At 28.5% G+C, this 57,671-nt stretch carries 56 protein-coding genes (2 of these 56 only partly in view); 30 read left to right on the top strand and 26 right to left on the bottom strand.

What is annotated here, in order from left to right; genetic code table 11:
- From KO506_RS16225 to KO506_RS16170, 12 genes are all read left to right on the top strand, one after another.
- A protein-coding gene (locus tag KO506_RS16225) for a DEAD/DEAH box helicase (protein WP_215995974.1) crosses the window boundary here: on the top strand, positions 1–1,169 show its 3' portion. It extends 67 nt beyond the left edge of the window; 1,169 of the gene's 1,236 nt are visible here — the last part of the coding sequence; its start codon lies beyond the left edge, outside the window; it ends in the stop codon at positions 1,167–1,169.
- A 121-nt stretch (positions 1,170–1,290) separates the two neighbouring features.
- Positions 1,291–1,995: a DUF4178 domain-containing protein gene (locus KO506_RS16220; RefSeq protein WP_215995973.1), complete on the top strand. Its 705-nt coding sequence runs from the start codon at positions 1,291–1,293 to the stop codon at positions 1,993–1,995.
- A gap of 6 nt (positions 1,996–2,001) precedes the next feature.
- Entirely contained in the window at positions 2,002–2,901 is a 900-nt protein-coding gene (locus tag KO506_RS16215) for a DUF350 domain-containing protein (protein ID WP_215995972.1), read from the top strand.
- The gene (locus KO506_RS16210) at positions 2,902–4,458 is read left to right on the top strand and encodes a polyamine aminopropyltransferase (RefSeq protein ID WP_215995971.1); all 1,557 of its coding nucleotides are present in this window, start codon (positions 2,902–2,904) and stop codon (positions 4,456–4,458) included.
- 10 nt (positions 4,459–4,468) lie between these two features.
- The gene (locus KO506_RS16205; RefSeq protein ID WP_215995970.1) at positions 4,469–4,774 is read left to right on the top strand and encodes an S-adenosylmethionine decarboxylase; all 306 of its coding nucleotides are present in this window, start codon (positions 4,469–4,471) and stop codon (positions 4,772–4,774) included.
- Positions 4,775–4,918: 144 nt separating this feature from the next.
- Entirely contained in the window at positions 4,919–5,326 is a 408-nt protein-coding gene (locus KO506_RS16200; RefSeq protein WP_215995969.1) for a carboxypeptidase-like regulatory domain-containing protein, read from the top strand.
- 5 nt (positions 5,327–5,331) lie between these two features.
- Positions 5,332–6,342 carry a transglutaminase domain-containing protein gene (locus KO506_RS16195; protein WP_215995968.1) on the top strand — a complete coding sequence of 337 codons (1,011 nt, stop codon included), beginning with the start codon at positions 5,332–5,334 and terminating at the stop codon, positions 6,340–6,342.
- A gap of 254 nt (positions 6,343–6,596) precedes the next feature.
- On the top strand, positions 6,597–7,037 hold the full coding sequence (locus tag KO506_RS16190) for a hypothetical protein (protein ID WP_215995967.1): 441 nt from the start codon (positions 6,597–6,599) through the stop codon (positions 7,035–7,037).
- 105 nt (positions 7,038–7,142) lie between these two features.
- Positions 7,143–8,036: a KPN_02809 family neutral zinc metallopeptidase gene (gene ypfJ / locus KO506_RS16185; RefSeq protein ID WP_215995966.1), complete on the top strand. Its 894-nt coding sequence runs from the start codon at positions 7,143–7,145 to the stop codon at positions 8,034–8,036.
- Positions 8,037–8,051: 15 nt separating this feature from the next.
- Positions 8,052–8,567, top strand: coding sequence for a GNAT family N-acetyltransferase (locus tag KO506_RS16180; protein WP_215995965.1), 516 nt, complete (start codon positions 8,052–8,054; stop codon positions 8,565–8,567).
- Positions 8,568–8,605: 38 nt separating this feature from the next.
- The gene (locus tag KO506_RS16175) at positions 8,606–9,781 is read left to right on the top strand and encodes a nuclear transport factor 2 family protein (protein WP_215995964.1); all 1,176 of its coding nucleotides are present in this window, start codon (positions 8,606–8,608) and stop codon (positions 9,779–9,781) included.
- A gap of 7 nt (positions 9,782–9,788) precedes the next feature.
- Positions 9,789–10,415: a TMEM175 family protein gene (locus KO506_RS16170; protein WP_215995963.1), complete on the top strand. Its 627-nt coding sequence runs from the start codon at positions 9,789–9,791 to the stop codon at positions 10,413–10,415.
- Here the strand turns inward: KO506_RS16170 and KO506_RS16165 are convergent.
- Together KO506_RS16165 and KO506_RS16160 are read right to left on the bottom strand one after the other, a co-directional pair.
- Positions 10,412–10,822, bottom strand: coding sequence for a hypothetical protein (locus KO506_RS16165; RefSeq protein WP_215995962.1), 411 nt, complete (start codon positions 10,820–10,822; stop codon positions 10,412–10,414). The genes KO506_RS16170 and KO506_RS16165 overlap by 4 nt on opposite strands.
- Positions 10,809–11,393 (bottom strand): RNA polymerase sigma factor, encoded by a 585-nt coding sequence (locus KO506_RS16160; RefSeq protein WP_215995961.1) that lies wholly within the window; start codon positions 11,391–11,393, stop codon positions 10,809–10,811. Before KO506_RS16160 ends, KO506_RS16165 begins: the two co-directional genes overlap by 14 nt.
- A gap of 239 nt (positions 11,394–11,632) precedes the next feature.
- Here KO506_RS16160 and KO506_RS16155 point away from each other — a divergent pair, with 239 nt between their 5' ends.
- The 4 genes from KO506_RS16155 (at position 11,633) to KO506_RS16140 (ending at position 15,504) form a co-directional block, all read left to right on the top strand.
- Positions 11,633–11,977 (top strand): DUF6249 domain-containing protein, encoded by a 345-nt coding sequence (locus tag KO506_RS16155; RefSeq protein WP_215995960.1) that lies wholly within the window; start codon positions 11,633–11,635, stop codon positions 11,975–11,977.
- A gap of 93 nt (positions 11,978–12,070) precedes the next feature.
- Positions 12,071–13,393 (top strand): hypothetical protein, encoded by a 1,323-nt coding sequence (locus KO506_RS16150; protein WP_215995959.1) that lies wholly within the window; start codon positions 12,071–12,073, stop codon positions 13,391–13,393.
- 3 nt (positions 13,394–13,396) lie between these two features.
- Positions 13,397–14,722, top strand: coding sequence for a M28 family peptidase (locus KO506_RS16145; protein ID WP_215995958.1), 1,326 nt, complete (start codon positions 13,397–13,399; stop codon positions 14,720–14,722).
- 8 nt (positions 14,723–14,730) lie between these two features.
- On the top strand, positions 14,731–15,504 hold the full coding sequence (locus KO506_RS16140; protein ID WP_215995957.1) for a hypothetical protein: 774 nt from the start codon (positions 14,731–14,733) through the stop codon (positions 15,502–15,504).
- A gap of 52 nt (positions 15,505–15,556) precedes the next feature.
- On the opposite strand, the gene KO506_RS16135 is transcribed toward KO506_RS16140, so the two are convergent.
- The 3 genes from KO506_RS16135 to KO506_RS16125 all read right to left on the bottom strand — a co-directional run bounded on the left by KO506_RS16135 (position 15,557) and on the right by KO506_RS16125 (position 19,941).
- Positions 15,557–16,438, bottom strand: a complete 882-nt coding sequence (locus KO506_RS16135) for a carbohydrate kinase family protein (RefSeq protein ID WP_215995956.1) — start codon at positions 16,436–16,438, stop codon at positions 15,557–15,559.
- Between the two features lie 124 nt (positions 16,439–16,562).
- Positions 16,563–17,837: a glycosyltransferase gene (locus KO506_RS16130; protein ID WP_215995955.1), complete on the bottom strand. Its 1,275-nt coding sequence runs from the start codon at positions 17,835–17,837 to the stop codon at positions 16,563–16,565.
- Between the two features lie 4 nt (positions 17,838–17,841).
- Complete coding sequence (locus KO506_RS16125; protein ID WP_215995954.1) at positions 17,842–19,941, bottom strand: HAD-IIB family hydrolase; 2,100 nt, start codon at positions 19,939–19,941, stop codon at positions 17,842–17,844.
- A 291-nt stretch (positions 19,942–20,232) separates the two neighbouring features.
- Here KO506_RS16125 and KO506_RS16120 point away from each other — a divergent pair, with 291 nt between their 5' ends.
- On the top strand, positions 20,233–20,808 hold the full coding sequence (locus tag KO506_RS16120) for a YdeI/OmpD-associated family protein (protein ID WP_215995953.1): 576 nt from the start codon (positions 20,233–20,235) through the stop codon (positions 20,806–20,808).
- A 65-nt stretch (positions 20,809–20,873) separates the two neighbouring features.
- Here the strand turns inward: KO506_RS16120 and KO506_RS16115 are convergent, their stop codons facing one another.
- Positions 20,874–21,956 carry an HmuY family protein gene (locus KO506_RS16115; protein ID WP_215995952.1) on the bottom strand — a complete coding sequence of 361 codons (1,083 nt, stop codon included), beginning with the start codon at positions 21,954–21,956 and terminating at the stop codon, positions 20,874–20,876.
- Between the two features lie 11 nt (positions 21,957–21,967).
- Positions 21,968–24,094, bottom strand: coding sequence for a TonB-dependent receptor plug domain-containing protein (locus tag KO506_RS16110; RefSeq protein WP_215995951.1), 2,127 nt, complete (start codon positions 24,092–24,094; stop codon positions 21,968–21,970).
- 100 nt (positions 24,095–24,194) lie between these two features.
- Here KO506_RS16110 and KO506_RS16105 point away from each other — a divergent pair, with 100 nt between their 5' ends.
- The 5 genes from KO506_RS16105 to KO506_RS16085 all read left to right on the top strand — a co-directional run bounded on the left by KO506_RS16105 (position 24,195) and on the right by KO506_RS16085 (position 29,734).
- A complete protein-coding gene (locus tag KO506_RS16105; protein ID WP_215995950.1) occupies positions 24,195–25,097 on the top strand; it encodes a DUF6607 family protein in 903 nt (300 codons plus the stop codon).
- 2 nt (positions 25,098–25,099) lie between these two features.
- Complete coding sequence (locus tag KO506_RS16100) at positions 25,100–26,578, top strand: ankyrin repeat domain-containing protein (protein WP_215995949.1); 1,479 nt, start codon at positions 25,100–25,102, stop codon at positions 26,576–26,578.
- A 4-nt stretch (positions 26,579–26,582) separates the two neighbouring features.
- On the top strand, positions 26,583–27,077 hold the full coding sequence (locus tag KO506_RS16095) for a DUF2271 domain-containing protein (RefSeq protein WP_215995948.1): 495 nt from the start codon (positions 26,583–26,585) through the stop codon (positions 27,075–27,077).
- 94 nt (positions 27,078–27,171) lie between these two features.
- Positions 27,172–29,370: a PepSY domain-containing protein gene (locus KO506_RS16090; RefSeq protein ID WP_215995947.1), complete on the top strand. Its 2,199-nt coding sequence runs from the start codon at positions 27,172–27,174 to the stop codon at positions 29,368–29,370.
- A 10-nt stretch (positions 29,371–29,380) separates the two neighbouring features.
- The gene (locus tag KO506_RS16085; RefSeq protein WP_215995946.1) at positions 29,381–29,734 is read left to right on the top strand and encodes a DUF6686 family protein; all 354 of its coding nucleotides are present in this window, start codon (positions 29,381–29,383) and stop codon (positions 29,732–29,734) included.
- Positions 29,735–29,784: 50 nt separating this feature from the next.
- Here KO506_RS16085 and KO506_RS16080 read toward each other — a convergent pair whose 3' ends face one another.
- Both KO506_RS16080 and KO506_RS16075 read right to left on the bottom strand, forming a co-directional pair.
- A complete protein-coding gene (locus KO506_RS16080) occupies positions 29,785–31,245 on the bottom strand; it encodes a magnesium chelatase (RefSeq protein ID WP_215995945.1) in 1,461 nt (486 codons plus the stop codon).
- A gap of 95 nt (positions 31,246–31,340) precedes the next feature.
- The gene (locus KO506_RS16075) at positions 31,341–32,465 is read right to left on the bottom strand and encodes a vWA domain-containing protein (RefSeq protein ID WP_215995944.1); all 1,125 of its coding nucleotides are present in this window, start codon (positions 32,463–32,465) and stop codon (positions 31,341–31,343) included.
- A 124-nt stretch (positions 32,466–32,589) separates the two neighbouring features.
- On the opposite strand from KO506_RS16075, the gene KO506_RS16070 reads away from it, so the two are divergent.
- Positions 32,590–33,468 carry a TIGR01777 family oxidoreductase gene (locus KO506_RS16070; protein ID WP_215995943.1) on the top strand — a complete coding sequence of 293 codons (879 nt, stop codon included), beginning with the start codon at positions 32,590–32,592 and terminating at the stop codon, positions 33,466–33,468.
- Between the two features lie 4 nt (positions 33,469–33,472).
- Here KO506_RS16070 and KO506_RS16065 read toward each other — a convergent pair whose 3' ends face one another.
- Genes KO506_RS16065 through rsfS form a run of 7 tightly spaced genes read right to left on the bottom strand, consistent with a single transcriptional unit; the run spans position 33,473 to position 38,796 of the window.
- Entirely contained in the window at positions 33,473–34,108 is a 636-nt protein-coding gene (locus KO506_RS16065; RefSeq protein WP_215995942.1) for a YceI family protein, read from the bottom strand.
- Positions 34,105–34,410 (bottom strand): acyl-CoA-binding protein, encoded by a 306-nt coding sequence (locus KO506_RS16060; protein WP_215995941.1) that lies wholly within the window; start codon positions 34,408–34,410, stop codon positions 34,105–34,107. The genes KO506_RS16065 and KO506_RS16060 overlap by 4 nt, the downstream gene beginning before the upstream one ends.
- A complete protein-coding gene (locus tag KO506_RS16055) occupies positions 34,385–35,041 on the bottom strand; it encodes a phosphatidylserine decarboxylase family protein (protein ID WP_215995940.1) in 657 nt (218 codons plus the stop codon). Before KO506_RS16055 ends, KO506_RS16060 begins: the two co-directional genes overlap by 26 nt.
- A gap of 2 nt (positions 35,042–35,043) precedes the next feature.
- On the bottom strand, positions 35,044–35,838 hold the full coding sequence (locus tag KO506_RS16050) for a phosphatidate cytidylyltransferase (RefSeq protein ID WP_215995939.1): 795 nt from the start codon (positions 35,836–35,838) through the stop codon (positions 35,044–35,046).
- A gap of 2 nt (positions 35,839–35,840) precedes the next feature.
- Positions 35,841–36,425 carry an LUD domain-containing protein gene (locus tag KO506_RS16045; protein WP_215995938.1) on the bottom strand — a complete coding sequence of 195 codons (585 nt, stop codon included), beginning with the start codon at positions 36,423–36,425 and terminating at the stop codon, positions 35,841–35,843.
- A 21-nt stretch (positions 36,426–36,446) separates the two neighbouring features.
- Positions 36,447–38,408, bottom strand: coding sequence for an ATP-dependent zinc metalloprotease FtsH (ftsH, locus tag KO506_RS16040; RefSeq protein WP_215995937.1), 1,962 nt, complete (start codon positions 38,406–38,408; stop codon positions 36,447–36,449).
- A 19-nt stretch (positions 38,409–38,427) separates the two neighbouring features.
- Positions 38,428–38,796, bottom strand: a complete 369-nt coding sequence (rsfS, locus tag KO506_RS16035; RefSeq protein ID WP_215995936.1) for a ribosome silencing factor — start codon at positions 38,794–38,796, stop codon at positions 38,428–38,430.
- 87 nt (positions 38,797–38,883) lie between these two features.
- Here rsfS and KO506_RS16030 point away from each other — a divergent pair, with 87 nt between their 5' ends.
- Positions 38,884–39,615, top strand: coding sequence for a biotin--[acetyl-CoA-carboxylase] ligase (locus KO506_RS16030; protein WP_215995935.1), 732 nt, complete (start codon positions 38,884–38,886; stop codon positions 39,613–39,615).
- Here KO506_RS16030 and KO506_RS16025 read toward each other — a convergent pair.
- On the bottom strand, positions 39,612–40,001 hold the full coding sequence (locus KO506_RS16025; protein ID WP_215995934.1) for an SRPBCC family protein: 390 nt from the start codon (positions 39,999–40,001) through the stop codon (positions 39,612–39,614). The two genes, KO506_RS16030 and KO506_RS16025, sit on opposite strands and share 4 nt — an antisense overlap.
- Before the next feature lie 13 nt (positions 40,002–40,014).
- Positions 40,015–40,656 carry an orotate phosphoribosyltransferase gene (gene pyrE / locus KO506_RS16020; protein WP_215995933.1) on the bottom strand — a complete coding sequence of 214 codons (642 nt, stop codon included), beginning with the start codon at positions 40,654–40,656 and terminating at the stop codon, positions 40,015–40,017.
- A 7-nt stretch (positions 40,657–40,663) separates the two neighbouring features.
- Here pyrE and KO506_RS16015 point away from each other — a divergent pair, with 7 nt between their 5' ends.
- Together KO506_RS16015 and KO506_RS16010 are read left to right on the top strand one after the other, a co-directional pair.
- On the top strand, positions 40,664–41,260 hold the full coding sequence (locus KO506_RS16015; protein ID WP_215995932.1) for an NUDIX hydrolase: 597 nt from the start codon (positions 40,664–40,666) through the stop codon (positions 41,258–41,260).
- Positions 41,261–41,308: 48 nt separating this feature from the next.
- A complete protein-coding gene (locus KO506_RS16010) occupies positions 41,309–42,970 on the top strand; it encodes a SulP family inorganic anion transporter (protein WP_215995931.1) in 1,662 nt (553 codons plus the stop codon).
- Between the two features lie 222 nt (positions 42,971–43,192).
- Here KO506_RS16010 and KO506_RS16005 read toward each other — a convergent pair whose 3' ends face one another.
- The 4 genes from KO506_RS16005 to KO506_RS15990 all read right to left on the bottom strand — a co-directional run bounded on the left by KO506_RS16005 (position 43,193) and on the right by KO506_RS15990 (position 49,929).
- A complete protein-coding gene (locus KO506_RS16005) occupies positions 43,193–46,330 on the bottom strand; it encodes a DUF3427 domain-containing protein (RefSeq protein WP_215995930.1) in 3,138 nt (1,045 codons plus the stop codon).
- On the bottom strand, positions 46,327–46,716 hold the full coding sequence (locus tag KO506_RS16000; RefSeq protein ID WP_215995929.1) for a (deoxy)nucleoside triphosphate pyrophosphohydrolase: 390 nt from the start codon (positions 46,714–46,716) through the stop codon (positions 46,327–46,329). The genes KO506_RS16005 and KO506_RS16000 overlap by 4 nt, the downstream gene beginning before the upstream one ends.
- 541 nt (positions 46,717–47,257) lie before the next feature.
- A complete protein-coding gene (locus KO506_RS15995; protein WP_215995928.1) occupies positions 47,258–49,471 on the bottom strand; it encodes a xanthine dehydrogenase family protein molybdopterin-binding subunit in 2,214 nt (737 codons plus the stop codon).
- The gene (locus KO506_RS15990) at positions 49,471–49,929 is read right to left on the bottom strand and encodes a (2Fe-2S)-binding protein (RefSeq protein ID WP_215995927.1); all 459 of its coding nucleotides are present in this window, start codon (positions 49,927–49,929) and stop codon (positions 49,471–49,473) included. Before KO506_RS15990 ends, KO506_RS15995 begins: the two co-directional genes overlap by 1 nt.
- Positions 49,930–50,081: 152 nt before the next feature.
- Between KO506_RS15990 and KO506_RS15985 the strand changes: the two genes are divergently transcribed.
- Positions 50,082–51,149 carry a T9SS type A sorting domain-containing protein gene (locus KO506_RS15985; protein WP_215995926.1) on the top strand — a complete coding sequence of 356 codons (1,068 nt, stop codon included), beginning with the start codon at positions 50,082–50,084 and terminating at the stop codon, positions 51,147–51,149.
- 1 nt (position 51,150) lies between these two features.
- On the opposite strand, the gene KO506_RS15980 is transcribed toward KO506_RS15985, so the two are convergent.
- From KO506_RS15980 to KO506_RS15965, 4 genes are all read right to left on the bottom strand, one after another.
- Positions 51,151–52,254 (bottom strand): lactonase family protein, encoded by a 1,104-nt coding sequence (locus KO506_RS15980; protein ID WP_215995925.1) that lies wholly within the window; start codon positions 52,252–52,254, stop codon positions 51,151–51,153.
- A gap of 2 nt (positions 52,255–52,256) precedes the next feature.
- Positions 52,257–54,002 carry a M14 family metallopeptidase gene (locus KO506_RS15975; protein WP_215995924.1) on the bottom strand — a complete coding sequence of 582 codons (1,746 nt, stop codon included), beginning with the start codon at positions 54,000–54,002 and terminating at the stop codon, positions 52,257–52,259.
- Between the two features lie 106 nt (positions 54,003–54,108).
- The gene (gene coaD, locus KO506_RS15970) at positions 54,109–54,564 is read right to left on the bottom strand and encodes a pantetheine-phosphate adenylyltransferase (RefSeq protein ID WP_215995923.1); all 456 of its coding nucleotides are present in this window, start codon (positions 54,562–54,564) and stop codon (positions 54,109–54,111) included.
- A gap of 90 nt (positions 54,565–54,654) precedes the next feature.
- Entirely contained in the window at positions 54,655–55,629 is a 975-nt protein-coding gene (locus tag KO506_RS15965) for a D-alanine--D-alanine ligase (protein WP_215995922.1), read from the bottom strand.
- A gap of 93 nt (positions 55,630–55,722) precedes the next feature.
- On the opposite strand from KO506_RS15965, the gene KO506_RS15960 reads away from it, so the two are divergent.
- The 3 genes from KO506_RS15960 to KO506_RS15950 all read left to right on the top strand — a co-directional run.
- Positions 55,723–56,277 carry a PASTA domain-containing protein gene (locus KO506_RS15960; RefSeq protein ID WP_215995921.1) on the top strand — a complete coding sequence of 185 codons (555 nt, stop codon included), beginning with the start codon at positions 55,723–55,725 and terminating at the stop codon, positions 56,275–56,277.
- A gap of 83 nt (positions 56,278–56,360) precedes the next feature.
- A complete protein-coding gene (locus KO506_RS15955; RefSeq protein ID WP_215995920.1) occupies positions 56,361–57,398 on the top strand; it encodes an RluA family pseudouridine synthase in 1,038 nt (345 codons plus the stop codon).
- A gap of 61 nt (positions 57,399–57,459) precedes the next feature.
- Positions 57,460–57,671 carry the start of a hypothetical protein gene (locus KO506_RS15950; protein ID WP_215995919.1) on the top strand. The gene runs 745 nt beyond the window's last position, so 212 of the gene's 957 nt are visible here — the first part of the coding sequence; its start codon is at positions 57,460–57,462; the stop codon falls past the right edge of the window.

The raw sequence follows: 57,671 nt of genomic DNA, 5'->3' as shown, positions 1-57,671 counted from the left end.
AACCAACTTTAGTTCAAGAAAAAACCATTCCATTGGTTTTGGCTAAAAAAAATGTAATTGTTTCTGCACAAACTGGAACAGGAAAAACAGCTGCTTTTGCCTTGCCTATTATCGAATTATTGTTTGATAAACAAGACGCAGAAAAAGGCGAAAAAAAGATAAAATCTTTGGTGGTTACTCCTACTCGTGAGTTGGCAATTCAGATTTTAGAGAACTTTAAATCTTACAGTAAATATTCTAATTTAAGATCTACAGCTGTTTTTGGTGGAGTTTCTTTAGAACCGCAAAAAGAAATTTTAGCTAAAGGTGTAGATATTTTAGTTGCAACACCTGGTAGATTAATCGATTTACAAATGCAAGGTAATATCGATTTAAGTCAGCTAGAAATTCTAGTTTTAGACGAAGCTGATTTAATGTTAGACATGGGTTTTATTAATGATGTAAAAAAGATTGAAAAACTTTGTCCTAGAAAAAAACAAACGCTTTTATTTTCTGCAACTATTCCTGATAAAATTGATGAATTAGCACAATCTGTTCTTAAAAATGCGACTAAAGTAGAAATTAATCCAGAAGAAACTACTGCAAAAAACATTGGCCAATTATTATATTATTTACCAAAAAAGAACAAAACAGATTTATGTTTGCATTTGCTTAGAAATACAATAAATGGTAAAATAATCATTTTTAGACGCACCAAATTTGGTGTTGATAAACTTGAGCAAACTTTAATAAAAAACGGTTACAATGTTGCTAGTATTCATGGAGATAAAACTCAAGGAGTTAGAAACAAGGCAATAGAAGATTTTAAAACTAAAAAAGCTTCTATTTTAATTGCTACTGATGTTGCTGCACGTGGAATTGACATTACAAATGTAGATGCCATTATTAATTTTGACATTCCTAATGTACCTGAAATTTATGTACATAGAATTGGTAGAACTGGTAGAGCTGGAAAATCTGGAATTGCATTTTCTTTTTGTTCGCCAGATGAAAACAGTTATATCAAAACAATCGAAAATTTAATTGAAAAATCGATTAAGGTAATTGAAGATCATCCTTATCCGATCAACAAACCAAAACACATCAAAAAGCAACCAAATACTGTAAGCAAACACAAAAAAAGCAGAAAATCTACGGCTTCTAAAAAGAACAAAAAGCGCTGGTATTAAAATTTTTATATATAAAAATACAATCCTATTTATAAAATTTTAGGCTAAGGATAATTTATAGCATATAAATTTCAGAAAACCGAATCTTTTTAAGATATTGTGTTCGTAATTTTTACAAAAAATGGCTATAAAATTAAAAACGGGCTACACCTTTTTTTATAAAAATAGACTTTGGAGGGTAACTGAGGTTTATAAAATAAAATGGGAAGATGGCACAAAATCTGAAGAATTTAAAGTAAAACCGAAATCAGGAAACATCAACTATCTTGAAATAGAAACAAGTAAAGATGGTAAAAAAAGTTACTCTTTTTGGTCTAAACATAATGATAAGAGTTTTCTTAGAAAAAGTCAGAAATTAGTTAAAGATTTTGTTGCTTTAGGTTCTGCAAAATTCCCAACAAATTTAACTTACAGAGGAGTACATTATACTTTTGATGAAAAAACTGACGGTATTTGCGATTATGGGTATGAAAAAGAGAAAGTAAATGCTTTAGATTATATTGATAAAACTAAGACTAAGTTTTTAGCCATTGAATTATGGGATGACGAAATTGAAGTTTCTACAGGAATCCTAATCCAAGAAAATGCAATTTCTAAAATAGAAAAAGGTAATCCACCTTTATTAGATTCGCCTATTTTAAAATTTATTGGTAAATATATAGCTATCATACTAATTTTTGGTTTTATAGGTTTATCTAGCCTTTTAAATCGATGCTCAAACAACAATTCTTGGAATAGCGATTCTAATTATAACAAAAACGATTCTACTAAAGTTTACAGAAATAATAACTACTACAGAAGTAGAAGTAGTGGCTTTGGAAAATAAATAATTATGGAAAAATCTACACTACTTTGGGTTGGAGAAACTTTTTTTTACATTCTCTTGTTTTTTATTCTCTTTATAATTTCTAAGATAATTTTTAAATTTAGAAACAGAAAAATTAATCTTGATAACGAATTAACAACAAAAGACAATGTTGCTTTTTCAATTTTAACTACGGGTTATTTTATTGGTATTCTTATAATTTTTTTAGGAGTTATTCAAGGTGAATCTTATGGCTACATTAATGATGCGCTACTTGTTTTAAGTTATGGATTATTTGGCAACCTACTTTTAGTTATTTCTTCAATTTTTAATGAAAAAGTTGTTTTTGCTAAAAAATTTAAGCTTTATAAAGAAATTATTAAAGACGAAAATAATGGAACAGGTTTTATAGAAGCTGCAAATTTTATTGGTTCTTCATTAATTATTTACGGTGCTATAAACGGAAAAGCAATCAACATGTTTCCAAGTTTAGAAAAAGTTGGTTTATATATTTCTGGTTTTATTAGTTTATTGATTTTTTGGCTTATAGGACAATTTATCCTTTTTATCTTTTTACAGATTTATAAAAAAATATCAAAATATAATATTTTAGAAGAAATAGAAAAAGACAATGTAGCAGTTGGTATTGTGTATGCTAGTATTTTTGTTTCCATCTCTTATTTGTATTCACAAGCAATTAAAGGTGATATAATTTCTTGGTTTTTAACTTTAGAAAACGTATTTTATTATATGGGCTTAGGTATTATTTTACTACCAATATCTAGAGTTGTTGTCGATAAAATTATTCTACCTAACAGCAGCTTAACAGATGAAATTGTTAATCAAAAAATTCCTAATCAAGGAGCAGCTTTAATAGAGGCATTTGCTTATTTGGGTAGTGCTATTTTAATAAGTTATTGTATTTAAATGCCAACCAACAAGCAAAAAAGAAACTTATTATTTTCTGCATTATTTGCCACAGGTTTGTCTGGCATTGTTGCAGAATATTGTTTTGCTACTTTATCTACCTATTTTGTGGGCGATTCTGTTAAGCAATGGTCTATTATAATTTCTTTAATGCTTTTTAGCATGGGTATTGGTAGTAGAATTACAAAAACCTTTAATGGAAATGTTTTTAAATTATTTATAATTACTGAGTTTACACTTTCTATTGTTGTTTCTTTTTCTGCTGTTTTTACATATTATTTAGCATCGCAAGTAGAATACATAGGTGTTTTTATTTATGCTTTATCCATAATTACTGGTACACTAATAGGTATGGAATTACCTTTAGCAATGCGTTTAAATGATGAGTTTCAATCTCTAAAATTTAATGTAGCCAACGTTTTAGAAAAAGATTATTATGGTAGTTTAATTGGTGGTTTATTCTTTGTTTTTATAGGATTACCTTATTTAGGACTAACATATACCCCATTTATTTTAGGTTTTATAAACTTGTTTGTTGCCTTACTTTTATTAATCTTTTTTAAAGATAGCATCCAAAAACAACAACAAAAAATATTTTTTTCTATAGCTGCATTTTTAATTACCATTCTTATTTCTGGTAGCTTTTTTTCTGATAAAATTATCATGTATGGAGAACAAATTAAATACAAAGACAAAATTGTATTTAAAGAACAATCTATCTATCAAAAAATAGTAGTTACCAAATGGAAAAATGATTATTGGCTATATTTAAATGATAATTTACAGTTCTCTACTTTTGATGAACCTTTGTATCACGAAGTTTTAGTGCATCCAATAATGCAAGTTTTACAACAACCTCAAAAAATCTTAATTCTTGGTGGTGGAGATGGTTGTGCAGCAAGAGAACTTCTAAAATACAAAACCACAGAAAAAATAACTTTAGTAGATTTAGATAAAAAGTTAACAGATTTATTTATTAATGAGCCTGTTTTAGCTTCTATTAACAAAAATGCTCTTACCAACAACAAGTTAAACATTATTAACAAAGATGGGTTTACTTTTTTAGAAGAAACCAACGATTTTTACGACTTGATAATTATAGATTTACCAGATCCAAGAAATGTAGAATTATCTCGATTATATTCTAAAGAATTTTATGAATTGTGTAATATTAAATTGACGCCAAATGGAGGAATTATTACCCAAGCAGGTAGTCCTTATTATACACCTTATGCTTATCAATGCATAAAAAAAACAATGGATAATGCAAATTTTACAACTCTAGCTTTGCATAATCAAATTCTTACAATGGGAGAATGGGGTTGGATTGCTGGTATTAAAAGAAAAATCTCGAAAAAAGAAATTAACAAATCAATACTAAAATTTAACAATGCTAAGATTGCTACAAAATGGTTAAATAAAGAATCCATGCATTTAATAACCAATTTTGGCAAAAATTTTTATGAGAAAAACACTATAGATTCCATAAAAGTAAATCAAATTAGCAACCCTGTTTTATATCACTATTACAACAAAGGAAACTGGGACACTTACTAACCTTATTTAAATGAAAGAAAAATATGTATCTCTAAAAGCAGAAATGTTTCATTTTGAAAAATGGATATCAATTACAAATCCAGAAACTTTAAAGTCAAATTTTAATGATTTTCTAGTAAATTCTGGTTTTACAATTGTAAATTTTACCGAACATTATTTTCCTATAAAAGGCTATACTTGCGTTTGGGTTTTAGCAGAAAGCCATTTGGCTATTCATACTTTTCCTCAAAAAAACACTTCATACATCCAAATTAGTAGTTGTAATCTCGAAAAATTAGAGCATTTTAAAACTGTCTTAAAAAATATTAAAATCTAGTAGATTTTGTTTTTAACAATTCAGATTTTCAATTTCCCTAAATAAAAAGTAACTTTAACCTTTAAAAAAGAATCAGTTACTAAATATCATTTTTAAAACTAAGCCTTCTAGACTAATTTTGATATAAATTTAAAATATATTATTATGAAAACTATTCCAACATTTACTACAAAGCAACCTACATTTATTTTATTAGGATTATTTTTATCACTTTTCTTTTTTTCATCAGAATTAAGTGCTCAAGATCTTCTAGTTAAAGGTATTGTAAAAGGGCAAACTTACGAAGAAACCGAAGTTTTAAACGGTGCAAACATCTTTTTAAAAGGAACCAACATAGGAACGAGTTCAAACAAAAAAGGTGAATTTACTTTCCCTAAAAGATTAAAAGCTGGCGATATTTTAGAAGTTTCTTACTTGGGTTTTATTACCAAAAGAATTAAAATTGGCGCAAATTCAACTTATTTAAAAATCACTTTACAAGAAGATGATAACCAAATGTTAGGCGCACTAAATAGCAATAAACGTTTTAAATCTAAAAGAAATAAAGAATAGGTTTTATGCCAAAAACTACACTCTTTTTCCTTTTATTTTACGCAAGTTTATGTTTTTCTCAACAATCTGATTTTAAACATATAAATTTTACTAAAGCAGATAGAATTGCTAATACTACCAAAACTAAAAGGTTGTATGAGTTAAATAAACTTACATACAATTTAACCAACAATCTAGAGACTGACGTAGAAAAGCTAAGAGCTATTTATGTCTGGATTTGCAATAATATTGCTAACGACTTTAGGTTGTATACATTAAACGAAAGAAAAAGAAATCGTTTTGAAAAAGATTCTCTAAAATTAGAAAATTGGAATTCTAAATTTAAAAAAACACTATTTAAAAAGTTACTAAAAAAGAAAAAAACCATTTGTACTGGTTATGCTTATTTACTAAAAGAAATGTGTAAAATAATAGGTATAGAATCTTATATGGTTAATGGTTTTGCAAGAACTGCAACTGTAGATTTTTCTAAACTTACCATGCCAAATCATACTTGGAATGTTGTAAAACTAAATAACAAATGGTATTTATGCGACCCAACTTGGTCTACAGGAATTTCTTTTCCAGAAGAAGGTAGATTTCAATTCATTTACAATGATGGTTATTTTTTAGCAGATCCTGAATTGTTTTTCTTAAACCATTTTCCTGCTGATAATCAATTTTCTTTATTAGGTGAAACTGCTCCAAATTTTATAGAATACACTGAATTACCTTTAATTTATGGTGATGCTTTTACAACTATTAAAGAACATATTTCCCCCAATAAAATGGATCATATTTTAAAAAAGAACTCCGTTTTTACTTTTCAATATCTTTTAAAAGAAAATCAGAACATCAATAAAATAAAATTTATTATTGATAATGGAGCATCAGAAAAAACAATAAAACCAGAATTTCATAAAAAAAATAACATTTTAACCTTAAATCACACTTTTAAAAATAAAGGTTTTTTTGATGTTCATCTGTATTTAGAAAACAAATTAATTGCTACATACACTTTTAAAATCACTAATTAAATTACTGAGAATCAAAAGCATTAATGCAGAATCTATTATTCCTTTTAATATTTCAAAAATTATATTCACTGTATTAAGAGAACATCTAAATCTAGTTTAAAATTTTCTTTATGATCAAAAGATGAAAATATTTTTATAAAACGATTAAAAATTTAATTGAAATATAGAGATAGATTATTCAAGAACTTCCTTATCTTATAAACAACTAAAACTTATTTTAGAATTAAAGATTTATCAGCCTAAAGACATTGAAAATGAAAACTAAAATTAAAATTTTTAAAGCAATTATTCTAAGTGTTTTTTTAGGATTACTAGTTTCTTGTAATAATAAAAACAATGTTCAAGACCCATTAAAAGGTGTTTGGAAATTAGATGCTTTTTACACTTTAGCAAACTCAGATACTATTGTAAAAGAATACAATAAAGTACAGCACAAAATATATTTGAATGGCCATGTACTTTGGAATACAGATACAGATAAAAACGGTGTAGATTGGAGTGGTTATGGAACTTACACTTTTAAGAATGATACCATTACTGAAAAATTGACGTCAACTTCAAGATCTATGAAAAGTGATGTAAATACTTACGTAATTCCAATTGAATTTAATACAAATTCTTATAAGCAAGTAAATACATATTATAGAAATGACACCATTTTTAAAAATATAGAAATCTTTACTAAAATTGATTAATTAAGTGAATAAGCACTACTAACAATTTAATGATGGCTTAAGAATAACTGTTTAAGTTTCTATAAATTTATTACTTTTAAGCCTCAATAGAAACATGAAGAAATTATGAAATGGAGAAGCACTAAGAGAAGTTCTAATGTAGATGATAGAAGAGGCCAAAGTTCTGGTAGAGGATTTAGTGGAGGAAGTGGTTTAGCAGGAATGTTAATTCCGTTAATCCTAAAACTAGTTAGCACAAAAAAAGGATTAATTATTGTAGCTGTTGTTGGTCTATTAATGTATTTTTCTGGTATTAATCCTTTACAGTTTTTATCTGGTGGATCTACCAATCAAATACAAAATACAAATTATAAAGGTACAGCTTCAGAAAACGAATTAGCAGAATTTAGTAATCGAGTTTTAAGAAGTACAGAAGATGTTTGGAATAACATTTTAAATAATTACCAAGAACCTAAACTGGTTTTATTTACCAATTCAGTTTCTTCTGCTTGTGGATCTGCATCTAGTGCAACTGGCCCTTTTTATTGCCCTGGAGACAACCAATTGTATATCGATTTAAGTTTTTTTCAAGAAATGGAAACCAAATTAAATGCTCCTGGAGATTTTGCACAAGCTTATGTAATTGCTCATGAAGTTGGGCATCATATTCAAAATTTAATGGGTACTACAGATAAAATGCAACAATTAAGAGGTAGAGTAAGCCAAAAAGAATACAATCAATTTTCTGTAAAACTAGAATTACAAGCAGATTTTTTAGCTGGTGTTTGGGCGCATCATGCTAAAAACATGAACTTAATTATAGATGATGGTGATTTGCAAGAAGCTCTAAATGCTGCTTTTGCTATTGGTGATGATCGTTTACAAAAACAATCTTCTGGTAGAGTTGTGCCAGATTCTTTTACGCACGGAACTTCCGCTCAAAGAATGCGTTGGTTTAAGAAAGGTTTTGAAACTGGAGACATTAATCAAGGGGATACTTTTAGTTCAACTACTTTATAATTTTTAGGTTGATAAATGCATAAAATTGTAAAAGCAACACTTAAAGATGCTAAACTTTTATCAAAATTAAGTATTGATACATTTTTACCTGCACATGGACATTCTGCTACTAAAACTGATATAGATAATTATGTTGCAGAAAATTTTAGTGAAAAAAACTTCGTTATAGAATTATTAGACTCCAAAAATGAATACTATCTTTTTTATGCTGATGATAAAATTGCAGGATATTCAAAAATAGTTTTTAATAAAATTAACAAAAACATAGCCGCTAAAAACACAACGTATATGAGCAGATTGTATTTTTTGAAAGAATTTTATGGTTTAGGGTTAGGTAAAATTTTATTCGATTTTAACATACAACTCAGCAAAAAGCATAATCAATCTGGTATTTGGTTAGCAGTTTGGATAGAAAACCAAAAAGGGATAAAGTTCTACAAAAAAATGGGTTTTAGAAAAGTTGGTAGTTTAGATTTTAAAATATCAGAAACACATAGCAACCCAAATCATATTATGTATTTAGAAATTTAAATTTTTGTTTTATTATCTTTGAGAAAAACGATGTTAAAATGAAAAAATTAATTCTTCTCTTTTTACTTATATCAACCTTAATTACTGCACAAACAAATACTGAAATTCATCTTTTTGATATTGAAATTTCTGGTGAAAGTTATAAACTTACAAACGGCAAAAATATATCTAACAACAAAGGTTATGACAGCCAACCGTATTTTTATAATGATAATCTTGTTTTGTTTGCATCTGCCAGAAATGGGCAAACAGATATTGCAAAATACAATGTAAGAGATCAAGAAATATCCTATATTAATAATACAGAAAATGGTGGTGAATATTCCCCTCAGAAAATACCGAATTCAAAAAATGTTTCTGCTGTAAGACTAGATAATGATGGTTTGCAACGTTTTTATACCTATAATTTTAAAACTGGTAAAGACAAAGAATTGTTACCAAATTTAAAAGTTGCTTATCCTTTTTGGTTAAATAAAAATACATTAATTGCTTCTGTAATTGTAAATGATAGTTTGCACCTTATTGCATCAAACTTAAAAAATAAAACCAATACTACTGTTGCCAAAATGGTGGGTAGATCAATTCATAAAATACCAAATTCTAACTTGGTTAGTTTTATAAGCAAAGAAAATAAAGAATATTGGTTATTAAAATCTCTGAACCCTGAAACACAGGTAATTAAAACAATTTGCTCTTTAGGTAAATCTGAAGATGTTACTTGGTTAACAAATGGTACTTTATTAATTTCTAAAGGGAATTCTATTTACAAATTCAATCCGCAGAAAGATAAAAACCTTAGTTTATTTTTTAATTTTACTGATGAGAATATAAATAATATTTCCAGAATTGCCGTAAATACAACAAGTACAAAACTAGCTATTGTTGCAGAAGTTTCTCCTGAATATTTAGCAGAAGAACAATTACAAGGTTACAATAAAAGAGATATAGATGCATTTTTAAAACCTTATGCTAAAAATGTAAAAGTGTTTAATTTTCCGAATAAAATAAATTATGTAGGTGTAGAAAAAATGAGAGAAAACTATGCTTCATTTTTTAAAAATACGCCAGATTTACATTGTGAAATTTTAAAAAGAATTGTTTATAAAGATAAAGTAATAGACCACGAATTGGTTACAGCAAATGGAAGAACGTTTAAAGCAGTTGCTATTTATACAATGAAAAACGGAAAAATTACAAGTGTAACTTTTATGTAAATTAATAATGAAATTCATACACTCAAAAGACAGATTAGAAAGCGTTTCAGATGGCGTTTTTGCGTTTGCGGCTACTTTAATGGTTGTAAATATTGGTATAAATACCTCAATTACTTCTTTTACAGACGAACTACCCAATTTTATAAGTTTTGCAGTTAGTTTTTTCGTAATGATGGCCATTTGGAAAGTACATTACAACTTTTATAGAAGAACAAACTATATTGATAATTGGATTATTGGCTTAAATATGGTTTTACTTTTTACAGTATTATTTTACATATTTCCAATACGTTCTCTTTTAAATACAGGAATTGGAGGTGAAATGATTAGTAAAGAAAATTTTTCGAATATTTTTCAATTATACAGTATTGGGTTTTCTTTAATTTTTATCTGCTTTCATTTACTCTATTTTAGAGCCTATAAAAAAGACAGAGAAAATGATAAAAATTTAAAGTTACTATTTTATTCTAGGCACTTTTTAATTTTTATTCTGGTAGGTATTATCTCTTTTCTATTGGCTAAATTTCAAGTAGGTTTAATGTATGGAGTTCCTGGTTTTATTTATGCTTTTTTAGGTCCTTTATGTTACTTTCACTCTGTTAGATTTCATAAAAAACACAATTTAAAATATTAATGAAACTTTTTATTAAAGTGCTTTTTTAAAAACACAACTTGGGCTACTATCATTAATCCAAAGAAAAATATTGCATAAAAAACTGTATTTGATAGATTTATAGCTGGTAAAAAATTCGGGATTTGAATTTTATCTAAAAATGAAAAATTAAATTCTAAAGAGTTTATTAAACTCTTTTCCGAAGTTTTAAAAGGAATTAAAATTACAGCTAAAACAAAAATAGAAATAATTGCCCATCCTTTTTTAGAAATTAAAGCTTTCGTTTTAAAAACTTTAGATTTACTTTCTTCTAAAATATTTTTCATTAAAGAAGCTGTAAAATCTGCTGATGGTTTTTCTTGCTCAATTTCTTTTACATACTTTTTAGCAAAAGCATCTAATTCGTTTATATGTTTATTTTCTCCCATAATTTTCTATAATTTCTGGTTCAACATTTTCTTTAACAATAGTCAATAATTTTTTTCTTGCTCTATGTAATTTTACTTTTAAATTGGCTTCAGATAAAGAAGTTACTTCCATAATTTCTTTTAAAGATAATTCATCATAATAAAACATCCAAATTATAGTACGTTGTTCATCAGGTAATTTTTGCAAACAAACATCCATAATCTTTGAGCGTTCTTTTCTTTCAATACCTTGTAAAATAGTTTCTACTGCTTGTATTTGATTAAATGTAATTTCATTAATTTCAAAAGTTGCATTATTATTTCTATTCTTTTTTATGGCATCTAAGCTTGTATGATAAGCAATTCTATACAACCATGTAGAAAATTTAGAATCGCCTTTAAAATTCTCTAAATTTTTAAACGCTTTTATAAATGTATCTTGACTTATTTCTTCTGCCTCTTCTCTACTCTTTGTCATTTTAAACGCCAAACTGAACACCATATTCTTATAATTATCAACAAGATGTGCAAATGCATTAACATCTCCATTGATGATTTTTGTAATATAAAGTTGGTCGTTTTTGTTGGTCATTTATATTATGACTGACTATTGCATAATTAGGTTACACTTTTTTGTGTTTTTTTATCAGATTAAAAATAAAAAAAGTTTTTCACCTTATTAATAACTTCTATAATTTTAAAACTGATCTTTTTACTCTTTTAAATAAAACTTTAAAAAAAATTGAATCTTTTTGTAACCTTAATTTAAAATTTGTCGTCAAAGCTACAAACACAATAAAATTAATCATTTAAACTTTAAAATTATAAATTATGGAAATCGCAGTTTTAGCAATAATATTTGGTAGCATCTTTGGAGTATTTTATTTATTCTTCTCTACAAGAAATAAAGAAAGGTTGGCCTTAATAGAAAAAGGAGTTGAAGCCTCAATTTTTATGAAAGGGCATCAAAAAACCTCATCTTCTACAGGTAAATTTATCATCTTAAATTTAGCAGTTTTATTAATGGGAATTGGGCTTGGCGTATTTTTAGCTCTTTTATTAGATACTTATACAACTATGGATAGTGATGGTATTTACCCTGCTTGTATTTTCTTTATGGCTGGTGTTGGCTTATTTGTAGGCTTTACATTAACTAAAAAATTAGATAAAGAATAAAGTTTCGTTAAAACATACCTTAAACCACTTTATTTAACATAAAGTGGTTTTCTGTTTTTAAAAAGTGAAGTATCTTTAGCTATATTTTTCTTGATGGAACAAAATTATCAAAATTCTAAATTCAGAGAATTATTAGACAAACTGCAACAAGAAAGTTGGCAACTAGAACTACTAATCTCTGGTTTTGCCATTTTCGGACTTTTTTCTGCTATAGAACCTATAGGAATTAGATACGATATTGCAGAAAATGAACAAGATTTAGTAAGCACAATTTTATGGTATGCAGCCTTAGTTTCTAGTTGGATTTTAGTTTCTAATCTACTAATACACGTAATTTTAAGAGGTTTATGGATTGGTGCTTTAGGCTTGCGTTATATTTCTGGTGACATAGATTACAACGAACTTAATTACTCAGAAAAATTCACCAACTTTCTACAAAAAAGAATTGGTTCTTTTGATAAGTATATAGCCAATTTAGAAAATTATTGTAGTGTACTTTTTGCAGTTTCTTTTCTTTTTATTTTCTATTTTCTGGCTTGTTTATTATGCATAGTTACTATTATATTAACAACCTTTATTTTTATAGATACTGATTTACAAAATACTTGGGGTTTTATATTATTAATAATTGGCATATTATTAATTTTATTTATTTGCTTTGGTGCTTTATTAACATTCATAGATTTTATTAGTCAAGGGTTTTTAAAAAGAAAAAAATGGACTTCTAAATTCTATTTCCCTATTTATAAAATATTCAGTTTTATAACTTTATCCTTTTTATACAGACCATTAGTTTACAATTTTTTAGACAACAAATTTGGCAAAAAACTCAGCTGGATTTTAATACCTATTTATGTGGGCATCATTTTCTTAACCACATTTAGCAACCATAAATCTAATTATTTAAACAAAGAAAACAGTTCATCTAAATATTTTACAAATGCTAATAATTATGATGATCAAATATTGCATGAAAACGATTTTATTAAAACTGCCTCAATTCCATCAAAAGTAATAACAGATAATTATTTAAAGGTTTTTTTAATTTATAATCAAAGTTTAGAAGATAGATTATATGATTTTAATAAAGGCTTAGAACCAAAAGAAGACAGAAGAGGTTTAAGGTCTAGTATAATTTCTTTAAGTAATTCACCTAAAAAAATAGATAGTTTAAGAACAGAATATTACAAAACTCTTAATGATACTTATAAAATTTATATTGATAAAAACAAACACGAATCAGATTTTATAGCAACCACAAACAAATATAAAAGACTGGGTTTTGAAACTTTTTTAGACATAGACACTTTATCTTATGGCAAGCATTTCTTAGAAATTACAAGAAAAAGAATTCGAAAAAAAGATACTTTAAACCCTATAATTGTAACCATTCCTTTTTGGAAATTTAAAAAGTAATACATGAAAAAAATTACATTCTTATTTATTTTATTTACTGCAGTAATTACTGCACAAACCAATCAAAAAATTTATGATATTATTGATGCTGTTTCTGCAGATAGAATTGAAGCAGATGTAAAAAAATTAGCAAACTTTGGCACTAGAAATACTTTTTCTGACACTATTTCTGAAACTCGAGGAATTGGAGCTGCAAGAAGATGGATAAAATCTGAATTCGAAAACATTTCTACAAATTGCGATAACTGCTTAAACGTATTTTATCAAAAAGATTTTGTTACCAAAAAAGGTAATAGAAGAGTACCTCATGATGCTTGGGTTGTTAACGTAATTGCTATTCAAAAAGGTACAAAATACCCTAACAGATATGTAATTATGAGTGGAGATATAGATTCACGTGCAAGTAACACTATGGATTTTACTACAGATGCTCCAGGTGCAAATGATAATGCCTCAGGAATGGCAGGAACTATAGAAGCAGCAAGAGTTTTAAGCAAATACAAATTTGAAAGTAGCATTATTTATGTTGGTCTTTCTGGTGAAGAACAAGGGCTTTTTGGTGGTGCTGGTTTAGCAAAATATGCTAAAGAGAAAGAATGGGAAATTATTGGTGTTCTTAATAATGATATGATTGGTAATATAACTGGTGTAGATGGTGTTACTGACAATAGATCTTTTAGAATTTTCTCTGAACCTGTACCTGCTAATGAAACAGAAAGAGCAAGAAAAATGCGTCGTTTTTATGGTGGTGAAGTTGATGGGATTTCTCGTCAGTTAGCAAGATATATACATAAAAATGTGAAGACTTATATGCCAGAAATGAATCCGATGATGATTTATAGATTAGATCGTTTTGGACGTGGAGGACATCACAGGCCTTTTAACGATTTAGGTTTTGCAGGAATAAGAATTATGGAAGCTCATGAAAATTACACACAACAACATCAAGATATTAGAACCGAAAATGGTATTAATTATGGTGATGTTTTAGAGCATGTAAATTTTCCCTACACAAAAAAATTAACTGCTGTAAATGCAATTAATTTAGCCAGTTTAGCTTGGGCACCAGAAGCACCTAAAGAAGTTGCCATTGGCGGAATTGTAGAAGCTTCTGCAAAACTTAAATGGAACAAAGTTGAAGGAGCTAAAGGTTATAAAATTTATTGGAGAGACACTACTTCTCCAACTTGGGATAATTCTAGATACGTAGAAACTACAGAATTTACTTTAGAAGGAATTGTAATTGATAATTTCTTTTTTGGAGTTGCTGCTGTTGGTGAAAATGGTGAAGAAAGTGTAGTTGTTTTCCCTAATAAAATTTTAAGATAAAATTAATTATGAAGTTAATCTTTAAAAGTATTCAAGTTATCTTTTTTTTCGTTTTATTATCAAGTTGTAAAACAGAAACAGACAACAAAAATGAGGTTTTAGTTTTAGGAACTATTCATGGAAGTCATTTAACTTCTAAAGAGTTTTCTGTCGATAAATTAACAAAACTAATTACAGAAATTAATCCTGATATTATTTTAACTGAAATTCCGCCAAATAGATTTGCAGAAGCAATGGAAGGTTTTAAAAGAGACGATTCTATTTCAGAACCTAGAGTTTTACGTTTTCCAGAATATACAAAAGTAATTTTTCCACTATCTAAAACAATGGATTTTGAAATTATACCAACTGCAGGCTGGTCTGCTTCTATGGCAAGAGAACGTCAACAAAAACTAAGAGCAATCAGTAGAGATTCCACAAGAAAAAAAGATTGGAAAAAATATATAGATGCTAATAGAAAATCTGATTCTATTATGGCAATTACGGGCAATAAAAACGATCCTTATTTTATACATACCAATACTTACGATAGTATTTATAATATTGGTTTAGAAGTTTATAATGACCTTTTTAATGAAGAGTTAGGCCTTGGTGGTTGGGACAATATTAATATTGCACATTATTGGAATATTGAAAAAGTTTTACAAAAATATAAGAATCAAAATAAACGAATTTTAATTACTTATGGAGCAGGACATAAAGTTTGGTTTTTAAGGGAATTAAGAAAACGAGATGATATAAAATTATTAGAATTAAAACCTTTTTTAGATCAATTAAAATAATTTAAAATACAATTTTATCCATGCATTGCATAATTGTTGTGTATGGATAAAATTATATTCCGATAAAATCAATAATTTCTTTTTCACTTATAATAGGATTTGCACCTTCACTTTGTGCAACTAAAGCACCAACAGCACAAGCAAAATCTATTGCTTTTTGTGGTGTTGATCCATTAATTAATTTACTCGTTAAAGAAGCTAAAAAAGAATCTCCAGAACCAACTGTGTCTTTTACTTTAATCTTGTAACCACTATTATAAAATAACTCATTATTATACAACAAAACAGCCCCATGTTCTCCTTTGGTAACACAAATATGTTTGGTATTTGTTTTTTCTGATATAAAATGAATGTTTTGTTCTAAATTAGAAAATGTAGATCCTAAAAAAGCACTTATTTCGTACAATTCATCATCATTAAATTTGATAAAATTTGCCTTTTGCATCAACTCTACTAAAATCTCTTTTGTATAAAAAGGAGCTCTTAAATTCACATCAAAAATGGCATATTTTGCAAAGTCTAAAAGTTGATATAAAGTATTTTTAGAAACCTCATCTCTATTAATTAAACTACCAAATACAAAAGCATCTGCTTCTTTTACAACTTCTGATATTTCAGTTGTAAATGCTATTTTGTCCCAAGCTTTTGGATGAATAATTTTATAGGTAGCTCCTCCTTTTTTATCTAAAGTTACAGCTACTTCTCCTGTAGAAAAATCATTTAAAACTTGAATAAATTTACTATTTATTCCATTTTCATTAATAAAATCTAAAATTGGTTTGCCTAATTCATCATTACCAATAGCACTAATCATAGTTACATTATTACCAAACGATTGTAAACGAATTGCAACATTTAATGGTGCTCCTCCAATTTTTTTATGTGTGGGAAAAACATCCCATAAAACTTCACCAAAACAAACAATTTTAGCCATATATTTTTTTAATTTCTTTATTGATAAAATGAAAAACTAAGTACAGTTAATAAAAAAGTAAAATGAGTAAATTGTGTTAAAATAAATATACATCAATTGCTCACTTTACTTTTTACATCAATTTTTAATATACATTAGTTTCTGAGGTTCTTTGATTTATAGAACTTGCAAAGATGGATAGCATTCGTTTTGCAATCCCTGTCCAACCAAAATTTCTACGCGCAAAACGTGCACCTTCTACAGACATTTCGTTTCTTAAATCTGGATATAAAAGAGGCATTGCCATCATTGCACCAAACTCTAAAGGTCTATGAGGATCTGCAAAAAGAGCTTGATTACCAAAATCTATTAAATCGCACAAACCACCATGAACTGTAACCACACTTGGTGTACCACAAGCCATTGCTTCTATGGCTACCATACCAAAAGGTTCGTATCTAGAAGGCATTGCAAATATACTTGCAGCTCTATAAACATTGGCTAAATCATCATCTTCTATATAGCTTTTCCATTTAATTTTATCCATAACACCAATTTCTGACGCTACTTTTTTTAGTTTTTCTATACCTTCTATATCTTGTTTAGAATCACCACCAATTGCAGCTACTAACCTTGCTTCTGGGCACAGTTCAAAAACAGTTGGTAAAGCATTTATCAATAAGTCATAACCTTTATTATGGGCCATTCTACCTAAGGCCAAAATATCTGTTGGGTTAATATCGTATTTTAATCTTATTTTATCATTTTCTTTTGATGGAACAGGAAAAAATCGATTTTCATCAATTCCTGGAGGAATCATACTGCAGTTTCTACTTAACACATCATATTGCTGAACTAACAAATCTACTTGAGGTAAAGTTGTAGCAATCACAAAATTACACATTTGATAAACGAAATATTCTTTTCTTATACGTTCTTTAAAACGATAAGTTTTTTCCATTTCTTTTTCATCCATATCACTACCCATAGTATGTTGTTTCCACCAACCTAAAGAATGTGGTGTATGAACGTGACAAATACCTAATTCTTCTGCAATTTTTTGACCTGCCCAACCTGCATCCCAATAATGAGAATAAACAACATCGTATTTTTTATTCTCTTTTTTAATGGCAGCTAAAGTATTGGTTACAAACTTTTTTAAATGATCGTGCATGTCTTCTTTTCGGATAAACTTTTTACCACCAAAAGGAATTCGCCAAACTTTGCAATTTTCATTTACATCATCATACTCTGGTTGATCTTCAAATTGTCTTGTAACTAAATCTACTGTTTTACCTAATCTGCTAAAACGTTCTGCTAATTCTAAAACGTAGACTACTTGTCCACCTGTATCTGGTTTTCCTAATTCTGCATTTGCCCCTACATATCCATGTAAAGAAATCATTAATATTGATTTCATCTTTCTATTTTTTAGTTTTAATTTTAGTTAATTTTAAATCGTGATAAGCAGAAATGTACTGAGCTGCAGACCAAGCTTGGTATGCTTTACCCATTGGTTTACCTGTTACACCATGTGCCCATTCTGTAAATTCCCATTCATGATTTATACCTTCTTTATTGATTAATGCTAGTTTGTGTAACTCTGCTATTGCAACATCTCTAAACCCTAGTTTACTAACAAATTTCACCCAAAAACCACCTACAAAAGGCCATATACCTCCATTATGATAATGGTTTGGTAAATTCAGCAGATTTACAGTATAATAAGGTCTCCAATCTGGATCTCCAGGACTTACTACTGGGTATACATTTGCAACAGGAAAAGGATCGTTTACACCAACACCTAACATAAATTTAAAAGTTTGGTGTGCTTTTTCTGCATCTATGGTACCATGTAAGAATGCTAAAATATTCCCTAGAGTATCACACCTCCAAGAAAAATCGAATGGTGTTGTTTGAGCTATTAGATAAGACGTATCTCCTAAAGTAAATTGCTTTTCAGCAAATGAAACTGAGGTAAATAATTGCTGTTGAGTAGATGGCCAAAAATTGGTAACAATTTCTTTTTTAATTACTTGAGACCATCTTATATACTCACCTGCTTCTTCATGATTACCTAACATTTCTAGCATTCTACCAAAACAAACATTAGATCTATACCATAAAATTTCATCATATAAAATGTTATAGCTTCTACCAAATAAATCTGTCCAATCTCCAGCTTCTGGTATTTCTAAAAGTGCATCGTTATTACTATCGTGTGCACCTAACCAACGCATTGTTTCTTTAATATCACCAATATATTTTCTTAAAAAATCGATGTCTTTGGTAACATTTACGTATTCGTAAAATGCAATTACTACCCAAATTCCGCTATCTATAGAACAAATACCTCCTACTCCTGAATAATCTGGAGCGTTATCTTTTATTCTTACATTTGATGGAATTTGACCATTTCTAGAAATATGTTCTAAAAGAGTTAATAATGTTTGACGTTGGCAATCGTGAATTTCTTTATCGTGAATTAATGATAATGAACCAATTACTGTTATTGCACCATCTCTAGCCCAAACACTGTAATAGTTTTCATCAGTACCATGTGCAACATTATCTTTTATAGAACAAGCAGAAAAACCTAATGGAGTTATATTTTTCTTTAAGGCTTCTACAGCTTTTACATAACCTTCTTGTATTAAAGCTAAACGTTCATCATCATTTTCTGATGCAATATTGTCTAATTCCTTTTGAATAAAAAAATCATCTGAATGATCTATATTCATTTCTTTTATTGCCTCTTTTGGCAATACTTTGTAATAAATTAAACCTTCTACAATACCACCTCCTTTTTCTTTTTCTGTATGATAAACTTTTTTGTGTTTTGTATAATTATAAAGCTCTTCATGTGCATTAGAAACTACAATTCCATTTACATTTTTTAAATCGAACATTGCAGAATCATTACCACTATCTCCAGCAACTAAAACTTGATTGGTTTTTAATTTTAACCTTCTTAGCAACCATTCTAAAGCATTACCTTTATTGGCCCATTTTGGCAAAATATCTAAAAATTTATTACCAGAATACACCACATTAACATCCATGTCTGCATCTAAAAATTTCTGAGATACACTTTCTATTAATTCATCGCTTGCATCATGAAAAAAGTAACTTCTTTTATAAGTATGCTGATATTTGCTAGGTTGCTCACTTATAGGATGATCTAAACTATACATAATGCTTTCTACTGATTCAAGATTCCAACCATCATCTAAAACATCATTAAACTCTTTAACTAAAGCGCCTTTTTTATAATTGTAAATATGTGTACCTACTCCAGAAATTATGTAGTCTGGTTTTGGTAAAACACCTTTATCAATTAAACTTAAAACATCATCAATTAATCTACCTGTATTATACGTTAAAATAACGTCTAAATCATCAGCATACTTTATCCAAGTTTTGGTAAAGTTACTTTTAAAAGTGTGGAAATCGATTAGGGTATTATCGATATCAAAAGATAATAATTTTATATTGTTTTCTAAATCTAAATTGTTCGAAATCATAAAATATTTTTATAAAGTTTAAGTTTCAATATTTGTTAAATTAGAAAAAACAAAAACCAAATCCAAGTAGAACTCGGGTTTTAGCTTTTCCGAATTCGATTTTTATGATTATGATAATTATAGGCATTGATTAATCTGATTGCCATAGTCTCAAAAACATCATTTTAGATAATTATAGAAGTATTTATTTTTATTTATCCTTAGAAATAGACTACTTTTTTCTCTAATATTCTTTTAAGCTTCTTTTAAAATTTAAAAAAATAAAATTCTCTTTTATTGTATATTTATACTATGATTGAAAAACCTGAACTTTATTTTAAAAATGATATTGAATGGAGAAATTGGCTCTCTAAAAACTATGATACATTTAAAGGTGTTTATTTGATATTTTACAAAGTAGAGAATAATGAAGAATCTATGAGATGGGAAGAAGCTGTTAAAGTTGCTTTGTGTTTTGGTTGGATAGATTCTACCGTAAAAAGTTTAGGAAATGGCAAACGCAGACAATATTTTTGCCCAAGAAATACAAAAAGTATTTGGAGCGCTTTAAATAAAAAATATATTAAAGAACTTACTGCAAATAATTTAATGCACAAAAGTGGATTAGAAATTATTAAAATAGGTATAGAAAATGGTTCTTGGACTGCTTTAGATCTTGTAGAAAAAGGGATAATTCCTGATGATTTACAAACTGAATTCGATAATAATAAATCTGCTTTCATCAATTTTAAAAACTTTGCACCCAGTTATAGAAAAAACTATTTGTATTGGATTCATCAAGCAAAAAGACCAGCTACTAGGCAAAAAAGAATAACTGATATTATTTCTTTATGCGAACAAAATATTAAATCTAGAGATGCTCGTTAATAATAAAAAGCTATCTAGACCAGAGTCTAAATAGCTTTCATAAAAAAAAATAAACAAAAAGAAAGTTATTGAAGTAAGCTATATACAAATTCTGGATGACCACGTTCTCCATCAGCATTTGTTAATGCTAAAAACTTTAATTTGTAAAGATTACCATCTGTATCATTAACAACATAAAAAACATTATCTTTTAAAGAAGGTAAACTACCTGGTCCTCCACCATTTCTCCAGCTACTTCCTATACTTCTTTGATCTGTTACAAAATTTGCTGTTGCAACATCTGCTAAAGTAAAAGTATCGTAAGTAAAAGCGTCTACATCTGTATCAATCATGTATACTTGTGCGTCTGCTTTTGTATTATTTGTAATAAAATCAGAATATCCGTAAGAACCATAACCTTCTATTTCGTTTGTAAAAACAGTAAAGTTTAAATCCCAGTTTTGTTTTTCTGGTTCTATAACTGATTCTGAATCTGAATTAAAACTAAAGAAAGTAAAATTATAAGCTGAATTTTTAGCAATAGTTACTTCGTTATAAGTTGTTGCATCTAAATCTGCATATTGTAAAACATAATCAGATCCGCTTTTTAGAATTCTAATTTTTTTCCAACCTCTAGTATCACCTGCAATAGCTACACTTCCTGTTTCTGGAGTTTCAGTGCCAACTTCGTATCCTAAGTTTAATAAATACACATTATTATTTGCATCTGTATCAGAAATTTCTGCAATTGCTGTTTCTGTTATTGTACCAATTGGTGCATCTACATAAGCAGTATTTGCAGCATCAAAAGTACCCACTGCAACTTTTGGTTGTAATTCTTGTACTTCTTCTGTTGTTGAATTTACTGCGTTTATATCTGTAGAAGATAATTGAGCAGCTGCCATGTAAAGTGATCCATTTAATGTTACTCTAAACTCAGAACCAGAGTAAAAACCAAGATCCCAAGAATCTCTTTTAACAACTGTTGTTGCACTTGTACTTAAATCTACATAAACTTGGTTTGGTTCATTTACACCACCTACTTCTGGTGCTATTGATGCACCATCAATTACAATAACAATTGGTTCTGTTGGTGTATCATCATCATTACAGCTTGTAAAAGAAAACACTGTAACACATAAAATAAAAGTTAAAAATTTGTTTGTCATGATTATTTATATTAAAAATTAAGATTGTATAATAGTTTTAAGTAATAAGATTTGCCATAACCCAATAATAATGCACTGTTGTTGGCAGAATGAATACCTTCTGAATTTGTACCACTAACGTTTACATTTACAACATCAAAAAGATTTCTACCTCCTAGAGTAACTTGGATTTTGTTTTTTAAAAATGATTTTTTTACTGAAGCATCTAACCAGTTATAAGCGCTTGTAGTAGATTTTGTGAAAATTGAATTACCATCAGTATCTACACCAGAAGACACATAATTTTGTTGTTTACCATTATGTTTTAGTAAAACTGTAAAGGCTGTCTGCCATTTTTTAATATTGTAAGTTGCACTTGTATTTAATTGAAAAGAATATAAAAACTCATCTTCAACATTTGCTTCATTTTCTGATACTCTAGATATTCCTTGTAAAGTAGCTCCTAAATTAAATGTCCATACATCTTTTTTAAAGCTGTTAGTTGTGGTAATTCCCCAAAGTTTATAACTATCTATATTTATGTATTGATATTGTAAAGGGATTGTATTTACAATAGCTAAATCTATTTTATCAGAAACATCTAAATAGCTAACTTTTAAACTATTTAGTACAGAAATATTATTTATATAACTGTATTTTTTTAGATTGATAAAAGCTGTAAATCCGTTTTCTGGATTCAAGTTTTCATTTCCTCTAACATCATGATTAGAGTCTACGAAATAATAATAGAGTTCTTCAAAATTTGGAGTTCTGTAAGATGTACCAATATTACCACGTAATTCAAATCCATTTTTCATTAAGTAACGCGCACTTAAAGAACCCAAAACTTTAGATTTAAATAAAGAATTGTATTCGTATCTAACTCCTGGTCTTAGTGTAAATTTCTCAGAAAATTTATATTCAGAAGAACCAAAAACAGCAAAATTATTTTGTGATTGTTCTTTATCTTCTCCTGTAATTTCTCCAGAAGACTCTGTATCAAAACCCGTTATAAAACGGGCTTCATAACCCAATTGAAAATTAAATTTATCGCTTTTTACAAGGTTATTAATATTACCTTTAGAAAATAATACTTTACTAGATTGATAAGTTTCATCGGTTTCATTACTCCTATCTTTACTTAAAATAAAGTAGTTAAACTCATTTAAATTTCTTTTTTGTTCTTGATAAGAAAGAGCAACATTATAGTTAGCTCCAGAATTTAATTGCCCTATAAAATTTAAATTATTTACAAATCTATTAGTTGTAAAAATTCTATCTGTAGCAGAAGGATTACTTGTTTGTGCTGCAACATCTATATTAGCTCTTACAGTAGCATCATAATAATTAATTAACTCATTAAAATATTCGAACTTATAAAAAAACTGAAACTTATCTTTACGATATTGTACAAAAGCATTGCTGTTTAACTGTTCTTTTGGCAACCAATCATAACCTCTTAAACCATCGTTTTCGTAATAACTTGCACCTTGCCTACCATTATAAAAACCAGCAAAATCATTTCTATTTACCCCTAACCTAACCAACCAATTATCAGTAAGTTGGTTTGCAATATTTAAAGATTGTATATGCCTACCTTCATCAAACAAAGCATATTCTTTACTTACAGTTTCTTCTTGTACAGAAGCTCTAATTTGCCAATTATTATCTATATTTTTTTTAGTGATAATATTTATAACTCCAGAAACTGCATTGGCTCCATACTCTACACCCATTGCTCCTTCTACAATCTCAATACGCTCTATATCATCTAAATTTATTTGTGTTAAATCGATGTTGTTGCCTAATCCATTATCACTTACTAACGGAATATTATCAACTAAAATATTAAAGTATTGTGCATCTAAACCAAAAAATGATATTGTAGACTTACCTGTTTGTGAACTTGGTATAATTGTTAAGTTCAAATTAAAATTCAATAAATCTGCTAAACTATTTGCAGCCTGATTTTCTATCTGCTCTCTCTTAATAACAATTACATTGTGTACAGATTTTTTTATAGACCTTGGGTTATATTGACCAGTAATTACAACTTCATCTAAATTGGTAACTTCTGTACTATCTTTTTTTTGCTCTTGAGCATAACTTATTGTAGTTATTGAAAAAAAAAGTACGACTAAACTTCTATTTAGAAACATTCTTAATAATTTTCGACAAATATATATCTTATTTTTAATCAATCTAAATAAATTGTATATTTTTGTAAAAAAATTAAATACAACTTAAATAAAATTATAAATGAAAAAATTAGTACTAGCAAGTTTAATATGTATTGTAGCAATGACTACAAATGGACAAAGCAAAAAAACAAAAGACAAAAATGCTATAAAAGAAATGTGCGGCTGTTTTGAGGTAACTTTCAATTTTGCTGAAACTTTTAATTATAGCGAAGATGAAGGTTACAAACCTTCTAAAACTAAAGTTGATAAAGGTTTAGAATGGGCAGGTTTAGTGGTTGATGATAACAACAAAATATCAATTCAACATTTGCTTCAAGTTGGTAATCCTGCAAAGCCAATGATAATTAAGCATTGGAGACAAGATTGGTTGTATGAAAACACAGACTTTTATGTTTACAATGGAGATAATGAATGGACATTTACCCAAGAAGATAAAGGAAATGTAAAAAAACAATGGACACAAAAAGTGTATCAAGTAGATGACAGCCCTAGATATGAAGGTTCTGGTTCTTGGGTACATGTAGATGGAAAAAGCTATTGGGAAAATACAACAACAGCACCTTTACCAAGAAGAGAATACACCAAAAGAAGCGATTACAACATAACCTTAAGAGGCAACAGACACGAAATTACAAATTATGGTTGGGTACATGACCAAGATAATAGTAAAGTAATTCGTGAATCTGGAAAAGATGATGTTGTTTTAGCTAAAGAAAAAGGATACAATACATATAAAAGAGTTGATGATAGTAAATGTAAAGCAGCTGCAGATTGGTGGGTTGCTCATAATGATAAATGGCAATTGGTTAGAAATAAATGGGCAGAAGTTTATGGCAGAAACACTGATTTATCTTTAGAAACAAAAGTAGGCAACAAACAACTTTATAAACATTTATTTTCTGATGATATTACAGAAGAAAAAGAAATGAATTCTATAATTGAATCTTTTGTAAAAAAATAAAAATGAAAAAATCACAAAAAATATCAATCATATTATTTCTGATTAGCATTGGAACTTTTGCACAACAAAAGAATATTTTTCACGACAGAGGTTTCTGGAAATCTAAACCAACCATAGAAATTATTGAACAAAAAATTGCAGCAGGCAGTGATATAGAAAAATCGAACAGTAATGCTTTTGATGCAACTGTTTATGGTATTCTAGAAAAATCTGATGATAAAATAATTGAGTATATAATTTCTAAAAATGGAAACAATGTAAATAAACTAACTCACGATGGTAGAACTTATTTACATTGGGCAGCTTACAGTGGCAAATTAGAAATTATGAAATACTTAATTTCTAAAGGTGCAAAAACTGATGTTATAGATACACATGGTAATACTTTCTTAAATTTTGCAGCTTCTTCTGGACAAGGTAATCTAGAAATTTATAAGTACGGAATTGAAGTTGGAGCAAACATCACCAAAGAGAAAAATCATGATGGTGCAAATGCTTTATTGTTAATTGCCTCTAATGTAAAAGATTTTAAAATTGTAGATCTTTTTGTTGCAAATGGTACTTCATTAAATGATAAAGATGACAATGGTAATGGCTTTTTTGAATATGCTGCAAAAGGTGGAAACACTAAATTTTTATCAACTTTAATTGAAAAAGGAATTGATACTGGTAACAATGCTATGATTTTTGCTAGCCAAGGTTCTAGAAGAAAAAGCAATACTTTAGAAACTTATCAGTTTTTAGCAGATAATGGGATTAAAGTAAATGCTGTCGATCATGAAAACAGAAATCCTTTACATTTCATTGCAAGAAACAATAAAGACATTAATATTTATAAATTCTTTATAGATAAAGGTGTAGATATAAATTTACAAGATAATGAAGGTAATACTCCTTTTATGGTGTCAACAACTAGTGGTAACTTAAAAACTATAGAGTTTTTAGCTAAAGATGTAAAAAACATCAACCTAAAGAATAAAAGAGGAACTACAGCATTAACTAATGCAGTTGTTAGAAACTCTGCAGATGTTATTACTTTTCTAATCGAAAAAGGTGCTGATATTAATACTTTAGACAAAGATGGCAATACACTTTCTTACTACTTAATTAATAGTTTTGGAGGTAGAAACAAAGATGCTTTCGAAACAAAATTAAAGGTTTTAGAAAAAAACGGATTGATTATAAACAAACCTCAAAACTCTAGTAACACTTTATTACATATTGCTGCAAACGAAAATAATTTAGCTTTATTAAAAAGATTGGCTAGTTTTAATATTGATGTAAATGCAAAAAATAAAGAAGGTATTACAGCTTTACAAATTTCTGCAATGAAAGCCAAAGATGATAAAATCATAAAATACTTAATAGGTATTGGTGCAGACAAAAACATTAAAACAGATTTTGATGAAACTGTATATGATTTAGCATCAGAAAATGAATTGTTAAAGAAACAAAATGTAAACATTAGCTTTTTAAAATAAGAAGATGAAAACTAAAAGAACCCTTTTAATATTGCCAGTTGTATTATTAATGATAACTGCTTTATTTAGTTTTAAAAAACACACAGAAAGTTCGCCTTATAAATGTATGATTCAAATGAAAAATTATACAGGTGAAGGTGCTTATATAGTAATCTCTTTGTTAAATCCTGAAGGTGAATATGAAGAAACTTTATATGTACAAGGTGATGATGATGAGTGGTATTTTGATATTACAGAATGGTGGAATTTTCAAGGAAAAAAACGTGCTGATATAGATGCTATTACAGGTGCAACTATTAGTGGTGGAGAACGTTCTATAAGCGTTATTCAAATTCCTGATGATAAACTAGATCAAGGTTATAAAATTCGTTTTGAAACTGCTGTAGAAGACCAAGATTATCATAAAGATGATGTTGAATTTGAATTAACTTCAGAAAATATAAAATCTAAAATTGAAGGTAAAGGATTTATTCGATATATAAGAATGATGCCTCAATAACTTAATTAATAGCAATTCCACTGATTAACCAGAATTGATTTAACTAACCAATTGGTGGATTTGCTTATAAAACACAGTTAGAACTAACTCTTTTATGACAATTTCTATTTGGAGATATAGCCACTTAACCTTGGCAATATCTACTGCTTTATTTATTATTATTGCTTCACTTACAGGAATAATTCTAGCTTTTGAACCAATTTTTAATAAGCTACAACCTTATTCTACTGTAAATATTGAACAAATTTCTATTGCAGAAACTGTAGCTATTTTATCAGAAAAATATGATGAAATAATTACCCTGGAAGTTGATGAAAATAATTTTGTAAGTGCTTCTGTAGTTACCAAAGATGGCAAAAGCGAAACTTTTTACTTAAATCCAAAAACAGGTAAAAAAGTGGGTGATCTAATAGAAAAATCACCCATTTTTGAATTTGCAACCAACTTACATAGATCTTTATTCTTAAAATCTACAGGTCGTTTTTTAATTGGTTTTGTTTCTTTTCTACTATTACTAATTGCCATTTCTGGAGTTATTTTAATTGCTAAAAGACAAGGAGGCTTTTTTAAGGTTTTCACTAAAATAGTAAAAGAAAATTTTAATCAATATTACCATATTGTTTTTGGTAGATGGTTTTTAATTCCGATTATAATTATCACAATAACTGGTGTTTATTTATCATTAGAAAAATTCTCTTTGTTGCCAAAGGATAAAAATAAACATCAAAAAAACACCGCATTTACAAATACAACAAGCCAACTAAAACCTACTGATTTTGACTTTTTTAAAACTACAAAATTAGCGGATGTAACAAGTTTAGAATTCCCTTTTTCTTCAGATGAAGAAGATTATTTTTACCTAAAAACTATAGATAATGAATTTGCTATTCATCAATTTAATGGTCAAATAGTAAGTAATAAAAAACAATCTTTAACTAGTTTAGGATCTTATTATAGTTTAATACTACATACAGGTCAAGGTTCAATTTTATGGTCTATAGTTTTACTCTTGGCGTGTTTTGCTCTTCTATTTTTTATCTTTTCTGGTTTTTCACTTACAATTAAAAGAAGAAAAAATACATCAGTGGTTAAAAATAGGTTTAACAAAGATGATGCTGAATTTATAATTTTGGTAGGCTCAGAAACTGGAAGCACATATAACTTTGCAACAGTATTCTATAAAGCAATATTATCAGCCAATAAAAAGGTTTTTATAACAGATTTAAATAGTTATACTACTTTTAAAAAAGCCAAAAACATTATTGTATTTGCTGCCACTTATGGTGATGGAGAAGCACCAATTAATGCAACTAAATTTTTGGCACAATTCAAAAAAGTAAATCAAACAAATACCATACAGTTTTCTGTAGTTGGTTTTGGGTCTACAGACTATCAAGCTTACTGTAAATACGCAATTTTAGTACATTCTAGTCTGCAAATACAAGATAATTTTATACCTGTTTTACCTATTTCTAAAATCGATAATCAATCTTTTACATCTTTTAAAAATTGGTTAAAAGAGTGGAACTCTTATTACAAATTAAATTTACATATTAATAAAGAAGATTTAGATAAGAACAAACCTAAAGAACAAATTTTCACAGTTATTAATAAAACTGAATTAAACTGTGATGGTACTTTTTTAATTGAACTAAAACCATCAAAAAAAATAAAATTTACTTCTGGAGATTTATTGTCTATCACACCAAAAAACGAAACTAAAAGTCGTTTGTATTCTATAGCAAAAGTAGATGAAAATATATTGCTGAGCATTAAAAAACACGAATTTGGTGTTTGTTCTAATTATCTGAATTTTGTAAATAAAAATAATAAAATTGTAGCATCTATTGTTAAAAATGATAGTTTTCATTTTCCAAAAAAAGCCAAAGAAATTATCTTAATTGCAAACGGAACAGGAATTGCTCCGTTTTTAGGAATGATCACTAAAAAAAGTAAAAAGAAGATTCATTTGTTTTGGGGAGGTAGAACTAAAGAATCTTTTAAAATTTATCAGAAAAAGATAGAGAACGCTATAGAAAATAAAAATTTAACTTCTTTCCATTCTGCTTTTTCACAAGAACAAAAAGAAAAAAATTATGTTCAAGATCTTTTAAAAAATCATTCTGAATTAATTGTAAGGACTTTAAAAAATGGAGATAAAATTTTAATTTGTGGTTCTTTAGCTATGCAAAGAGGAGTTATATCTGCACTGAATACTATTACAGAAAAATCATTAAGAACAACTTTAAAAGTTTATCAAGAGAATCATCAAATTAAAACAGATTGTTATTAAATGTAAATGTATGTGTCAGAATTCTAGAATAATATCAAGTGTAAAAAATGGAGAACTTGCTGTTTGCGATAGTTGTAAAAACTATGCATTAACCTATAATAATGTGTATTTTCAATTTGATAAAAACCAACTTTTACAATTTAGAAAATATGTTGCAAATATAGATGTTGATTACTGGCAAGATTATTATGCATGTACAACTAAAAAAAGAAAAATACCTGTAACTACATTACATCAAAATTTAATATTAATTTTTAGTTTAGAAGAAATTGAAGATTTAAAAGTGTTGTTATTACTAAAAGATGATAGTAAAGTAGAGTTTTTAATCCCTATAGAAATTGATTACCCATTAATCTTGAATTAATGTTAACTAGAAACCTCATAGATTTTTGTCTATGAGGTTTTAATTTTTAATTATAATCCATTTATAAAATTACCATAAGGATCTTTAAATTGTGTGCCTTCTGCAAATCGATATTTGCTTAGTTTTTTAAATTCTACTAAAGCCCAAAGCACAAATTCTTTTACAAAATACGTATCAGATTTATTCATGTTAGGTTGATGATCTTTTAAGAAATCATCTAAAGGTTTTATTTTATCTAACTCTTTTTTATAAGCTTCTTCTGAGTAATCATCTAACAATTCAAAATCTTCATCAGCATTAAAAAACCAAGACACAATATCATCATAAGGTGATTCATCTGTAGTTTTTGCCAATTTTTTTATTTCAGGAAAATAAGTAGGAAAAAGTGTTTTAATTGCTCTTTTAATTAAAGTTTCTGCAACAACCTGTGCACCTTCTTGTTCTCCTTCATAAACCAATTCTACTTTACCTGTAATTGCTGGTATAATTCCGTCAAAATCATTTAAACGAATCATAGTTTCAGCATCACCAGATAAAATGGATCTTCTTTCTGCTGTGCTTAATAAATTCTCGAAAGCAGAAATACTTAAACGTGCACTTACACCACTTTTAGCATCTATATATTCGCTATCTCTGGCCTCAAAAACAATTTGTTCTAACAAATCTTTTGCCAATTCTGGAACTTTTATAAAATCCTTTTGAACGTTTTTTGCTTCTTGTTGAGTAATTATTTTTGCAGTTTCAATATCCTCTGGATAATGTGTTAAAATCTGCGAGCCAATTCTATCTTTTAAAGGCGTAACAATACTACCTCTATTTGTATAATCTTCTGGATTTGCAGTAAATAAGAATTGCATATCTAAAGGCAATCGTAATTTAAATCCGCGAATTTGAATATCTCCTTCTTGCAAAATATTAAACAAAGCCACTTGAATACGTGCTTGTAAATCTGGCAATTCGTTAATAACAAAAATGCATCTGTTTGCTCTTGGAATCATTCCATAATGAATAACTCTATCATCTGCATAACTCAATTTTAAATTGGCTGCTTTTATAGGATCTACATCACCAATAATATCTGCTACAGTAACATCTGGAGTTGCTAATTTCTCTGCAAAACGATCACTCCTATGCAACCAAAAAATCGGAGTTTCATCTCCCTTTTCTTTGATTATTTCTACAGCAAATCTAGATATTGGATTTAAAGGATCATCATTGATTTCTGAACCTTCTACAACAGGTATGTATTCGTCTAACAAATCTACCATTAATCTTGCCAAACGCGTTTTTGCTTGACCTCTTAAACCTAATAAGTTGATATTATGTTTGCTTAAAATTGCTCTTTCTAATTCAGGAATTACTGTGTTTTCATAACCATGTACACCTTTAAAAACGGTTTCTTTACTCATCATTTTACTTATGAGATTTTCTCTTAACTCGTCTTTAATTGATTTTGATTCGTATCCAGAATTTTTTAATTCTCCTAATGTATTTATAGTACTTATGTTCATATAATTTGCTTTTTGCCTTTGGTTTTTAGCCATTAGCACTTACATTTATGTTATTACCACTAAAAGCGAAAGGCCAATAGCCAATAGCTGTTTTTCTAACCTTTTATCCTTTTCTTTCTATTCGTTTCATAATCTTCAAAAATCATTTCTCCTAAACCTTTTAAGCCAGTGTAAAATGCTTTTCCTTGATTTGCCTGTGTAAATGCTTTTACAAATTGCATTAAATAAGGGTCTTGTGCAATCATAAAAGTAGTAATTGGTATATGTAATTTTCTGGCTTGTTGAGCCATTGCATAGCATTTATTTACAATGTGCTTATCTAAGCCATTGCTATTTTTATAATATTGTCCATCAGGCAAACGCAAACAACTTGGTTTACCATCAGTTATCATAAAAATCTGTTTATTGGTATTTTTCTTTCTACGTAATAAATCCATTGCTAATTGCAAACCAGCTACTGTATTTGTGTGGTAAGGACCAACTTGTAAATAAGGTAAATCTTTAATTTTAATGGTCCATGCATCATTACCAAAAACCAAAATATCTAAAGTATCTTTTGGATAACGAGTTGTAATTAACTCAGCTAAAGCCATTGCAACTTTTTTGGCAGGTGTAATTCTATCTTCTCCATATAAAATCATTGAGTGGCTAATATCTATCATTAATACAGTACTCATTTGACTTTTATGTAGTGTTTCTTCTACAACCAAATCATTTTGTGAGAGTGTAAAATCGTCAATTCCATTATTGATTTGAGCATTTCTAATACTTTCAGTCATGGAAACTTTGTCTAAGTTATCTCCAAATTGATACGCTCTAAAATCTCCTGTATGTTCATCTCCAATTCCTGGTGATTTACTTTTATGATTACCAGAACCACTTCTTTTAATCTTACCAAAAATATGATTTAATGCTTGCTGACGAATTGCTCTTTCTGTTTTAGAAGTAATTTTTGTGCCTCCTGTTCCATCTCCTTTTATTTCTTCTTTAATGTAACCTTTCTTCTTTAAATCCTCAATAAAATCATCAATGGTATAATTTTTATCAGTTAAATTATATTCTTTATCTAGAGAACGTAACCAATCTATGGCTTCATCAAAATCGCCAGAAGTATGAGTAATTAACTCTTTAAAAATTTCAAAAAGTTTCTCAAAAGGAGATTGTTTATCTGCTTCATATGTTTTAAAAACAAAACCTTTTCTTTTAATATTATCTTTCATCAGTATAAAAATACAGCTTTATCAACTTAAAAAATAAAGATTAACATTGCTTTAATATATGTGTACATAGATTTGTTTTATCATATTTAAAAAAGATTAAACAAAAAATAATTAAATTTGTTATATGGCTAAGATTATTATTACAGGTGGTACAGGTTTAGTAGGTACAAAACTTACAGAATTGTTATTAAAGAACAAACATGAAGTTATTGTTCTAAGTAGAAATCCGAAGAAGAATAACGAATATAAATGGGATATTTCTAAAAATTATATTGATAAAAAAGCCTTAGAAAATGTAGATTATATTATTCATTTAGCTGGTGCAGGTATTGCTGATAAACGTTGGACAAACGAAAGAAAAAAAATAATTATTGATAGTAGAGTTGATACTGCAAACTTACTTTTTCATAAAATTAAAGAACATAATTTAAATCTAAAAGGTTTTATTTCTGCTTCTGGAATTGGTTATTATGGAGCTATTACTACTGATAAAATTTTTGAAGAATCAGATAAAGTTGGTAACGATTTTTTAGGTGAAGTTTGCCAAAAATGGGAAGATGCTGCACATCAATTTAAAACCTTAAATATACCAGTAACTATTTTAAGAACTGGTGTTGTTTTATCAGAAAAAGGTGGTGCATTAGAAAAAATGAAAACGCCAATTATTACACCTTTAGGTTCTGGTAAACAATATATGCCATGGATTCATATAGAAGATCTTTGCCAAATATATTTTAAAACAATAAATGATAATTTATCAGGAATTTTTAATGCTGTTGCTCCAGAACATCAAACAAGTGCAACTTTTTCTAAAGAATTGGCAAAAAGTATAAAAAAACCATATTTGGGTATTGGTGTACCTAGTTTTATGTTGAAAGTAATATTTGGAAATATGGCAAAAATACTTTTAGAAGGTAGTAGAATTTCTGCAAAAAAAATCGAAAAGAATGGGTATTCTTTTCGATTTAAAACGCTTAAAAAAGCATTAAATACTTTATTTTAAAATCTTAGAATGTTGTTGTAATATTTAAAGCAACATCGCTCCAAGTTTTAGAAACTCCATCTGCACCTGTATGTAAAATTTCACAAACTTTATTTAAAGACGCTAAAGCTTCACCTGCATTCCAATTATTAATATCAATTGTAGTTTGCATATTAAAAGTTTTATCTACAATTGTGTAAGTAAAAAGTACATCTTCTGTTTTACCATTCATTGTAATTTTAGCAATACCATCTTTATCTGTAGTTAAAGATAATTTACCAGTAAGCAATTTTGTATCAGCCATTGCACCAAAGAAAAACTTTCTAATTTTAAAATCTCTACTGCTATCTTTAGTAGCTAAACTACTAACAGGTATAGAAAATTCAGTGTTGTTAATAGCTTCTTTAACAGAATTACCTTCACCTCCAGCAATAATATCAATTTTATCAAACTGACCTCCTACCCCAATTTTTTCTGTAGTTTTATAAGCTGTAAATTTAATATCGTTTTTTGCATTTGCTACAGAAAAAGCTGCTGAACTAGTTTTAACTTCTGTAGTTTTAGCTTCTTTATTTTCTTCTTTTTTTGTTTCTGATTTACAAGCAGAAAAATTAAATGCTGTTGCTACAATTAAAAAAGAAATAATACTTATTTTTTTCATGATTTTAGATTTTTACTATTTAAAATTATATTTGCAAGTGTAATGTATTCTTGTTTTGCTTCCTTTACAGACATACCATTTAATTGCATCCAAGCATTAAATTTAAAAGCATTTCTAACATCTAATTCATTGTTATTAGAAAATTTATTACCAAAATTTGCTTGCTTATAATAAGCATACAATTTTAGCATGTTGTCTGGTGCAACTGCTTCTTTTAATTCAGATATTTTTTTAAAAGCCGTTTTAAACTTTTCATCTAAATCGTCTGAATTATTTCTATTTTTCTGCGATAACTTGGACACCACCTTTAACTTTATCTCCTAATTTTACATTAATTTTAGTACCTAATGGTAAATAAACATCAACTCTAGAACCAAATTTAATAAAACCTGCATCTGTACTTTGCACTACTTTATCTCCTTCTTTAGCATAATTTACAATCCTTTTTGCTAAAGCACCAGCAATTTGTCTGTATAAAATTTCACCTACAGTTTTATTTTCTATAACAACAGTTGTTCTTTCATTTTCTGTTGATGCTTTTGGATGCCAAGCCACTAAATATTTACCTGGATGATATTTACTATATTTAATTATACCACTCATTGCATATCTAGTAACATGTACATTTATTGGCGACATAAAAATAGAAACTTGTATTCTTTTATCTTTAAAATATTCTGGTTCTTCTACTTCTTCTATAACTACAACTTTACCATCTACAGGTGCAATAATGGTATGATCTTCTAAAACACCAACTCTTGTAGGGTTTCTAAAAAACTGAAGTACTATTATAACAAAAGCTAAAACTATTATTTGAATTGCTTTAACAAGCCAATAAATATCAATAAATTTTTCTGCCAAAAAAATTGCTGCAATAGCAATAATAAAAGTGATTGATATTATTTTATAGCCTTCTTTATGAAATCGAAACATAGTTAAATTATATAGTTAATATACAAATATACAAAGGGTGCAGCAAACAACAAACTATCTAACCTGTCTAAAATACCTCCATGACCAGGCATAATATTTCCACTGTCTTTTATATTTGCTTGTCTTTTAAATTTAGATTCTACCAAATCTCCAACTGTACCTATTAAAGATACTATAACAGCAATTATAAGCCAGTTAAGTGTTGTAAAATCTGTATTATATTTACTAATGATAAAGCCTGTAATAATTGCAAAAACCAAACCTCCAAGAAGACCTTCAATTGTTTTTTTAGGTGATACTGATGGAAATAATTTATTTTTCCCAAAGTTTTTACCAACTAAAAAAGCAAAAGAATCATTTACCCAAATTAATGATAATATGCTAATCATTAAATAAGGATGAAAACTATCTTCATAAAATGGCAACATGACTAAAAAGCACATCGAAAAAATTACATAACGAATTGTTAGTCCTAATTTAGATCTGTCATCTGTGAATTTAATCTCTTTTTTAGCAAATAATTGATAGATTAATAATATTGATGACAATAAATTAATAATTAAAATACCAATAGTTGCAAAACTATTTTGTCTTTTTAATAATAAAAACAAAATAAGAGGAAAAAACAAATAGGCAGCATAACTTTTAAGTTGAGCAATTTTAGAAAATTCCCAAATACAAAGAAAGCCAAATAGTGTAATTAATATAATGTATGATTCTTTTGAAAAAAGAATCGCAGAAATAAAAATTAAAATGTAAACAATTCCAGAAAAACTCCTTCTTAAAAGGTTGCGCATATTTATAAATCTTCAAGCAGGAGCAAATATAAGTTTTTTGAGTTATTGTTACCGTAGTTTAAAAAGTTATCATCACTATTATTACTATTATAGTTCTTTATTGATGAAATATTGGTTGGTAAATCTTTTTTAAACTTGGTTTTTATACCTGTTAAACCTTGATTAGTATCTTTAACCAACTGACTTGTAGTTGCAAAAACAATAAAATTATCTGGAAAATCTTTTAAACGCGTACTTTTTAATTGATTAGACGAAAAAAGAATTTCTCCTTTATCTGCTATTAAATGTTCGCAAGAAGTAAATATAGTAGGATCATCGTTAAAAGAATCTACTATATTTAAATCATTAGTTTTTAAAAGTGAACTTAATCTATCATCTAAAAGAAAAATATTTTTCCAGTTATTCTCTGCTATAACTTTTTTAAAATTAGCTATAACTTCCTGATTATTTATACAATACAAAAATTTACCACCTTTTTCTACAAAATTATGTGCAAAAAGATCATCTAAAGCTAGATTTACTTCTTGTTTTTGAACCTCTTCTTCCTCTTTATCAGGGATACTAAAAATTTTCTTAAAAAAATTCATTCAAAAAGTTTAATCAGAAACCTAATCTATAGACGGCGTTTCAATTTCTTTTATAACCTCTACTTCTTCATTATTACTAACTTCAAAAGGTCTTTTACCAAAGATTTTAACTAAATCATCTTTAAAAATAACTTCTTTTTCTAATAATAATTCTGCTAAAACAGTTAATTTTTCTTTATTATTAGATAATAAATCTATAGCTCTTGCATACTGTAACTCTATCATTTTAGAGATTTCTCTATCTATTTTCTTTCCAGTTTCTTCGCTATAAGGTTTAACAAATGCGTCATTACCAGAAGAATCATAATAAGTAATATTCCCTACTTCTTCATTTAAACCATAAACAGTAACCATTGCTCTAGCTTGTTTGGTAACTTTTTCTAAATCGCTTAAAGCACCAGTAGAGATTTTATTAAAAATAATTTTTTCTGCAGCTCTACCACCTAAAGTAGCACACATTTCGTCTAACATTTGCTCAGTTTGTACAATTAACCTTTCTGCAGGTAAATACCAAGCAGCTCCTAAAGATTGACCTCTAGGTACAATTGTAACTTTTACTAATGGTGCAGCATGTTCTAACATCCAACTTACTGTAGCATGCCCTGCTTCGTGAAAAGCAATTACTTCTTTCTCTTTTGGTGTTATTACTTTCTTTTTCTTTTCTAAACCACCAACAATTCTATCTACAGCATCTAAAAAGTCTTGATGATGTATTGCTTTTTTACCATTTCTGGCAGCAATTAAAGCTGCTTCATTACACATATTTGCAATATCTGCACCAGAAAAACCAGGTGTTTGTTGTGCTAAAAACTCAACATTAACATCATTAGCTATTTTTAATGGTTTAATATGTACATCAAAAATTTCTTGTCTTTCTCTAATATCTGGTAAGTCAACATAAATCTGACGATCAAAACGACCTGCTCTCATTAATGCTTTATCTAAAACATCTGCTCTATTTGTTGCAGCAATAACAATTACATTAGTATCTGTACCAAAACCATCCATTTCTGTTAAAAGCTGGTTTAAAGTATTTTCTCTCTCATCATTACCACCTGTCATAGAATTTTTACCACGAGCTCTACCAATTGCATCAATCTCATCAATAAAAATAATAGAAGGCGATTTTTGTTGTGCTTGTTTAAATAAATCACGCACTCTAGAAGCACCCACACCAACAAACATTTCTACAAAATCTGAACCAGATAAAGAGAAAAAAGGCACACCTGCTTCACCTGCAACTGCTTTAGCTAATAAAGTTTTACCTGTACCTGGAGGGCCTACTAATAAAGCTCCTTTTGGTATTTTACCACCTAATGAAGTATATTTTTCTGGGCTTTTTAAGAAATCTACAATTTCTTGCACTTCTTCTTTTGCACCTTCTAAACCTGCAACATTTTCGAAAGTTGTTTTAACTTTTGTGTCTTTATCAAATAATTTAGCTTTCGATTTTCCGATACTAAAAATTTGACCTCCACCTCCAGAGCCACTTCCACCTCCAGACATTCTACGCATAAAAAATAACCAAACTGCTATTAAAATAATAAAAGGTAAAAAACCAATAATTGCATCAAAAATGCTAGTTCTCTCTTTATTATCTATATCAACAATTAAATCATTTTCTTGTTTTGCTTTTGCTACACTTTCTTCAAAAGTTCTTTGATCTCCAAAATTGTACTCATATACAGCAGAACCTGGTCTGTAAAATGTAGAATTCGTAAACTCTTTATGAGTCGTTTTTTTTAAAGCCTCTTGCGTTAAAAATATTTGAGCTACGTCTTTATTTAAAACAACAATTTCTTTAATATCATTTGCTTTTAAAATCGCATCAAACTTATTTTTAGAAATACTTTTTGATGCTAAATCTCCACTATTAAAAAACTGAACTGCTATAATTACGATTAAGATTGCTCCATAAATCCAATAAGAATTGAATTTAAATTTTGGCAAATTACTTTTGTTCTCTTTATTTGAATCACTCATTGTTATAAAATCAATAGGTTTAAATTGGGTTAATTTCGGTGATTTTAGCATCACCCCAAAGACTTTCTATGTCATAAAAATCTCTTACTTGCTTTTGGAAAATATGAACTACAACATTTACGTAATCCATTAAAACCCACTCAGAATTACCTTGCCCTTCTATATGCCAAGGTTTATCTTGTATTTCTTTACTAACTATTTTTTGTACAGATCCTGAAATTGCATTTACTTGCGTATTAGAATTACCTGAACAAACTACAAAATAATCACAAACTGTATTTTCTATTTCTCTTAAATCTAGTAATTGGATGTTTTCTCCTTTAACATCATCAATACCTTTAATAATTACAGCGATTAAATCGTCTGTGCTTACTTGTTTTTTTGTCATTAATTTTATTCTAATTTAAAAGCAAAGTTATTATTTTTTTGCGAGTTTTTTATGTAATATTGAACTTGTTTACACTTTATTTAACAATTGAAAATAATCAAACTTAGTGCCATTGATTCTACAAATTCTTTTTTAAAAGAATTGTCTCAAAAATCTGCAATAGATAACTTTACTGTTGTTGTTACAGACAAGCAAACAAAAGGTAGAGGACAACAAGCTAATACTTGGATTTCTGAACCCTATAAAAACCTTACTACCAGTATATTTATCACAAATTTTGATTTAGAGATTTATCATCAAAAATACTTGAATTTTGCAATTAGCTTGGCTATTTTTGATGTATTATTTGCAAACAACATTAAAGCTCTTTCTATTAAATGGCCAAACGACATTATGTCAGCAAATAAGAAAATATGTGGCATTTTAATAGAAAATAACATCAGAAAAAATAAAATTTATTCATCTATTATTGGTTTAGGCCTAAATGTAAACCAAGAAAGTTATCCAGATTATTTAGAAAAAGCATCATCATTAAAAATGATAACTAACATAAACTATAATTTAGATGACTTACTTTTAGAGTTAATCAATTATCTAAAAGAAAGAGTTAATCAATTAAATTTAAAAAATTATAGAAAACTAGAAAGTGATTATTTAAACGTATTATACAAAAAAGAAACACCATCTATGTTTAAAGACAAAAATGGTGTTTTATTTATGGGTAAAATTACAGGTATTTCTAGTTTTGGTAACCTTTTAGTTGAAGTTGAAGATGAAACCATTAAAGAATTCGGAATTAAAGAAATTTCTTTCGTTTAAATTTTCTCTAAATTACTGGTTAAAGTTTCAATAAAACTGGTTAATGGTTTTTTAACCATCATTGCCATCATTGCATTAAATTGACCATTAAAATCTAATTGAACTTCAGATGAACTTTCATCAATAGCATTAATATCTGCAACCAATTCAAAATCTAATTTACTACTTGCAGCACCTAAAGTTATGTTAGAATACTCAGTAGCACTTTTTAAAACCAATCTAATTTCTGGCATTCCTTTTAATCCGAAGATAAAAGAATCTCCATCCACTTCGAATTTTTGGATAGATTCTGGCATTAACTGCTCAAAGTTTTTTAGTTCAGTTAAAAATTCAAAAGTCTCTTGTTGAGATTTTTGCAATACTACTTTATTACCTTTAATGTTCATTTATTATTTGCTTTTAAATATTCCATTCACTAGGGTTGGCACGCCATTTCTGTAGTGTTAACCATTCTTTTTCAGAGATGTAACTACTATCTAAAGCTTGTTCTAACAAGTTTTCGTAATTACTTAACGTTTTTAAGTTTACGTTTTTTTCTTCGAAATTTTTTGTAGCCACATCAAATCCGTAAGAAAAAATAGCAACCATACCTTTTACAACAGCTCCTGCTTCTTTTAAAGCAGCAACAGCATTTAAGCTACTATTACCTGTACTTATTAAATCTTCTATAACCACTACATTTTGTCCACTTTCTAAATGCCCTTCAATTTGGTTTTTTCTACCATGTTTTTTAGGTTCGGGTCTTACATAAATAAAAGGAACACCCAATTCTTGAGCCACTAATACACCAATGGCTATTGCACCTGTTGCAACACCAGCAATAACATCTGGCTTACCATATTCTAATTCAGCAATTTTAGCAATTTCTTCTTTTAAGAAAACACGTACTGAAGGATAAGATAAAGTGATTCTATTATCACAATAAATTGGAGATTTCCATCCTGAAGCCCAATTAAAAGGCTCTGTTGGACTCAACTTTATTGCTTTTATTTGCAACAAAAGTTCAGCCGTTTTTTTTGCAGTATCTTTGTTTAAAATCATATCGCAAATGTATAAAGTTTTTGTAAATGATACCCCTATTATTATAACTCAATCATCAAAAATTGAAAGTATTTTTCCTGTTTTTGCATTTAACGATATTACTTTTGATGAAATTCTTAGAAGATTAAACGAGAAACTAATAAAAGGAATTATACTCTACTCTATTGATTTAGAGAAAGATTGGAAAACCTTTAAACAAAACCTAAGAGTTATTTCTGCTGCAGGTGGTTTGGTTTTAAATGATAAAAAAGAAGCGCTATTTATTTACAGAAATAAAGTTTGGGATTTACCTAAAGGATGGATTGAAAAAGACGAATCTCTTGAAAACGCTGCTATTAGAGAGGTTGAAGAAGAATGTGGAATTTTTAATCTTACTATCACAAAAAAATTAATTACAACTTATCATATTTATCATCAAAATGGTTACATTTTAAAAGAAACTCATTGGTATTTAATGCACTCGAATTATGGTGCACCTTTAATTCCGCAATTGGAAGAAGGAATTACTGAGGTTTCGTTTAAAAAAGAGGATGAAATTGAAGATATTTTAAAAAATACTTACGCGAACATTAAAATAGTGTATGCAACTTATAAAGCGCAGTAGTTTTCTAAAAAACATACTATATTTGCGGACTTAAACAGGCCGATTTTCATGACAAATTTTATCAAAAAGATTACACCTAATGCTAAAAATGACGTTTTAGCTGGAATTACAGTTTCTTTAGCTATGATTCCAGAAGTGGTTGCTTTTGCTTTTGTGGCACAAATAGACCCATTAATGGCACTTTCTGGTGCATTTATTATCGGAATAATTACGGCTATTTTTGGAGGTAGACCAGGATTAATTTCTGGTGCTGCTGGTGCTGTAGCAGTAATTTTTGTACACATGATTTCTGAAGGACATACCAAAGGAATGTTATTAGATCAGCCAGTAGAAAATATGGGCTTTTTCTATTTAATGGCTTGTGTTATTTTAATGGGAATCATTCAAATTTTTGCAGGTGTTTTTAAATTAGGAAAATTTGTTCGTTTAATTCCGCATTCTGTAATGATGGGGTTTGTAAACGGTTTATCTATCGTTATTTTTATTGCACAGGTAAAAATGTTTTCTCATAAATCATTATCTGTATCTGCAGAAGGCGTTAACCAATATAAAAGTACTTTTATGCAAGGTACTGAGCTGTATACCATGATTGGTTTGGTTTTATTAACCATGGCCATTATTTGGTTGCTACCAAAAATCACTAAAAAATTACCTGCAGCATTAACCGCAATTTTAGTTACTACTTTAATAGTTATCGGTTTTAATATAGATACAACAACTGTAGGTTCTTATATTATAGAAGGTGGTGGAACAGGTTTAAAAGGCGAATTCCCAACTCCGAATTTAGCTTTATGGCAAAATTTACCTTTTAATTTAGATACTTTACAATTTATTGCATTGCCTGCTTTTTTAGCGGCTTCTGTAGGTTTAATAGAAACTTTAATGACCATGAATTTGGTTGATGAATTGACAGAAACAAGAGGAAATGGAAATAAAGAATGTATTGCACAAGGTTCTGGAAATATTATTTCTGGTTTGTTTGGTGGTACAGGAGGTTGTGGAATGATAGGACAAACTGTAATTAATATTAATGCTGGTGGTAGAGGACGTTTGTCTGGTATAATGATGGCAATAACCTTGTTAACTTTTATTCTTTTTGCTGATAAATACATAGAAATGGTACCTATTGCAGCTTTAGTAGGTGTTATGTTTATGATGGTGATAGAAACTTTTGCTTGGTCAAGTTTTAGAATTTTAAAGAAAATACCAAAATCGGATGCTTTTGTTTTAATTTTAGTATCTGCTGTTACTGTTTTTGTAGACTTGGCTGTGGCTGTTTTTTTAGGTGTTATCGTTTCTGCTTTAGCTTTTGCTTGGGAAAATGCCAAGAAGATTAGAGCTAGAAAACGTTTTAGAGAAGATGGCACAAAAGTTTATGAAATTTGGGGACCTTTATTTTTTGGAAGTATTGCTGCTTTTAACGAAAAGTTTGATATAAAAAATGATCCTGAAAGTGTGGTTATCGATTTTGTTGAAGCTCGTATTTCTGATCATTCTGCTATAGAAGCTATTTTTGCTTTAGTTCAAAAATACCAAGCAGCTGATAAAAAAATTGTATTAAAACATTTAAGCGAAGATTGTAAAGTTTTACTATATAAAGCTAGCCCAATTTTTACGGATATTATTGTAGAAGATATTGATGATCCTAGATACCACTTGGCTGCTAATCCAGAAAAATTTCCTAAGCCTTTGAAAGAGTATAAGTTTTAGGGTTAATTATTATTTTATAAGAAATGAGTTCCTTTAATTGCATTTTTTGCGGAGTACAAAGAAACAAATTCTAAATCTTCTGAAAGGTTTTCATACAACGATGCAATTAGATATTTCTTGATTGCATCGTTTTATTTAGTGCTGTTTCATTTCCTAAATGAACATCATTTTTGTAAATCACAAATATCGTTCCTGTTTCTTTTTTAATTTTTATTTTTTTAGTTATCCTAAAGACAATTTAGCAGCATCTTTCCATAAATAATGTGGCATTGGTTCTTTTAGTTCCCAATTTATACTCATGGGTTTAGAACCATAATAATCTCTTAAATTCCCTTCTCCAATAAATACGTAACCTAAGCTTTTACCATATTCATTTTTAGCTTTTTCACGAACAAAAAGCAAGATTCTTTTTTTATTTTTTTTATGGTTGATATAAGACAAGCCCTTACCTTTATCGGGTCTTGATTGGTTTTGAGTTTGCCAATGAAACAATAATTCATTTACAGCATAATCATCATACATTGTTGAAGGCGAAAAATTTTCTTCGGATTTCATTAGATTGATGAATAACACTTCTGTTTTTAAATTGTTATTTTCTGCAGTTCCTTCTCTATTTGATGACTTAACATCAAAACTACTTAGCTTAAAAGCTACTAAAATTTGGTCTCTGGTATAACGACTATGTAACTTTAATGGTTGTTCATAAGGAAGCAGAATTGGTAATTCCTTAAAGCTGATGTTTTCTATTAAAACCTCAAGGACTTCTTTTATTTCTTTAATTAGAACATTATTTGAACCAATTGCTTTAATGCTTTTTTCCAAAGAATCAAAACCACCTGCTTGTCTCCAAACATCATAATGCAGCATTAGAAGCATTGTCTTTTCATTAGATGAAAATTCTGAAATTTTTATATTGAAATTTAGTTTTGCAATTTTTAGAATAAAAGAAAAATAACTTAAAGAATTTGTTGAAAGCCATTTGTATAAAATTGCAGAAACAATTTCTTTTTCATTCTCTGAAGAGAAATGATTTATTTTACCCGCAAGTTGACACAAGCGTTTCCAACTTCCTCTTTTATAGATAAATTGTAAAGGAATATTGTAAAAAGTGCTAAAGTTACCAATAGTTAAAGGTAAATTAGTGTCGTGTTGAAACTGCTGAATTTTTTGAATTAATTTACTCTTATTTAAAGAGGTTGCAGCAGAAATATTTTTAAGAATTGTTTCTTTTGTTTTTTTCTCTAGTATTATTGAGCATCCTAATGGTAAATGAGGAAAATTGTCTTCAACTTCTTTTTTAACAGTTGTATTTGTTTTACCAATTAAGGCCCTAAACTTACTTTCAAAATTGTATTCTGGTTTAGAATTCCCTACAAAGTCTAAAACAGTTAAACAATCTTTATCTTGATGCAGTCTTAAACCTCTTCCTAATTGTTGTAAAAAGACAGTTAAACTTTCTGTTGGTCTTAAAAATAGCACAGTATCAATTTCAGGGATATCAATACCTTCGTTAAACATGTCAACAACAAATAAATAATTGATTTCTTTTTTTTCTAATTTTTGACGAATAAAAACCCTGTCGTTACTGTTTTTACTTGTTAAATAATCAGCTTTAAATCCTGCTAAAGTAAATTTTTCTGACATGTATTTTGCATGTTCCATAGACACACAATAACCTAAAGCTCTAACATCAGTAACATCTTTTGTGTACTTGTTTAATGCATCAATTATTTCTCTTACTCTTCTATCACTTTCAGTATATAAATTAGTTAACTCGCTAGCAACATATTTACCTCTAACCCATTTAACATTTGTTAAATCAATGCTATCTGTAATACCAAAGTATTGAAAAGGGCAAAGTAATTTTCTATTCATTGCTTCAGGTAATCTTATCTCTGCTGCAATTTTATTATTAAAATCCTCTAAAATATCTCCACCATCCATTCGTTCTGGTGTAGCTGTAAGTCCAAGAAGTACTCTTGGTTTAAAGTAATTGATTATTTCTCGATAGCTATTGGCTTTTTGGTGATGGCACTCATCAATAATAATATAATCATAATATTCAGGTGTTAAATTATGATTTTTATATTGATTATTTACTGTTTGTATAGATGCAAATATATATTCAAAATTATTAGGAACTATTCCATCAACCCAAAGTTCTCCAATATTATTATTTCTTAAAACACCTTGAAAAGTTGATAGTGATTTTTGTAATATTTCTTTCCTATGTGCTAGAAAAAGTAACTTAGCAGAAGTATTTTCTTGTTTAAATCGTTTATAATCAAAAGCAGAAATAACTGTTTTCCCTGTTCCTGTTGCTGCAACTACAAGATTACGATACCTGTTGTGTACAGTTCTTTCTACTTCTAGTATTTCTAAAACTTCATTTTGATATGGAAATGGTTTGATATCAAAAAAAGCAGTTGTGTTTTCATAAGGTTTACTAAACTTACTTTGCTTTAGTGCATTTTGTAGTTTTTCTTTGTGTATGATATCATCAAATAATTCAAAATCATCGCTTTGCCAATAGGCATCAAATGTTTTCTGAAATTTGTCAATTATATGACCAACTTCTTTAGTTGTAACTTTTAAATTCCATTCTAAACCATCAGTTAAAGCAGACCTTGAAAAATTAGATGAACCAATATATGCAGTATGAAAGCCTGAATTTCTATAAAACAAATAAGCTTTTGCGTGTAATCTTTCGTTTGAAGTATTATAAGATATTTTAACTTCTGTATTAGGCAGTTTAGCGAGTAATTGGATAGCCTTGTAATCTGTTGCCCCTATATAAGTTGTAGTAATTACTTTTAATTTCCCTCCTCGTTCAGTAAATTCTCTTAATTCTTTTTCAAGAATAATTATTCCTTTAAATTTAATAAAAGAAACTAATAAATTAATTTGATTTGACGATAAAATCTCTTTTTTTAATTCACTTTCTAAGGATAAACCTCCATTTCCGCCTGTAAAAAGTTCACTTTGAGTTAAGGTTGTATATGGTGTAATTTCTTTGAGTCTTAAATCTAAATTTGAAAAATGAGCATCAGCTTTAGAGAACACAGCTTTTAAAATTTCACCTTCAACATTTATTAAATCTTCATCAAATTCTTGTTTATTTAGTTCTTCTTTAAGTAAAATGATTATTTTATTCGCTATTTTAATCTGTTCATCGACTTTCGTTTTTCCAATAAATCCAAAAGCTTGTTTTAATGTTTTGGCTAAATGTTTAGAAAGAATACTTGAAGCCTCCACTTTATCAATGGGACTTTTCTTTAAAAAGAATTTATTCTTATCAATTTCACTTAATTTCTCATTGATAAGTTGTGTAATTAATTCTTCGTAGATTCCTTGATTCATAATGCTAAAAATTCTTTCAAAATAGGTACATCTGATTCAGCCCAATCTAGGTTAATTAATTCTTTTTTATGAGCTAAAACAAAATCTGAATGCTCTTTTAAGATTAGTTCTCCTGAAATATAATCAGTTAAAAAAGGAATCAATTTAATTTTAAAATCTGGATACTCATAAGCTACAGGAGTTAGCCTTTTTTTAATTTCAATTTTAATATTTAATTCTTCAAATATTTCTCTTTTAATGCATTCAATATCTGTTTCTCCTTTTTCTATTTTTCCACCTGCAAATTCCCATTTTAAAGGTAGTTTCATTGTATCACTTCTTTGTACAGCTAGAATTTTATCATTAAATTGAATGATTGCACAAGTAACTTTAATTCTTTTTTCCATAACACAAAAAGCTGAAGAAATTGCTTTTAAACGAATTTACAAATAATTTATAGTTTAAAATAATACTCTCATTCTAAAATTAATGAAATTTTTAATGTATTAAAATTCTAGAAATACCAATAACTAACTATTGTAGCTAAAGTCAACAACTTTATAATATTGCTCCTTATACTTTAATACATTTGTTACCTAACATTTTTCTATAACTTTTGTTACTTTTTTATCCTTAGTAAGTTATTTTTTTAACACTATACTAGTATATTCTAAAAAGTAAAGTGGTATAATTTAAAAAAAATTGTAGTATTATTTGACTAAAGGAAATCTTGTAGATTTGGATCAAGTAGATAAATTAAAAATGAGATTTCAGTGCACAACAGAAGAAAATACTAAAAAATTATCACCTAAAAAAACATTAAAAAATACCACGTTAATTATCAACTTTATGTAAAGATAAAACGTAAGTTAAAAGGAGGCAATACAAATTACAAAGAAGGTAGCAAAAGTATGGATTAATTTATTTTTTCTTATTGAGAAAGACTAATTAAACCATCCCTGCATCAACCAAAGGCAAACTTCTTACACGTTTCCCTGTAGCATTGAAAATTGCATTACAAATAGCAGGTGCAATAACAGGAACTCCTGCCTCACCAACTCCAGTTGGTTTTTCGTTCATTTTATCCATAATATGAATATGGATATTTGGTGCATCTTTCATTCTTGTCATTTGATAATCGAAAAAATTATTTTGCTCAACAGCGCCTTCTGTTGTAGAAATTTTTCCATACATAGCCAAAGACATTCCAAAAAAGACAGAACCTTCTAATTGATTTTTAACATTGTCTTTGTTTAAAACCAAACCACAATCTATGGTGGTCCAAGTATTTTTGACTTTAACTTTATCATCTATAACAGCAACCTCAACAATAGTAGCTACATAACTGTAAAAACTGTATTGAATTGCAACTCCTAATCCATGATTTTCGGGCAAAGTTCTACCCCAATTTGCCATTTGAGATGTTTTTATTAAAACATCTTTCATGCGTTTTGAATTGTAAGGATGTTCCGATTTTCCTTGAATAACCCTATCTTTTCCTATTAAACCTAAATGAAACTGAACAGGATCTACATTTGCAGCATTTGCTAGCTCGTCTACAAAAGAGTTATTCCCAAAACCACTGTGAATATTAATTACAGAGCGCATCCAACCAATTCTTACATGTGCTTCTGCTTTCGCATTTTCTAATCTAAAGTTTGTTAAATTATAAGGGTTATTGGTAAAACCTTGGTTTAATTCTGAACCAGTTGCATAATCTGACAATGGTTTAAAAATTGATGCAATAGAAGGCATAGCCAATCTTTGCAACCAACCAGAAACATTTCCGTTTTTATCTAAACTTCCTTTTAAATATTGCGCACTTGTAGAATGATAAAAACCGTGTTTAATGTCATCTTCACGTGTCCAAACCACTTGTACAGGTGTACCCATTTCTTTGGATAAAGCAACTGCTTCTACCACAAAATCTGACTTTGATTTACGTCCAAAACCACCACCTAACATAGTCACATTTATGGTAATATTTTCTAAAGAAATTTCAAAAAAGTGTGCCAATTCTGCTCTTGCAGTTTGCGGATCTTGTAAAGGAGCCCAAACTTCAATTTTATTCTCTTGAAACCAAGCAGTTGCATTGGGTACTTCCATAGGTGCGTGGGTCAAAAAAGGAACGTGATATGTAGCTTCTACAATTTTATCTGCTTCCTCAAAAGCAGTAAAAACATCGCCTTTTTTACCTGGCACTAATTTTGCTTTTTGATGCACTCTTTGGGTTAAGCGTTTTTTATATTCATCAGAATTAAAAGAATGATTCTCTCCATAATTCCACTCAATATCTAATTCTAATTTTCCCTGAAAAGCAGACCAAGTATTATTAGCAATTACAGCAACACCACCTAAAGCTCCAAAAAACTGACCAATTGGAGGATCCATTTTATTTAATTTAATCACTTTTTCTACACCAGCAACTTTTTCTGCATCAGTGCTGTCAAAGCTTTTTACAGTTCCGTAAGTTACAGGACATCTTGCAATGGCTGCAAATTTTAAATTCGGAATTCTAAAATCGATGCCATAAGTTGCAGTTCCGTCCGTAAAATCTTTTAAATCGACACTCTTTAAATCTTTACCTATATATTTAAAATCTTCTACTTTTTTTAGTTTGATGTTTTCATCAGCAGGAATTGCAACTTCAGCAGCTTCATCAACCAGATCTCCAAAGAAAATCTTATCACCAGAATTGCTGTTTATAATATAATGATTCTCTGCTTTACAAACAGATTCAGCAACATTCCATTTTTTTGCTGCTGCAGTAATTAACATCATTTTAGAAGCTGCACCCATTTTACGCATAGGTTCTAAAATAGTTCGTACACTTCTAGAACCATCCGTATTTTGATTGCCATATTTAGCATTTCCTGTGGCTTGTTTTACTGTAATATATTGCCAATCTGCTTCTAATTCATCTGCAATTGCAGAAGCCAAAGAGGTTTTAATGCCTTGCCCCATTTCTGAACGAGAAGCAATTAATGTAATGTTGCCATCTCTTTGAATTTGCACAAATAAGTTGGGTGTAAACATTCCATCCACTTGTGGTAAAAATTCTTTTTTGTTTGATGATACATTACACCCTAAAATAATTCCTGTAGATGCTAAACCAAAAAATTTCACAAAATCTCTACGATTTATTTGTTGTATTTTACTCATCAATTTTGGTTTTTAAGTGCTACAGCTTTGTGTATTGCTTTTCTAATTCTTGAATATGTTCCACATCTGCAAATATTAGAACTCATAGCATCATCTATATCTTTATCTGTAGGATTTTCAATTTTATCTAACAAAGAAGTGGCTGCAATCAATTGCCCTGACTGACAATAACCACATTGTGGCACATTACCATCAAACCAAGCTTCTCTTAAATATTCTAAATTTTGTGTTGTCCCTTCAATAGTTAAAATTTCTTTTCCAACTCCATAAGCCACTGGCATACTACAAGATTTTGTGAGCCTACCATCAATTAAAATAGAACAAGCACCACATTGTGCAACTCCACAACCAAATTTTGTACCTGTTAAACCAACAATATCTCTTATTGCCCACAAAAGTGGCATATCATCCTGCACATCAATCTCATAAAATTTATTATTAATTGAAAGTTTTGTCATATTTAATGTTTATTGTTTTACAAGGTACATAAATTTTAAAAATGATAATTTTATGACGTTAATTTAATAAATCTCATAATTTTTATATAACACAAAAATTCTTTCTATATTTGGATATCCAAAATTGGTTAACCAATTCTATCACAATCAAAATGAAATATTTATACCTTCTTTTTTTATTTGTATTTTGCTTTTCTTCTCCAACTTTTTCTCAAGTAACTTTAACTGCAGATGGTTCTGGAAATACTTATGAATTGATAAATTCTGTTTTAGCACCTAATTATGATGTAGTTGAAGTACCAGATTGCAAACACACCACTTTTGGCAGACATATAGATGAACTTTTTGATGCTGACTTAAACAAAAACGTTTTTCGATTTTTTGCACATGCTAATGAAGATGATGATCGTTGTAAAAACGACGATAGACAACGAACTGAAATTAAATCTTATGACAAAAGTCCTGAAAATTTAAAAGCGATTGAAGGCGAAAAAGTTGTTTACAAATGGAAAATGAAAATTGATGCAAATTTTCAAGCATCACCTAATTTTACACACCTGCATCAATTAAAATCTGTTGGTGGCGATTTTTCATCAATACCAATGTATACGCTAACTGCAAGAAAAGGGACACCAGATCAATTAGAATTAAGACAAACGAGCACTGATGATCAAGAGACCTTAAAAAAAGTAGATTTATCTTTAATAAAAGGACATTGGGTTGAGTTTACAGAAAGAATTGAATTTGGCACAAACAGTTATTATTCTCTAGAAATTAAAAGAATTGACAACCAAACTGTAGTTTTTGAATACGAAAATAACTCTATTGATAATTGGCAAAATGGTGCTGAATTTGTACGCCCAAAATGGGGTATTTATAGAAGTTTAAACAACGTGCAAGATTTAAGAGATGAAGCTGTTTTATTTGCCGATTTTAGTATTGAGGAGGTAAATACTTTGTCTGTAAACGATTTAAAAACTAACAATCAATTGATTAAAATATTTCCTAATCCTGTTGTAAATGAAATCCAAATTATTAATGATTTTTCTGAAGATTACAGTCAGATTTACATTTACAATGTACTTGGTAAATTAGTTGATATCAAACAAGAAAGCACCTCTAAAACACTTAATATTTCTCATTTAAAAAGCGGAACTTATTTTTTAATCTTTAAAAATGATGAAAAAATCATAAGTAAAAATACTGTGATTATTCAATAATTTAAAACAAAATACACACAGGTTTTGGCGCAGAAATTTCTGAGACAAACGTTAGTTTTCCTGTAGTTTCATTTCTTTGAAAAGAGATGATATTATGAGTATCTTGATTGGCCACCAAAAGAAATTTATTATCGGGAGTTAACGAAAAATTCCTTGGACTTTCTCCTTTTACAGATTCAAAACCCACTAAAGATAATTTTCCGTTTTCAGGATGTACTTTATAAATTACAATGGAATTGTGCCCACGATTAGAAGCATATACAAATTTACCGTCTTTAGAAATATGAATATCTGCAGCTTTAGAAAATTCGGTAAAATTTTCAGGAATCATAGAAATTGACGCATCTATTTCATAAAAATTGTCCTTTTCTTTTACCAAAGTTACTGTATTATTGAGTTCGTTTAAAACGTAAATCCATTTATGATTCGGATGAAACGTTAAATGTCTAGGCCCTGCACCATCTGCCATTTTTAATGTATTTGGATTTGCCAAAACTAGCTTATTTTCTTTTTTATCAATCGTAGAAAACCATAATTCATTGGTTCCTAAATCAACAGCAATAACTTCTTTTTTCTTTGGATGAAACCAAGCAGAATGTGCATGTGGTTTTCTCTGCCTGTTTGTAGTTCCTTTACCTTTATGCTGTTGTACGTTTAACAATTCTGACAATTTTCCAGATTCATTGGCTTGTAATAAACCTACACTTCCACCTCCATAATTTGCAGTTAAAACATAATTATCATCATTTATCGCTACAAAACAAGGTCCTGCTCCACCAGATTCTGAAATACTAATTTGCTTTAAATTATCATTTTCAATTTTATACGATTTTACAAAACCTTTGCCTTTTTCTGCAGTTTCTGCAACTGCAAAAAGTGTTTTATTGTCTTTAGATTTTACTAAAAAAGTTGGATTTTTCGTTTCCGCTACTAACTTAATTTTAGATAAAAATCCTTTGCTATCAATTTGCGATTTGTAAATCCCTTTACTTTCACCATCTGTATAGGTACCAATGTAAAATTCTGTAGCTTTTTGCTCTTTCATTTCTGATGATTTACAACTAATTAGAAAAGCTAAAATTGATAGTATTAATATATTTTTCATAACTATCTTACTTTAAAAATTGGTAAACGTAAATGCGCTTTTTCGTAATGAGGAGAATTTTTATAAATGAAATTCAACTGCATTCTTGAATTCTTAGCAAAATCTGCATCATTGCTTAATTTATCTTCAAACTCTTTTTTAAGTGATGGGTTTTCTGCTAATAATTGTTCAGCAATATCTTCGAAAACATAGGCAGAATACCCTTCTTTTTGTTGTAAAATAGTATCGAAAAAGTTCCAATTAAAAAAGGAATCTGTAGCTTCTGCTTCTAAGGTTTCTAATAAATAACGAACTCCATTTTGATTGGTATCAATATAAACATCACCTTTTAAAAATTTAATACTTTCTTTAGATGCAGAAATTGTAGTGTTATAATGCAGATAGTGTCCTTCATAAGGTGATGTTCTACTTTTATAATCTTTAATATGATTTACCTCAACTTCAATTATGGTATCATTATTAAAACGTGTAAACTCAATGTTGTTATTCTTTAATCGCTCAACAACATTATGCCAACCTTGAGGCAAAATATAAGCTTTCGGAATTTCGATTGTTTTGGTAACTTTAAACTCATCAAAATACTTTGTTTCTTTTACAAATGGTTTTGTTTTATCATAAAATAATCTTTTTCCATTGGTAACTTTACTATCTATAATTTCACCTTCATAACCTTTAAAATTTAAAGTTCTAAACTTTTCTCTATCTACTTTAAATTGTATAGGATATATTTTTTTCGCTAAAATTTCTGATGTTGCTTTTGTACGTAATTCTTTAATATCTACTGAATTATTTTCAGCAAAATCAAAAGCAGAAAGCATTAATTCATACGTTTGCTCTACTCTAATTTTATAAGGTTTTAGCATATGCGTTTCTACCATTAAACCTAAAGTATTAAACATGGTTGTGTAACCTGTAGAATATCTTGGTGAATCGAAAAATTGCGAAAATCCAGTTTCTGGAGTTGTGCCCCAAACATTTACATAAGGTGTAATATTAATGCCTTTATTTACTAAAGATGTTTCTAATTCAGGGCGCATTTTATTTTGCAAAAAGTTACCTAAACTGCCACCTAATTTATTATGCTGTGTAAATAAATGTGTAATTGCATATTGATAATCTGCACCATTACTTACGTGATTGTCTATAAAAACATCAGGATTTACAGTGTGAAATATCTCTGCAAAAGCTGCTGCATTTTTTGTATCTTGTTTTACAAAATCTCTGTTTAAATCGTAATTTCTGGAATTACCTCTAAAACCATATTCTAAAGGTCCATTTTGATTGGCTCTTGTGTGCGAATTTCTATTTAAAGAACCACCAACATTATACACAGGTATTACACAAATAATTGAATTTTGATATTTATTTTGCAAAGAATCTTTTTTCACAATGTCTCTTAACAACATCATAGAAGCGTCAATTCCATCAGATTCACCTGGGTGAATTCCGTTATTGATTAGAATTCGATTTTTTGGTGAGTTTTTTATTTCATCAACATTATAAATGCCTGATTTGTCATACACCACCAAATGCAAAGGTTCACCTGAATCTGTTTGCCCAAATGAAAACAACGAAATTTCATCATATACTTCTGCCAAATCTGTGTAATACGAAATTACCTCTTTGTATTCTGGAGTTTCTGTGCCTTTTGAAGTTTCAAAAAGTGTAGTGAAATCTTTATTTTCTTTGGATGAATTATCACAAGAAAAAATTAAAATTGAGATAAGAAGTACGATTATTTTTTTCATTTTATATTAAATTAAAATGTCGACAATAAAATCAACATTAATGTATGAGATTTCTCCACAAGGTCGAAATGACAAAACAAAGTGGAAAGCATATTTGTTTTGATTTTTATTTTACTCTAACAGCCTCTGGCACTAAACCTGTGTAATCTCCATCATTTCTAATTACATCTCTTACAATTGATGAAGAAATATAACTTTTACCAGAAGATGTTAATAAGAACACAGTTTCAATTTCTGATAATTTTCTGTTGGTATGTGCAATGGCTTTTTCAAACTCAAAATCAGCAGGGTTTCTTAAACCTCTTAGAATAAAATTTGCATTTTGTTCTCTACAAAAATTTACAGTTAAACCTTGGTAGGTTACAACCTTTATTTTGGGTTCGTGTTTAAAGGTTTCTTCGATAAATTTTTTACGTTCTTCTAAAGAAAACATATATTTTTTATCTGCATTAATACCAATGGCAATAATTAATTCATCAAAAACGGTTACCCCTCTTTCAATAATATCTACGTGACCCAATGTTAGTGGATCAAATGATCCTGGAAAAATTGCTTTTTTCATCTTTATTATATTTTAACTTTATTGAAACAAGATGTTTTTGATTCAAGATACAAGATTAATCCTGTTTCCTGAATCAAAAACATCTTGTCTCTATTTAATGGCACTCATTATTGAATTGTCAAACAGTTCTTTTAAAGAAATTCCTGCTTCTTTGGCTTGTTGTGGCAAAATGCTTTCTTCTGTCATTCCAGGCACTGTATTCATTTCTAAAAAATGAGGTTCTCCATCAACAAAAATATATTCAGATCTAGAAAAACCACTCATATTTAAAGCTTTGTACACTTTTTTTGCAACTTCTTCTACTCTACTTTTTTCTTTTGATGAAATTCTGGCAGGCGTTATTTCTTGCGATTTTCCTTCGTATTTTGCTTCATAGTCAAAGAAATCATTATCTGATACAATTTCTGTAATTGGCAATACTTTAATTTCGTTGTTATATTCAATTACTCCCACAGAAACTTCGGTTCCGTTTAAAAAAGACTCAATTAAAATGGAATTGTCTTCTTTATACGCAACATCAATTCCTTTTAAAATTTCCTCTTTAGAATACGCTTTAGAAATTCCGTAACTAGAACCAGCATTATTTGGCTTTATAAAACAAGGCAAACCAACTTTTTCAATAATTGCATCAGTATTTAAAACATCACCTTTATTTAAATATACAGAAATTGCGGTTTTAATTCCGTATTCTTTTACCACACTTAAACAATCTCTTTTATTAAAAGTTAATGCCATTTGATAAAAAGGAGCAGAAGTATGAGGTATATTTAGCAGTTCTAAATAACCTAAAAGTATTCCGTTTTCACCTGGAGCACCATGAATTGCGTTAAAAACACAACTAAATGTGACAGTTTCATCAGCTAAAACAAAAGAAAAATCGTTTTTATTGATTTTATATTCTTTATCATTATCATCTAAAGCAACCCATTTATCCTTTAGAATATGCACTCTAAATGCGTTGTATTTTTCTTTATCTAAATGTTTGTAAACCACATTTCCACTCACTAAAGAAATGTTAACTTCGGATGAATATCCACCCATTATTATGGCAATATTTTTTTTCATCAAATTGTATTAATTATAACAAATTTATCAAAATATAAATAGAAACTGCAACGTTTAGTTTTTATATCTTTGTGCATCTATCAAAAAACATTTATGAGTATTTTTAAATTTCTGAAAAGCAAATCGTTTTTATTGCAAATTGTAATTGCAATTGTTGGTTTTTTTATATTATTTTTTGTCTTAAAGTTTTGGTTAAACATAACCACAAATCACGACCAAAAAATACAAGTTCCTAATCTTCATAAAATCACTTTAGATGAAGCCGAACGAAAATTAAAAGAATTAAATTTAGATTTTAAAGTGATAGACAGCGCAAGCTACAACCCAACTTATCCTAAAAAATCTGTGATAGAACAAAGCCCTGAAGCTGGAGATTTTGTTAAAGAAAAACGTAAAATATACCTTACTTTAAATCCGTCTAAATTTAGAGATATTACCATTCCAGATTTAAATGGACGCACCAAAAGACAAGCTGAATCTGAATTAACAGCAATTGGTTTTATTGTAGGTACAGATTATACTTATGTTAGAGACATTGGTTTAGATGTAGTTAGAGGTTTACGCCACAAAGGAAAAATCTTAAATCCGAATGATAAATTGCCTAAAAACTCTATTATTGAGTTGGTTTTGGGTGATGGTGAGAGATAGAATTCAGTTAGCAGTTAGTTAGCAAAAATAAAATTCATTAAACTTTACAACTTTGTTTCTTAGAAACTTAGTAACTAAAAAATATGCAAGAAAATAATTCTCAAGACATCGAAAATGATGATTTATACGAACATCATAGATTTACAGCCACTGCTGGTCAAGAGCCATTAAGGGTTGATAAATTTTTGATGAATTTCATTGAAAACGCAACAAGAAACAAAGTACAACAAGCTGCAAAAGCAGGTAATGTCTTAGTGAATGATGTTGCTGTAAAATCGAACCATAAAGTAAAACCACTTGATGTAGTAAGAGTTGTTTTGGCATATCCACCAGCAGAAAACTTACTGGTTGCAGAAGATATTCCTTTAGATATTGTTTACGAAGATGATACTGTTATTGTGGTTAACAAACCAGCAGGAATGGTTGTGCATCCAGGTCATGGAAATTATTCTGGTACTTTAGTAAATGGATTAATTCATCATATAGAAAATTTACCAACAAATTCTAATGAAAGACCAGGTTTGGTGCATAGAATAGACAAAGATACTAGTGGTTTATTAGTTGTTGCTAAAACCGAATTTGCAATGGCACATTTATCGAAACAATTTTTTGATAGAACTACAGAACGCTTATACTACGCTTTGGTTTGGGGAAATATAGAAGATGATGAAGGTAGAATTGAAGGCAATATTGGGCGTAGTTTAAAAAACCGTTTGCAAATGGCTGTTTTTCCTGATGGTGATTTTGGAAAACATGCAGTTACTCATTTTAAAGTTTTAGAGCGTTTAACGTACGTTACTTTAGTACAATGTAAGTTAGAAACTGGTAGAACTCATCAAATTAGAGCGCATTTTAAACATATAGGCCATACTCTTTTTAATGATGAAAGATATGGAGGAAATGACATTTTAAAAGGAACAACTTTTACCAAATACAAGCAATTTGTACACAACTGTTTTAAAGTTCTACCTAGACAAGCTTTACACGCAAAAACATTAGGATTTACACATCCTATTACTGGTGAATTTATGCAGTTCAATTCAGAAGTACCTAAAGATATTACAGACTGTTTAGAAAAATGGAGAACATATTCTGAGAATTCTAAGGATGTTGAATTGTAATTAATTCTGATTTTAAAGTTCTGTATTCACTATAAAAAATTGCATCAAAAAAAAATAAAAAATGAAAAATTTTAAACTTCTTTGCATCTTATTACTTTGTCAGAATTTTATGTTTTCTCAGACAGATAGCACAAACGTTTCTTTTGTAGCATATTGGTCTTTGGGTGATATGTATGAATATAAAGTATCAAAAATTCAACAACAAACTAAAGAAGGCAAATTAGTTAAAGACAGAAAAAGTGAATATACTGCACTTTTTGAAGTAATCGATTC

Origin of the sequence: Polaribacter vadi, assembly GCF_018861005.1 — a bacterium.
GTDB lineage: Bacteria > Bacteroidota > Bacteroidia > Flavobacteriales > Flavobacteriaceae > Polaribacter > Polaribacter vadi_A.
This window is presented reverse-complemented; position numbering and strand designations above follow the sequence as displayed.

Coding starts and splice junctions, on each gene's coding strand:
- KO506_RS16220 (WP_215995973.1), top strand. CDS start 1,291: ATGGCTATAAAATTAAAAACGGGCTACACCTTTTTTTATAAAAATAGA.
- KO506_RS16215 (WP_215995972.1), top strand. CDS start 2,002: ATGGAAAAATCTACACTACTTTGGGTTGGAGAAACTTTTTTTTACATT.
- KO506_RS16210 (WP_215995971.1), top strand. CDS start 2,902: ATGCCAACCAACAAGCAAAAAAGAAACTTATTATTTTCTGCATTATTT.
- KO506_RS16205 (WP_215995970.1), top strand. CDS start 4,469: ATGAAAGAAAAATATGTATCTCTAAAAGCAGAAATGTTTCATTTTGAA.
- KO506_RS16200 (WP_215995969.1), top strand. CDS start 4,919: ATGAAAACTATTCCAACATTTACTACAAAGCAACCTACATTTATTTTA.
- KO506_RS16195 (WP_215995968.1), top strand. CDS start 5,332: ATGCCAAAAACTACACTCTTTTTCCTTTTATTTTACGCAAGTTTATGT.
- KO506_RS16190 (WP_215995967.1), top strand. CDS start 6,597: ATGAAAACTAAAATTAAAATTTTTAAAGCAATTATTCTAAGTGTTTTT.
- ypfJ (WP_215995966.1), top strand. CDS start 7,143: ATGAAATGGAGAAGCACTAAGAGAAGTTCTAATGTAGATGATAGAAGA.
- KO506_RS16180 (WP_215995965.1), top strand. CDS start 8,052: ATGCATAAAATTGTAAAAGCAACACTTAAAGATGCTAAACTTTTATCA.
- KO506_RS16175 (WP_215995964.1), top strand. CDS start 8,606: ATGAAAAAATTAATTCTTCTCTTTTTACTTATATCAACCTTAATTACT.
- KO506_RS16170 (WP_215995963.1), top strand. CDS start 9,789: ATGAAATTCATACACTCAAAAGACAGATTAGAAAGCGTTTCAGATGGC.
- KO506_RS16165 (WP_215995962.1), bottom strand. CDS start 10,822: ATGGGAGAAAATAAACATATAAACGAATTAGATGCTTTTGCTAAAAAG.
- KO506_RS16160 (WP_215995961.1), bottom strand. CDS start 11,393: ATGACCAACAAAAACGACCAACTTTATATTACAAAAATCATCAATGGA.
- KO506_RS16155 (WP_215995960.1), top strand. CDS start 11,633: ATGGAAATCGCAGTTTTAGCAATAATATTTGGTAGCATCTTTGGAGTA.
- KO506_RS16150 (WP_215995959.1), top strand. CDS start 12,071: ATGGAACAAAATTATCAAAATTCTAAATTCAGAGAATTATTAGACAAA.
- KO506_RS16145 (WP_215995958.1), top strand. CDS start 13,397: ATGAAAAAAATTACATTCTTATTTATTTTATTTACTGCAGTAATTACT.
- KO506_RS16140 (WP_215995957.1), top strand. CDS start 14,731: ATGAAGTTAATCTTTAAAAGTATTCAAGTTATCTTTTTTTTCGTTTTA.
- KO506_RS16135 (WP_215995956.1), bottom strand. CDS start 16,438: ATGGCTAAAATTGTTTGTTTTGGTGAAGTTTTATGGGATGTTTTTCCC.
- KO506_RS16130 (WP_215995955.1), bottom strand. CDS start 17,837: ATGAAATCAATATTAATGATTTCTTTACATGGATATGTAGGGGCAAAT.
- KO506_RS16125 (WP_215995954.1), bottom strand. CDS start 19,941: ATGATTTCGAACAATTTAGATTTAGAAAACAATATAAAATTATTATCT.
- KO506_RS16120 (WP_215995953.1), top strand. CDS start 20,233: ATGATTGAAAAACCTGAACTTTATTTTAAAAATGATATTGAATGGAGA.
- KO506_RS16115 (WP_215995952.1), bottom strand. CDS start 21,956: ATGACAAACAAATTTTTAACTTTTATTTTATGTGTTACAGTGTTTTCT.
- KO506_RS16110 (WP_215995951.1), bottom strand. CDS start 24,094: ATGTTTCTAAATAGAAGTTTAGTCGTACTTTTTTTTTCAATAACTACA.
- KO506_RS16105 (WP_215995950.1), top strand. CDS start 24,195: ATGAAAAAATTAGTACTAGCAAGTTTAATATGTATTGTAGCAATGACT.
- KO506_RS16100 (WP_215995949.1), top strand. CDS start 25,100: ATGAAAAAATCACAAAAAATATCAATCATATTATTTCTGATTAGCATT.
- KO506_RS16095 (WP_215995948.1), top strand. CDS start 26,583: ATGAAAACTAAAAGAACCCTTTTAATATTGCCAGTTGTATTATTAATG.
- KO506_RS16090 (WP_215995947.1), top strand. CDS start 27,172: ATGACAATTTCTATTTGGAGATATAGCCACTTAACCTTGGCAATATCT.
- KO506_RS16085 (WP_215995946.1), top strand. CDS start 29,381: ATGTGTCAGAATTCTAGAATAATATCAAGTGTAAAAAATGGAGAACTT.
- KO506_RS16080 (WP_215995945.1), bottom strand. CDS start 31,245: ATGAACATAAGTACTATAAATACATTAGGAGAATTAAAAAATTCTGGA.
- KO506_RS16075 (WP_215995944.1), bottom strand. CDS start 32,465: ATGAAAGATAATATTAAAAGAAAAGGTTTTGTTTTTAAAACATATGAA.
- KO506_RS16070 (WP_215995943.1), top strand. CDS start 32,590: ATGGCTAAGATTATTATTACAGGTGGTACAGGTTTAGTAGGTACAAAA.
- KO506_RS16065 (WP_215995942.1), bottom strand. CDS start 34,108: ATGAAAAAAATAAGTATTATTTCTTTTTTAATTGTAGCAACAGCATTT.
- KO506_RS16055 (WP_215995940.1), bottom strand. CDS start 35,041: ATGTTTCGATTTCATAAAGAAGGCTATAAAATAATATCAATCACTTTT.
- KO506_RS16050 (WP_215995939.1), bottom strand. CDS start 35,838: ATGCGCAACCTTTTAAGAAGGAGTTTTTCTGGAATTGTTTACATTTTA.
- KO506_RS16045 (WP_215995938.1), bottom strand. CDS start 36,425: ATGAATTTTTTTAAGAAAATTTTTAGTATCCCTGATAAAGAGGAAGAA.
- ftsH (WP_215995937.1), bottom strand. CDS start 38,408: ATGAGTGATTCAAATAAAGAGAACAAAAGTAATTTGCCAAAATTTAAA.
- rsfS (WP_215995936.1), bottom strand. CDS start 38,796: ATGACAAAAAAACAAGTAAGCACAGACGATTTAATCGCTGTAATTATT.
- KO506_RS16025 (WP_215995934.1), bottom strand. CDS start 40,001: ATGAACATTAAAGGTAATAAAGTAGTATTGCAAAAATCTCAACAAGAG.
- pyrE (WP_215995933.1), bottom strand. CDS start 40,656: ATGATTTTAAACAAAGATACTGCAAAAAAAACGGCTGAACTTTTGTTG.
- KO506_RS16015 (WP_215995932.1), top strand. CDS start 40,664: ATGTATAAAGTTTTTGTAAATGATACCCCTATTATTATAACTCAATCA.
- KO506_RS16010 (WP_215995931.1), top strand. CDS start 41,309: ATGACAAATTTTATCAAAAAGATTACACCTAATGCTAAAAATGACGTT.
- KO506_RS16005 (WP_215995930.1), bottom strand. CDS start 46,330: ATGAATCAAGGAATCTACGAAGAATTAATTACACAACTTATCAATGAG.
- KO506_RS16000 (WP_215995929.1), bottom strand. CDS start 46,716: ATGGAAAAAAGAATTAAAGTTACTTGTGCAATCATTCAATTTAATGAT.
- KO506_RS15995 (WP_215995928.1), bottom strand. CDS start 49,471: ATGAGTAAAATACAACAAATAAATCGTAGAGATTTTGTGAAATTTTTT.
- KO506_RS15990 (WP_215995927.1), bottom strand. CDS start 49,929: ATGACAAAACTTTCAATTAATAATAAATTTTATGAGATTGATGTGCAG.
- KO506_RS15985 (WP_215995926.1), top strand. CDS start 50,082: ATGAAATATTTATACCTTCTTTTTTTATTTGTATTTTGCTTTTCTTCT.
- KO506_RS15980 (WP_215995925.1), bottom strand. CDS start 52,254: ATGAAAAATATATTAATACTATCAATTTTAGCTTTTCTAATTAGTTGT.
- KO506_RS15975 (WP_215995924.1), bottom strand. CDS start 54,002: ATGAAAAAAATAATCGTACTTCTTATCTCAATTTTAATTTTTTCTTGT.
- coaD (WP_215995923.1), bottom strand. CDS start 54,564: ATGAAAAAAGCAATTTTTCCAGGATCATTTGATCCACTAACATTGGGT.
- KO506_RS15965 (WP_215995922.1), bottom strand. CDS start 55,629: ATGAAAAAAAATATTGCCATAATAATGGGTGGATATTCATCCGAAGTT.
- KO506_RS15960 (WP_215995921.1), top strand. CDS start 55,723: ATGAGTATTTTTAAATTTCTGAAAAGCAAATCGTTTTTATTGCAAATT.
- KO506_RS15955 (WP_215995920.1), top strand. CDS start 56,361: ATGCAAGAAAATAATTCTCAAGACATCGAAAATGATGATTTATACGAA.